At 50.8% G+C, this 57258-nt stretch carries 53 protein-coding genes; 36 read left to right on the forward strand and 17 right to left on the reverse strand.

What is annotated here, in order from left to right:
* Positions 1–64: 64 nt before the first annotated feature.
* A complete protein-coding gene (locus J3P35_RS13280; protein WP_210465063.1) occupies positions 65–541 on the reverse strand; it encodes a SixA phosphatase family protein in 477 nt (158 codons plus the stop codon).
* A 150-nt stretch (positions 542–691) separates the two neighbouring features.
* Between J3P35_RS13280 and topA the strand changes: the two genes are divergently transcribed.
* Both topA and J3P35_RS13290 read left to right on the forward strand, forming a co-directional pair.
* Entirely contained in the window at positions 692–3139 is a 2448-nt protein-coding gene (gene topA, locus J3P35_RS13285; RefSeq protein WP_210465064.1) for a type I DNA topoisomerase, read from the forward strand.
* A gap of 147 nt (positions 3140–3286) precedes the next feature.
* Entirely contained in the window at positions 3287–3976 is a 690-nt protein-coding gene (locus J3P35_RS13290; protein WP_210465065.1) for an SIR2 family NAD-dependent protein deacylase, read from the forward strand.
* Between the two features lie 129 nt (positions 3977–4105).
* Here J3P35_RS13290 and J3P35_RS13295 read toward each other — a convergent pair whose 3' ends face one another.
* Complete coding sequence (locus J3P35_RS13295) at positions 4106–5182, reverse strand: o-succinylbenzoate synthase (RefSeq protein WP_210465066.1); 1077 nt, start codon at positions 5180–5182, stop codon at positions 4106–4108.
* 77 nt (positions 5183–5259) lie between these two features.
* Between J3P35_RS13295 and egtB the strand changes: the two genes are divergently transcribed.
* The 5 genes from egtB (at position 5260) to J3P35_RS13320 (ending at position 11118) form a co-directional block, all read left to right on the forward strand.
* Complete coding sequence (egtB, locus tag J3P35_RS13300) at positions 5260–6552, forward strand: ergothioneine biosynthesis protein EgtB (RefSeq protein WP_210465067.1); 1293 nt, start codon at positions 5260–5262, stop codon at positions 6550–6552.
* 15 nt (positions 6553–6567) lie between these two features.
* Positions 6568–7569, forward strand: coding sequence for an L-histidine N(alpha)-methyltransferase (egtD, locus tag J3P35_RS13305; RefSeq protein WP_210465068.1), 1002 nt, complete (start codon positions 6568–6570; stop codon positions 7567–7569).
* A 205-nt stretch (positions 7570–7774) separates the two neighbouring features.
* Positions 7775–8869, forward strand: coding sequence for a pyridoxal phosphate-dependent aminotransferase (locus tag J3P35_RS13310; protein ID WP_210465069.1), 1095 nt, complete (start codon positions 7775–7777; stop codon positions 8867–8869).
* A 298-nt stretch (positions 8870–9167) separates the two neighbouring features.
* Positions 9168–10502, forward strand: coding sequence for an MATE family efflux transporter (locus J3P35_RS13315; protein WP_317195382.1), 1335 nt, complete (start codon positions 9168–9170; stop codon positions 10500–10502).
* A 67-nt stretch (positions 10503–10569) separates the two neighbouring features.
* On the forward strand, positions 10570–11118 hold the full coding sequence (locus J3P35_RS13320; protein ID WP_210465070.1) for a DUF922 domain-containing protein: 549 nt from the start codon (positions 10570–10572) through the stop codon (positions 11116–11118).
* A 216-nt stretch (positions 11119–11334) separates the two neighbouring features.
* Here J3P35_RS13320 and J3P35_RS13325 read toward each other — a convergent pair whose 3' ends face one another.
* Positions 11335–12873 carry an FAD-dependent oxidoreductase gene (locus tag J3P35_RS13325; protein ID WP_210465071.1) on the reverse strand — a complete coding sequence of 513 codons (1539 nt, stop codon included), beginning with the start codon at positions 12871–12873 and terminating at the stop codon, positions 11335–11337.
* A gap of 142 nt (positions 12874–13015) precedes the next feature.
* Here J3P35_RS13325 and J3P35_RS13330 point away from each other — a divergent pair, with 142 nt between their 5' ends.
* The gene (locus J3P35_RS13330) at positions 13016–13354 is read left to right on the forward strand and encodes a tRNA-binding protein (RefSeq protein ID WP_210465072.1); all 339 of its coding nucleotides are present in this window, start codon (positions 13016–13018) and stop codon (positions 13352–13354) included.
* Here the strand turns inward: J3P35_RS13330 and J3P35_RS13335 are convergent.
* Complete coding sequence (locus J3P35_RS13335) at positions 13347–13811, reverse strand: DUF4296 domain-containing protein (RefSeq protein WP_210465073.1); 465 nt, start codon at positions 13809–13811, stop codon at positions 13347–13349. The two genes, J3P35_RS13330 and J3P35_RS13335, sit on opposite strands and share 8 nt — an antisense overlap.
* A 77-nt stretch (positions 13812–13888) precedes the next feature.
* On the opposite strand from J3P35_RS13335, the gene J3P35_RS13340 reads away from it, so the two are divergent.
* From J3P35_RS13340 to J3P35_RS13360, 5 genes are all read left to right on the forward strand, one after another.
* Entirely contained in the window at positions 13889–14770 is an 882-nt protein-coding gene (locus J3P35_RS13340) for a DUF58 domain-containing protein (RefSeq protein ID WP_210465074.1), read from the forward strand.
* Positions 14771–14911: 141 nt separating this feature from the next.
* Positions 14912–15838 carry a hypothetical protein gene (locus J3P35_RS13345; protein WP_210465075.1) on the forward strand — a complete coding sequence of 309 codons (927 nt, stop codon included), beginning with the start codon at positions 14912–14914 and terminating at the stop codon, positions 15836–15838.
* Complete coding sequence (locus J3P35_RS13350) at positions 15819–16868, forward strand: VWA domain-containing protein (protein WP_210465076.1); 1050 nt, start codon at positions 15819–15821, stop codon at positions 16866–16868. Before J3P35_RS13345 ends, J3P35_RS13350 begins: the two co-directional genes overlap by 20 nt.
* On the forward strand, positions 16868–17551 hold the full coding sequence (locus tag J3P35_RS13355; RefSeq protein WP_210465077.1) for a YggS family pyridoxal phosphate-dependent enzyme: 684 nt from the start codon (positions 16868–16870) through the stop codon (positions 17549–17551). The genes J3P35_RS13350 and J3P35_RS13355 overlap by 1 nt, the downstream gene beginning before the upstream one ends.
* Positions 17552–18000: 449 nt before the next feature.
* The gene (locus J3P35_RS13360; RefSeq protein ID WP_210465078.1) at positions 18001–18381 is read left to right on the forward strand and encodes a DUF423 domain-containing protein; all 381 of its coding nucleotides are present in this window, start codon (positions 18001–18003) and stop codon (positions 18379–18381) included.
* Between the two features lie 86 nt (positions 18382–18467).
* On the opposite strand, the gene J3P35_RS13365 is transcribed toward J3P35_RS13360, so the two are convergent.
* Genes J3P35_RS13365 through J3P35_RS13375 form a run of 3 tightly spaced genes read right to left on the reverse strand, consistent with a single transcriptional unit; the run spans position 18468 to position 20787 of the window.
* Positions 18468–18923, reverse strand: coding sequence for a DUF1573 domain-containing protein (locus tag J3P35_RS13365; protein WP_210465079.1), 456 nt, complete (start codon positions 18921–18923; stop codon positions 18468–18470).
* A 44-nt stretch (positions 18924–18967) separates the two neighbouring features.
* Positions 18968–20395: an ATP-dependent DNA helicase gene (locus J3P35_RS13370; protein ID WP_210465080.1), complete on the reverse strand. Its 1428-nt coding sequence runs from the start codon at positions 20393–20395 to the stop codon at positions 18968–18970.
* A gap of 2 nt (positions 20396–20397) precedes the next feature.
* Positions 20398–20787 carry a PaaI family thioesterase gene (locus J3P35_RS13375; RefSeq protein WP_317195383.1) on the reverse strand — a complete coding sequence of 130 codons (390 nt, stop codon included), beginning with the start codon at positions 20785–20787 and terminating at the stop codon, positions 20398–20400.
* A 104-nt stretch (positions 20788–20891) separates the two neighbouring features.
* Between J3P35_RS13375 and J3P35_RS13380 the strand changes: the two genes are divergently transcribed.
* Entirely contained in the window at positions 20892–21377 is a 486-nt protein-coding gene (locus J3P35_RS13380) for an NUDIX domain-containing protein (protein WP_210465082.1), read from the forward strand.
* Positions 21378–22014: 637 nt separating this feature from the next.
* On the opposite strand, the gene J3P35_RS13385 is transcribed toward J3P35_RS13380, so the two are convergent.
* Together J3P35_RS13385 and J3P35_RS13390 are read right to left on the reverse strand one after the other, a co-directional pair.
* Entirely contained in the window at positions 22015–22965 is a 951-nt protein-coding gene (locus J3P35_RS13385; protein WP_210465083.1) for an aldo/keto reductase, read from the reverse strand.
* A gap of 109 nt (positions 22966–23074) precedes the next feature.
* Entirely contained in the window at positions 23075–23707 is a 633-nt protein-coding gene (locus J3P35_RS13390; protein WP_210465084.1) for an NAD(P)H-dependent oxidoreductase, read from the reverse strand.
* A 125-nt stretch (positions 23708–23832) separates the two neighbouring features.
* Here J3P35_RS13390 and J3P35_RS13395 point away from each other — a divergent pair, with 125 nt between their 5' ends.
* On the forward strand, positions 23833–24213 hold the full coding sequence (locus tag J3P35_RS13395) for a winged helix-turn-helix transcriptional regulator (protein ID WP_210465085.1): 381 nt from the start codon (positions 23833–23835) through the stop codon (positions 24211–24213).
* Between the two features lie 40 nt (positions 24214–24253).
* Here the strand turns inward: J3P35_RS13395 and J3P35_RS13400 are convergent, their stop codons facing one another.
* Positions 24254–25516: a dicarboxylate/amino acid:cation symporter gene (locus J3P35_RS13400; protein WP_210465086.1), complete on the reverse strand. Its 1263-nt coding sequence runs from the start codon at positions 25514–25516 to the stop codon at positions 24254–24256.
* A gap of 311 nt (positions 25517–25827) precedes the next feature.
* On the opposite strand from J3P35_RS13400, the gene parS reads away from it, so the two are divergent.
* The 7 genes from parS to J3P35_RS13435 all read left to right on the forward strand — a co-directional run bounded on the left by parS (position 25828) and on the right by J3P35_RS13435 (position 31593).
* Positions 25828–26259, forward strand: a complete 432-nt coding sequence (gene parS / locus J3P35_RS13405) for a type II RES/Xre toxin-antitoxin system antitoxin (protein WP_210465087.1) — start codon at positions 25828–25830, stop codon at positions 26257–26259.
* Entirely contained in the window at positions 26256–26717 is a 462-nt protein-coding gene (locus J3P35_RS13410; protein ID WP_210465088.1) for an RES family NAD+ phosphorylase, read from the forward strand. Before parS ends, J3P35_RS13410 begins: the two co-directional genes overlap by 4 nt.
* Before the next feature lie 81 nt (positions 26718–26798).
* Complete coding sequence (locus tag J3P35_RS13415; RefSeq protein WP_210465089.1) at positions 26799–27437, forward strand: class I SAM-dependent methyltransferase; 639 nt, start codon at positions 26799–26801, stop codon at positions 27435–27437.
* 131 nt (positions 27438–27568) lie between these two features.
* A complete protein-coding gene (locus J3P35_RS13420) occupies positions 27569–28381 on the forward strand; it encodes a PhzF family phenazine biosynthesis protein (RefSeq protein ID WP_210465090.1) in 813 nt (270 codons plus the stop codon).
* A gap of 149 nt (positions 28382–28530) precedes the next feature.
* The gene (locus tag J3P35_RS13425) at positions 28531–29508 is read left to right on the forward strand and encodes a N(4)-(beta-N-acetylglucosaminyl)-L-asparaginase (protein ID WP_210465091.1); all 978 of its coding nucleotides are present in this window, start codon (positions 28531–28533) and stop codon (positions 29506–29508) included.
* A gap of 5 nt (positions 29509–29513) precedes the next feature.
* Positions 29514–30266, forward strand: a complete 753-nt coding sequence (locus tag J3P35_RS13430) for a copper homeostasis protein CutC (RefSeq protein WP_210465092.1) — start codon at positions 29514–29516, stop codon at positions 30264–30266.
* Positions 30267–30438: 172 nt separating this feature from the next.
* Positions 30439–31593, forward strand: coding sequence for a sigma-54-dependent transcriptional regulator (locus J3P35_RS13435; RefSeq protein WP_210465093.1), 1155 nt, complete (start codon positions 30439–30441; stop codon positions 31591–31593).
* A 96-nt stretch (positions 31594–31689) separates the two neighbouring features.
* Here the strand turns inward: J3P35_RS13435 and J3P35_RS13440 are convergent, their stop codons facing one another.
* Positions 31690–32682, reverse strand: coding sequence for an acyl-CoA synthetase family protein (locus J3P35_RS13440; protein ID WP_210465094.1), 993 nt, complete (start codon positions 32680–32682; stop codon positions 31690–31692).
* 165 nt (positions 32683–32847) lie between these two features.
* Here J3P35_RS13440 and J3P35_RS13445 point away from each other — a divergent pair, with 165 nt between their 5' ends.
* On the forward strand, positions 32848–33321 hold the full coding sequence (locus tag J3P35_RS13445; protein ID WP_210465095.1) for a hypothetical protein: 474 nt from the start codon (positions 32848–32850) through the stop codon (positions 33319–33321).
* Between the two features lie 75 nt (positions 33322–33396).
* On the opposite strand, the gene J3P35_RS13450 is transcribed toward J3P35_RS13445, so the two are convergent.
* Entirely contained in the window at positions 33397–35808 is a 2412-nt protein-coding gene (locus tag J3P35_RS13450) for an alpha-ketoacid dehydrogenase subunit alpha/beta (RefSeq protein ID WP_210465096.1), read from the reverse strand.
* Positions 35809–35993: 185 nt separating this feature from the next.
* Here J3P35_RS13450 and J3P35_RS13455 point away from each other — a divergent pair, with 185 nt between their 5' ends.
* The 3 genes from J3P35_RS13455 (at position 35994) to ald (ending at position 39085) form a co-directional block, all read left to right on the forward strand.
* The gene (locus J3P35_RS13455) at positions 35994–36785 is read left to right on the forward strand and encodes a DUF1573 domain-containing protein (RefSeq protein ID WP_210465097.1); all 792 of its coding nucleotides are present in this window, start codon (positions 35994–35996) and stop codon (positions 36783–36785) included.
* Positions 36786–36974: 189 nt separating this feature from the next.
* Entirely contained in the window at positions 36975–37736 is a 762-nt protein-coding gene (locus J3P35_RS13460) for a hypothetical protein (RefSeq protein WP_210465098.1), read from the forward strand.
* Positions 37737–37969: 233 nt separating this feature from the next.
* Complete coding sequence (gene ald, locus J3P35_RS13465; protein WP_210465099.1) at positions 37970–39085, forward strand: alanine dehydrogenase; 1116 nt, start codon at positions 37970–37972, stop codon at positions 39083–39085.
* A gap of 168 nt (positions 39086–39253) precedes the next feature.
* Here the strand turns inward: ald and J3P35_RS13470 are convergent, their stop codons facing one another.
* Complete coding sequence (locus tag J3P35_RS13470) at positions 39254–39709, reverse strand: type I restriction enzyme HsdR N-terminal domain-containing protein (protein WP_210465100.1); 456 nt, start codon at positions 39707–39709, stop codon at positions 39254–39256.
* A 75-nt stretch (positions 39710–39784) separates the two neighbouring features.
* Between J3P35_RS13470 and J3P35_RS13475 the strand changes: the two genes are divergently transcribed.
* A complete protein-coding gene (locus tag J3P35_RS13475) occupies positions 39785–40555 on the forward strand; it encodes an AMP nucleosidase (RefSeq protein WP_210465101.1) in 771 nt (256 codons plus the stop codon).
* Positions 40548–42200 (forward strand): amidohydrolase, encoded by a 1653-nt coding sequence (locus J3P35_RS13480; RefSeq protein WP_210465102.1) that lies wholly within the window; start codon positions 40548–40550, stop codon positions 42198–42200. Before J3P35_RS13475 ends, J3P35_RS13480 begins: the two co-directional genes overlap by 8 nt.
* 89 nt (positions 42201–42289) lie before the next feature.
* On the opposite strand, the gene J3P35_RS13485 is transcribed toward J3P35_RS13480, so the two are convergent.
* A complete protein-coding gene (locus J3P35_RS13485; protein ID WP_246850211.1) occupies positions 42290–43603 on the reverse strand; it encodes an MFS transporter in 1314 nt (437 codons plus the stop codon).
* Between the two features lie 149 nt (positions 43604–43752).
* Here J3P35_RS13485 and J3P35_RS13490 point away from each other — a divergent pair, with 149 nt between their 5' ends.
* From J3P35_RS13490 to J3P35_RS13505, 4 genes are all read left to right on the forward strand, one after another.
* Entirely contained in the window at positions 43753–44337 is a 585-nt protein-coding gene (locus tag J3P35_RS13490; protein WP_210465103.1) for an RNA polymerase sigma-70 factor, read from the forward strand.
* A 98-nt stretch (positions 44338–44435) separates the two neighbouring features.
* The gene (locus tag J3P35_RS13495; RefSeq protein WP_210465104.1) at positions 44436–45509 is read left to right on the forward strand and encodes a FecR family protein; all 1074 of its coding nucleotides are present in this window, start codon (positions 44436–44438) and stop codon (positions 45507–45509) included.
* Positions 45490–46275 carry a head GIN domain-containing protein gene (locus tag J3P35_RS13500; protein ID WP_262897561.1) on the forward strand — a complete coding sequence of 262 codons (786 nt, stop codon included), beginning with the start codon at positions 45490–45492 and terminating at the stop codon, positions 46273–46275. Before J3P35_RS13495 ends, J3P35_RS13500 begins: the two co-directional genes overlap by 20 nt.
* Before the next feature lie 431 nt (positions 46276–46706).
* The gene (locus J3P35_RS13505; protein ID WP_394371292.1) at positions 46707–49298 is read left to right on the forward strand and encodes a TonB-dependent receptor; all 2592 of its coding nucleotides are present in this window, start codon (positions 46707–46709) and stop codon (positions 49296–49298) included.
* A gap of 15 nt (positions 49299–49313) precedes the next feature.
* Here the strand turns inward: J3P35_RS13505 and J3P35_RS13510 are convergent, their stop codons facing one another.
* The gene (locus J3P35_RS13510; protein WP_210465107.1) at positions 49314–50795 is read right to left on the reverse strand and encodes a hypothetical protein; all 1482 of its coding nucleotides are present in this window, start codon (positions 50793–50795) and stop codon (positions 49314–49316) included.
* Positions 50796–51063: 268 nt separating this feature from the next.
* Here J3P35_RS13510 and J3P35_RS13515 point away from each other — a divergent pair, with 268 nt between their 5' ends.
* The 4 genes from J3P35_RS13515 (at position 51064) to J3P35_RS13530 (ending at position 55565) form a co-directional block, all read left to right on the forward strand.
* Complete coding sequence (locus tag J3P35_RS13515) at positions 51064–51291, forward strand: hypothetical protein (RefSeq protein ID WP_210465108.1); 228 nt, start codon at positions 51064–51066, stop codon at positions 51289–51291.
* 306 nt (positions 51292–51597) lie between these two features.
* A complete protein-coding gene (locus tag J3P35_RS13520) occupies positions 51598–53139 on the forward strand; it encodes an ABC transporter substrate-binding protein (protein WP_210465109.1) in 1542 nt (513 codons plus the stop codon).
* Positions 53140–53715: 576 nt separating this feature from the next.
* Positions 53716–54501 (forward strand): ABC transporter permease, encoded by a 786-nt coding sequence (locus J3P35_RS13525; RefSeq protein WP_210465110.1) that lies wholly within the window; start codon positions 53716–53718, stop codon positions 54499–54501.
* A 35-nt stretch (positions 54502–54536) separates the two neighbouring features.
* Positions 54537–55565, forward strand: a complete 1029-nt coding sequence (locus J3P35_RS13530) for an ABC transporter permease (RefSeq protein WP_210465111.1) — start codon at positions 54537–54539, stop codon at positions 55563–55565.
* A gap of 687 nt (positions 55566–56252) precedes the next feature.
* Here J3P35_RS13530 and J3P35_RS13535 read toward each other — a convergent pair.
* Together J3P35_RS13535 and J3P35_RS13540 are read right to left on the reverse strand one after the other, a co-directional pair.
* Positions 56253–56702 carry a hypothetical protein gene (locus J3P35_RS13535; protein ID WP_210465112.1) on the reverse strand — a complete coding sequence of 150 codons (450 nt, stop codon included), beginning with the start codon at positions 56700–56702 and terminating at the stop codon, positions 56253–56255.
* Between the two features lie 173 nt (positions 56703–56875).
* Positions 56876–57220: a hypothetical protein gene (locus J3P35_RS13540; RefSeq protein ID WP_210465113.1), complete on the reverse strand. Its 345-nt coding sequence runs from the start codon at positions 57218–57220 to the stop codon at positions 56876–56878.
* Positions 57221–57258: the final 38 nt, after the last annotated feature.

The following is a 57258-nucleotide window of genomic DNA, read 5'->3' on the forward strand; positions in this document are numbered from 1 at the left end:
AATAATTATAAGCCTATTCTGCTGTTTCTGGCTCCTTTTCAGGAAAAAAGGCCCTAAAGCCAGTTTACTCGCGGTACACCGCCTGTAACTTGCAGGTACCCGCCCGCAAGTTTTCCCAGGAATACCCGTTGAACTGTAAATGCGCAATGGAGGCCGGGCTAAAAGACACTTCCTCATGGGCCAGTTGCGAGGCGAAAAAAGAAACGGTAGGGTTATGCCCCAATAAAAGCAGGGTATCCACCTCATCGTCCACGCCGTGCACCAGATCCAGCAGGTCGCGCTCAGAACCGTAATAGATCACGCGCTCCATCTGCACGGGCACTTTCTGCCCCAGGCTTTCCAAAAGATTCTCAAGCGTCAACTGGGTCCTGAGGGAGCTGCTGCACAGGATCAATTCCGGCACCAGGCCCTGCTGTTTAAGCCAAAGGCCCGCCTCACCGGCCTGCCGCTGACCAAATAAGGTGATTTCCCGGTCAAAGTCTGATTGCTCAACCGCTTTGTCTGCCGCAGTGGCATGCCGCATTAATAGGAGATTCTTCATGCGATAAGTATACTTAAAAACTTTTTTACCCCCCTAAGGTATATTCTTTTACCTCATGGGAACAATCGGCATAAAGATAGTGGTTGGATTGTCTCAAAAAATTACTACATCTTTGAAAAAATTTTGGGCACTGCTTTGCTCTATTCCCATATGATAAAAAACTTAGTGATTGTGGAGTCGCCGGCTAAGGCCAAGACCATTGAAGGGTACCTGGGGAAGGATTTTATTGTAAAATCCAGCTTCGGGCACGTGCGCGACCTCCCCAAAGACAATAACGCCATTGACATCCAGAACGGCTTCAAGCCCACCTACGTGGTCAGCCCCGATAAAAAGGAAGTGATCGCGCAGTTGAAAAAACTAGCGAAGGAGGCCGAGACGGTGTGGTTAGCATCCGATGAGGACCGCGAGGGAGAAGCTATTTCCTGGCACTTGTCTGAAGCCCTGAACCTCAATGAGGCCAAGACGCGCCGCATTGTGTTCCGGGAAATCACCAAGAACGCCATTCTGAACGCCATTGAGAACCCACGCTCCATTGACACCAACCTGGTGAATGCCCAGCAGGCCCGCCGCGTGCTGGACCGCCTGGTGGGTTTTGAGTTAAGCCCGGTGCTCTGGAAGAAAATAAAGACCGGCCTTTCTGCTGGGCGTGTGCAGTCGGTGGCTGTGCGTGTGGTAGTGGAGCGCGAACGCGAGATTGAGCGCCATAAAGCGGTCTCTGCCTACAAGGTGGTGGCCCAGTTTGACGCAGGTGGCAAACGCATGGAGGCGGAACTGAATACTCGTTTCAAAACCCAGGCCGAGGCGGAGGATTTCCTCAAGCGTTGCATTGGCGCTTCTTACTCTATTGAGAGTCTTGAGAAAAAGCCTACTAAACGCAGTCCCGCGCCACCGTTTACCACCTCTACCCTGCAGCAGGAGGCTAGCCGCAAGCTGTCATTCTCCGTGGCCCAGACCATGACGGTGGCCCAGCGCCTCTACGAGGCAGGTAAGATCTCCTACATGCGTACCGACTCAGTGAACCTGTCGCAGGATGCCATCAACGCAGCCGCGGCGGAGATTTCGCGCTCTTTTGGCGAAAACTACGTGAAAACGCGCCAGTACAAGACCAAATCGAAATCTGCGCAAGAGGCCCACGAATCCATTAGGCCCACGGACTTTGCCGCCATCCAGGTGAGCTCTGACCGAAACGAGCAGCGCTTGTATGATCTGATCCGAAAGCGCGCCATTGCCTCGCAGATGGCCGATGCCGAGATTGAGAAAACCACTGCTACCATCAACATCAGCGGACAGCCAGAGAAATTAGTAGCTACCGGCGAAGTAATCCGCTTTGAGGGTTTCCTGAAAGTGTACACCGAGTCTACCGACGATGACGACGTAGCCGATGATGACGTGAAAGGCATGCTGCCGCCGTTGGCCGAGGGGCAAGCCCTGAACCTGCAGCGCCTGCAGGCCACGGAGCGTTTCAGCCGTCCGGTTCCCCGTTACACCGAGGCCAGCCTGGTGAAGAAACTGGAGGAGATGGGCATCGGGCGCCCGTCTACCTACGCGCCTACCATCTCCACTATCCAGAAGCGCGGCTACGTGGAAAAAGACAATCGCGAAGGAAAAGAAAGAGCCTATAACGTGCTCACCCTGGAGAACGGCCAGATCTCTACCCAGAAGAAAACCGAGATGGCCGGTGCTGAGAAAGCCAAACTTTTCCCCACCGACATCGCCATGGTGGTGACCGACTTTCTGGTATCCCATTTCGAGAGCGTGATTGACTATTCTTTCACCGCCCGCGTAGAAGAAGAATTTGATGAGATTGCCGCCGGTAAAAAGCAGTGGGACAAGATGCTGGATAACTTCTACTCAAGTTTCCATCAAACCATTGAAACCAGTGCCAACGTGGAGCGCTCCACTGTGAGCGGCGCCCGTGAACTGGGAGTGGACCCTGTCTCAGGCATGAAGGTGATTGCTAAGTTAGGTCGCTTTGGACCGTACGTGCAGCTAGGTGAGGAAGTGGAAGGTACCGATGCAAAACCCGTGTACGCCAGCCTGCGCAAAGGGACCTTTATTGAGTCTATCACCCTGGAGCAAGCCTTGGAATTGTTCAAGCTGCCGCGCGTGGTAGGTGAGTTTGAAGGCAAGGACATGAAAGCCGCCATCGGGAGGTTTGGACCTTACATCCAGCACAACAGCAAGTTCTACTCACTGCCCAAAGACCTGGATCCGCTGCTGGTGACCGAGTCTGAGGCAGTCGCGTTGATTGAAGCCAAGCGCAAATCTGATGCCGAGAAGATGATCAAGACGTTCCCGGAGAACCCTGAGGTAACGGTGCTGAACGGCCGTTTTGGGCCTTACATCTGCGTGGGCAAGAAGAACGTGAAAATTCCCAAAGGTCAGGAGCCTTCTGAGTTGACCCTGCAGCAATGCCTGGAACTGGCCGAAGCTACTCCGGATAAACCAGCGCGGGGCGGATTCAAGAAGAAAGCGGCCCCGGCCGCCGATGCTACCGCCGCTAAAAAGACGGCGGCTAAGAAGCCGGCCGCCAAAAAAGCCACTGGTACCAAAGGAACAACCACCAAGAAAGCCGCTCCCAAAAAGAAAGCGGAGTAAAAGTAGAACACCGGAAAAAGCCTGACAGAATAAATGGACTGGGCCCCGTTTTGGGTTTGTTTTTAAAGAAACAGGCCTAAAGCGGGGCTCCTCTTTTTCAAAGTTTTCCGTATTTTAGGCTTGTGGCACTTTTTACCAGCGGTTAATATGAAACAGAAAATTGTGGTATTGACCGGCGCCGGCATCAGCGCCGAAAGTGGTTTAGCGACTTTCCGGGACGCCAACGGGCTCTGGGAAGGACATGACGTGATGGAAGTGGCTTCGCCGGAAGGTTGGCGGAAAAACCCCAAACTAGTGCTGGACTTCTACAACCTGCGCCGGAAGAGCGCTTTGGACGTGGAACCCAACGCAGCCCACAAAGCCCTAGTAGACTTGGAGCAGAAATATGACGTGCAGATTATTACCCAGAACGTGGATGACCTGCACGAGCGCGCCGGCTCTTCCAATATCCTGCACCTGCACGGCAAATTGTTTGAAAGCCGCAGTACCAAAGACGAGAACCTGGTTTACCCCATGACGGGCTGGGAACTGAACCTGGGTGATCTCTGCGAAAAAGGATCCCAGCTGCGGCCCAACATTGTCTGGTTTGGGGAGGCTGTGCCGCTCATAGAAAAGGCCGCCGAGGAAACCATGCACGCAGATTATCTGCTCATCATAGGCACTTCGCTGCAGGTATATCCCGCCGCCGGGTTGATTTCGTACGCCCCGCATGATACTCCCATCTACCTCATTGACCCCAATACCCCACCTATCTCGCATCGCCGCAACTTCACCATCATCCAGGAGAAAGCTACTGTGGGCGTACCTAAATTGGTCAAGAAACTGCTTGGAGAATAAGGCGCGTTTTGACCTTATTTTGAAGGAATTGCCCTAAAAAAGCACTCACTCACTCACTCACTCACTCACTCACTCACTCACTCACTCACTCACTCACTCACTCACTCACTCACTCACTCACTCACTCACTCACTTCGGGAATTCCCAGGTTTTCTCCGGGTTATACCAGAGTTCCTCTCCCCTGATCTCCAGTGGCGAGGCGAAGTTGTTGTGGTAAAGCTGGCCGGTTCCCAGGCCCTGCGGCAATGTGTTATTTAGGTCAGAGGCGAACTGGGCAATGGCGTTCAGCCCGATGTTTGATTCCAGCGCCGAGGTAAGCCACCAGTCAATGCCTAAGGAGGTAGCTACCTGAATCCATTCGCGGCTACTCACTAAACCGCCCACCAGCGTGGGCTTGATGATAATGTACTGGGGCCTGATCAGGTTGAGCAGGTTCCATTTGTTTTCCTCGCCGGAGATGCCAATCAGTTCCTCGTCCAAGGCAATGGGAAATGGCGACACTTCGCACAGCAGCTTCATCTCCTCCAACTGGCCTGCCTTGATGGGTTGCTCCAGCGAGTGAATGTGGAAAGCGGCCAGGTCCCGAAGCTTTTCCTCGGCATTGGCGGGCGAGAAAGCGCCGTTGGCATCCAGGCGCAATTCCAGGTCATTGGGCCCGGCTATGCTTCTTATTTCTTTCAGGATCTTTAATTCCTGGGCAAAGTCTAAGCCTCCAATTTTCAGTTTAAGGCACTTGAAGCCCTGGGCCATCTTTTTCTCAATCTGCTCCCGCATAAACGCCAGATCACCCATCCATATGAGTCCGTTTATTCTTATGCCTTTCTCAGACCGGGAGAACGGGGTGTTGTACAGCATCCGTTTGGCGCCGCGCAGGTAGTCAACCCAAGCCGTCTCTGCGGCAAAGCAGATAGAGGGCCAGGCGCCGAGGGTTTGCCAAAAAGCCAGAGACTCTTCCGTTTCAGGTGCCTCCAGTTGCAGGTCGTTGTACTTCTGGCAGATGCGTTCCAGCAACTTGTGGAAGGTAGGAGAATAATCGGGGCTGAGGCCTGGTAGCGGGGAGCATTCACCCCAGCCCTGCACCTGGGGTGCATCAGTGTGGTGCACCCGTATGTAATGCGCCAGGTGGGTTTGCATGGCGCCGCGCGAGGTGCGGGCATCAAACTTAAAGGACAGTTCCCGTAAAAACGGAGTTAAAACAAAAGGCATATACTTTTTATCTCGCAGGTGAAGGTACAACCTTTCGGTTTATTTTTAGTTTAGTAGGGGTAAATACGATAATTCCCATGGCTTCCTCCACACTTAACGGCGTCACTGATTTGCTGATCCGTTACCGGGCGATCCGGCAGCAGACCGAAAACATTTGCGCTCCCCTCACCCCCGAGGATACCGTGATGCAACCCATGGCCGATGTGAGTCCGCCTAAGTGGCACCTGGGGCACACCACCTGGTTTTTTGAGACGTTTATCCTGCTTCCAAACCTACCAGGGTACCGAGCCTTCCATCCGCAGTACGCCTTCTTTTTCAATTCCTACTATAACAGCATGGGCAGCCGCATCGCGCGCTCAGACCGGGGCACTTTGTCGCGGCCGCCGCTGAAGGACATCTACGCTTACCGCCGGCACGTGGATGCAGAAATGGAAAAGGTGTTATGGAACGAGGAGCTTTTGCAAAACGCGCAATTAGCCGCGGTGATGGAACTGGGCCTACAGCACGAGCAACAACACCAGGAACTGCTTCTCACTGATATCAAATACATCCTGAGCTGCAACCCGCTGCTACCCGCCTATCAATCCAAAGCTGAAACCGTTTTGGGCTCCTTTTTCTCAAAGAAGCCCCAAAACGAGTGGAGCACCGTACCGGCTGGCCTCTACACCATCGGGTACCAGGGCAATGGCTTTTGCTTTGACAATGAACAGCAGCCGCACCAGGTCTACCTCGCCGAGTTCCATGCCCGCCGAATCTTGGTTACCAATGCCGAGTACCTCGCTTTTATGGAAGCCGGCGGCTACACCGAATTTTCTTACTGGCTGGACGAAGGCTGGCAACTCTGTCAGCTGCAGAGATGGCAAGCGCCTTTGTATTGGACAAAGCAAGATGGGGAATGGTATCATTTCACCTTGCACGGTTTGGAGAAAGTTGACCCTGAGGCCCCCGTCACGCACATCAGCTTTTACGAAGCCCTGGCCTACGCGAACTGGAGCGGGCACCGGCTCCTTACCGAGTTTGAGTGGGAGGCGCTGGCACAGCTCCATGCCAATCCATTAAAGGAAGGCAATTTTATGGAAACCGGCTTGTACCATCCGGTGCCGGGCAACTTCCCTGAGGATTCTGAACAGGCAGCGCAACTCCTGGGAAATACTTGGGAATGGACTTACAGCGGCTATTTTCCGTATCCGGGGTTTGTGACGGCGCCTGGCGCCATTGGCGAGTACAACGGCAAATTCATGGTGAACCAGATGGTCCTGCGCGGCGGCTCATGCGCCACGCCACAAAGCCATATCAGGCCCACCTACCGTAACTTTTTCCACGCCGATAAGCGCTGGCAGTTCACCGGCATCAGGCTGGCCAAAAGATAAACTACAACTTAACCTATGACCTTCACCTCTACCCATAATCGCCTGATTGACCTGTTGCCCACCCGTGTGTCTGATGATAACGGCCTGGCCCAGGACGTCATGCAAGGCTTTAACCAAAGCCCCAAAAGGCTTTCTTCCAGATTCTTTTATGACGCCAAAGGTAGCCAGCTTTTTCAGCAGATCATGCAGTTGCCGGAGTATTACCTCACCAAACTGGAGCACCAGATCCTGTCAAAGCAAAGGAAGGAAATCCTCTTCGCCATGGATACCCACACGCCTTTCCAGCTGGTGGATCTGGGCGCCGGCGACGCCTACAAAACCAAACTGCTCCTGGCTGAACTGGTAGCCTCCCAAGCAGATTTCTCCTACGTGCCCCTGGATATCTCTGATGACCAACTAAACCTGCTTCTGGAGGATCTGCACCACCGCTGGCCCAAGCTGCCCGTGCAAGCCCTGGCCGCCGAGTACTTCCAAGGCCTGGAATGGCTGAACCAAAACCAGCGCCAGCGCAAAGTGGTTTTGTTCCTGGGCTCCAACATCGGCAACTTTGACCTGGACGAAGCCCGCAAATTCCTGTGTACCCTGCGCCAAAGCCTGAACCCCGAAGATGCTTTTCTTTTGGGCCTGGACCTGCGCAAGGACCCTGAGAAAATGCGCCGCGCCTACGCCGATGCCGCTGGCGTGACCTCAGCCTTTAACCTGAACCTGCTTCACCGCATTAACAAAGAGCTGCAGGCCAACTTTGACCTGGACCAGTTCCAGCATTTCGCAGAGTATGACCCACTGGAAGGCACCATGCGTAGCTTCCTTATCAGCAAAATAAACCAGGAGGTGTACATAGGGGCGCTGGGCCAGACTTTCTCTTTTGAGGCCTGGGAGGCTATTCATACAGAGAACTCTTACAAATTCTCTTTACGGCAGGTTGAGGAAATGGCCAAGGCCTGCGGCTTCACGGTACAGGACGTGTTCACAGACCCCAGCCACGGCTTCGCTGATGTTCTCCTGAGACCGGTTTAATTCCTGATTGTTGATTGTTGGTCTATAGTCCGTTTGTTTATCCTGATAGTAGCCTGTTTTGCTGAAAACAAGCCTAAAACAGGTTAGACAAAGAATTTCCATCTGATTTGCACCAAGATTTGACCATTTATTTAATCCAACTAACTTTATCGCAAATCCAAACCATCACCCATTAGCAATCAACAACTAACAATCAACCATCAAAATGGATGTCATTCCGCTGCATTTAGGTGTCAGTCATTTTCACTCCCCCGCTGTGGCCGTAATGGCCATGCAGGAAGCCGTAGGCCGCCACAACACGTACTATGGTCCCAATGAAGGACTGCCCGAGCTGCGGTACGCCTTGGCTCAGCGGTACCTCGAAGACGAGAATCTACCCGTTCCTGCCGAACAGATCCTGATCACGCATGGCGCCAAACACGCCATTCACCTGTACCTGCAAAGCCTGCTGCATCCCAACGATGAGGTGGTGGCCCTGGCCCCGTACTGGTTTGCTTTCCCGGAACTGATCAGGCAGAGCGGCGGGAAACTGGTGACCGTACAGGCCAACCCCGAGGAAGGCTACGCAATCAACCTGGAGAACCTGCGCCAGAAAATCACCCCAGACACCAAACTGCTCATCCTCACCAACCCCGGCAACCCCACGGGAAAAGTATATTCACTGGCCGAGTTGGAGCAGGTGGCTCATCTGCTGGAGGAGTTCCCTAACCTGCACCTGCTCTCAGATGAAATATATGACGGTCTTGCTTACGAGGGAAAAGTCAACAGCTTTTTACGCTTTGAGCATCTGCGAGATAGAGTAGCCGTAGTGAATGGTTTCTCTAAGTCCTTTGCCATGTCTGGTTGGCGAATAGGCTACCTCATCGCGCCCTTTGATATTCTGCACAAAGCCACCGAACTGCAGCATAAACTTGTTTCGGGGGTATCGCCTTTCCTGCAGGCCGGCGCTGCCGCGGCTATCCAAAATCGGCATCAGATCTGGCAGCATTTTAGAACAGATTTGGACGTTAGGCGACAGCGCGTAATCCAGGAATTCGAGCAAATGCCCAAACTTAAATTCACCGTGCCAGATGCCGGGTACTACTTCACCCTGCAAGTAGACGGTTGCCTGCAGCCTCAGGACCCGACTTCGCCTTTCCAGTTGGTTGAGGAATGGGCCGCGGCGCTCAAAGACCAGGTGGGCCTGGAGGTGCTGTGCGCTACCAAGATGTGCATGCCCGGTGCCGTGCGGATGTCTTTCGCCTTGCCGGAGGAAGTGCTGGAAAGCGCCATGCTCCGCCTGAAAGCTTTTGTTTCCTAAATCCTGGTCATCGTAAATCTTTTCTGGAGAATTTTGACACTCAAATATCCAATTTGGCTATCGGCCCTACCCCGGCGATGGGCTAAAATTCCTTATTTCGGCTGAATAGAATCTCACAGCATTTTAGCGGCCTTTTAGTAAAATCAGGTAAAAAACGGTCACATTTTTAAAACACGTTGTTTTCCTTCTTTAGCAGATAATCAGAAGTGGTTTCCAGCACTTCTTTGCGTATTGGACATTTGTCCTAAGGGATAGGGAAAATAGCCGTAGCTTTGCGGCCTGTTTTAAAAATTTGCCCGTGATTTTCTCCACCCAATACCGCGAACATTATAAAAGTACCTTCTGGCTGGCCTACCCGGTGGTCCTGAGCCAACTAGGGCACATCCTGGTAACGGTGACCGACAGCGTGATGGCGGGCCGTATTGGGACGGCGCAGCTGGCGGCTGCCTCCTTGGGGAACAGTATCTTCACCATCACGCTGGTGTTTGGCCTGGGCATCTCCTTCAGCATCACACCCCTGGTAGCCCGCGCCGATGGCCGGAAAAACCACACCCGCATTGCCTTGATCCTGCTCAATGGCCTGGTGCTGAATACCGGAATGGGCGTGCTGCTCTTTCTGGCGTTCTGGGGCCTCTCTCCTTTTATTGCCTATCTGAACCAACCTCAGGAGGTGGTGCGCCTGGCCATCCCGTACGTGAACATCCTGTTTTTGTCCATGGTGCCGCTGATGGTGTTCCAGGCGTTCAAGCAGTTTGCCGAGGGGCTTTCCCTTACCAGGCAGTCTATGTACATTTCCATCTTCGCCAACGTGGTGAATGTGGTCCTGAACTATGTACTCATCTACGGAAAACTGGGCTTGCCGGCCTTGGGCCTGAACGGAGCAGCCTGGGCCACGTTCATCTCGCGGGTTCTCATGGCCATCATGATGACGGCCTTCATTTACTTTTCTCCCCGTTTTGCGCGGTACCGGCATTACATGCGCCGCCAGCATATTTCCTGGACCCACATGACCCGCATGTTCAAGATCGGCTTACCTATCTCGCTGCAGATGATCTTTGAGATGGGGGCTTTCAGTTTCTCTGCGGTGATGATTGGCTGGGTGGGCGCCCGTGATCTGGCGGCGCACCAGATTGCCCTGAACGTAGCCTCGGTGACGTACATGATGGCCAGCGGCATCTCGGCGGCGGCCACCATCAGGGTGGGCAAACTGCGCGGCTCCGGTGACCTGCACGGTGCGCACGTGGCCGGCAACAGCAGCCTGATCCTGGGTGCCCTCTTCATGGCTGGCAGCGCCACGTTGATCATCCTGGGCAAGGACCTGATTCCGCATTTATATGTGAAGGATATGGCGGTTCACGCGCTGGCCTCTAAACTGCTTATCATTGCGGCGGTTTTCCAGTTATCTGATGGCGTGCAGGTGGTGGGGCTTGGCGCTTTGCGCGGGCTGGAGGATGTGAAAGTACCCAGTATGATCTCCCTGTTTTCCTACTGGCTTATTGCCTTGCCAATAGGTTTTGCCCTGGGCTTCTGGCTGGATTTAGCCGCCGTGGGCATCTGGCTTGGGTTGTTTACGGGCCTTACCATTGCGGCGCTGCTGCTATTTTTCCGGTTCAGAAAACTGAGTCCGCAATAATTTTTTTATAACTTAGTTGTGATAGGAGGAAACTCCTTTTGGTTGGGAGTGTGTTACCGCAGCAGCTATGTCGTTTTACTTTCTACCGCTCTGGATCAGCACGCTGTTTTTAGCCGCTTTTCCTGATACTAACCCTAAACCGATTGCCCCCACCATTGACATCCCCTGGACGGTGCAGAAGCGTCTAACCTGGGATGACTTCGCGGGCAGTCCCGCGCCCACAAACCAACACCACGCCCTCACTTCCACCAATATGGAGATGAAGGTGAAATGCGAGAACAACCAGCTCAAGTTTAAAGTAGAGGCTGTTTTCAACCCCAAAGAATCCTGGACCCGGAACAAAACCTCTGTAATGCTGCTGGCCCATGAGCAACTGCACTTTGACTTAACCGAGCTCCACGCCCGGCAACTGCGCAAGCGCCTGAAGGAACTGCCCAACGCCTGTAACCGCGGCGCCGCAGACCTGAACAGATACGCCAGCGAGGCCTTTGAGAAATGGCACAAGGAGCAGGATCTCTACGACCGCGAAAGCCGCCACGGGCTTGACAAAGACCAGCAACTGGAGTGGATTGCCTCAGTTGAGTTAAGACTAAAACAACTGGAGGCTTATAAGTAGTTGTTAGTTTTTAGTGTTTAGTTTTTAGGCTAATTTCAGTAAAAGAGCCTGAAAATGGTTTTGCTATAAAAGAAGAAGAGCCTGAAAGTATCATCTGCCAGGCTCTTCTTATTTTATAGGCTATTTGCAAGCCTGCTAACTACGGTATGATTCCGGTGTATGGTATTCGGAACTCATCACTAAAAACTAACAACTAATCGCTAGAAACTAATTAGACTATAGTTTCTCCAAGTCTCTAGGCGCCGGGCCGGCTACTACTTTCCCGTAAGGGTCAAAGCGGGAGCCGTGGCAAGGGCAATCCCAGGAGTTCTCCACGTTGTTCCAGTGCACAATACAGCCCAAGTGCGTACACACCGCTGAGCATTCGTGGCGGTTTCCCTGGGCATCGGCGTAGATGGCCACTTTGCTTACGCCTTTCTGCACTACTATGCCAGTACCAGGCGCAATGGTGTCTTCCTCCTTGTTGCCGGGCTTCACCCAATCCAGGTACTGGCCTGCCACGTTGAGGTTTTCTTTCAGGAACTCCTTTGCTGAATCGGTGGAGAAGGTGACGCGGCCGGGGTCATAGAGTTTCTCCCATGGGTTCACCCGCTCCATGATCAGGTCGGTGATGAGGATACCCGCGATGGTGCCGTGGGTCATGCCGTGGCCAGAGTCGCCGGTGGCAATGTAGACATGCTTGCTGTCGCCGGGGTTGCGCCCTATAAAGCCCATGAAGTCCACCGGCTCCATCACCTGGCCAGACCAACGGAATACCACGTCCTGCACCATGGGGTACTTCTTGCTGGTCCACTCTTCCAGGCAGTCAAAACGTTCGGCTTCATCGCCTTTGCTTTGGCCGGTTTTGTGGTCTTCGCCGCCCACAATCAAAATCTCAGACTCCAGGTTCTCTTCGCCGGCCACGGTGCCCAGCCGCACATAGTGGTAAGGATCAGAATCGTCCCAGTACAAGGCTTTGGGAACACTGCCAGTAGGCACGCGGGCGCCAATTACGTAAGTGCGGTAGGGCGCCTGCTTTGTGTGCATGGTCACCTGGTCGTTCACCGGGGTGTTGGTACAAACCACCAGATGGTTGGCGGTGACGGAGAAACCAGCATCGGTGATGGCGCGGTGCACCCTCCCAGTGTCAAATTCCTTTACGTGGCTGTTGGTGTAGATCTCCCCGGCGTGGTCCAGGATGTAGCGGGCCAGCACAGACAGGTATTTCACCGGGTGGAACTGCGCCTGGCGCGGGAACATGAGGCATGGCCCTTCGCTCACGCTGGGCAAGGGGCACTGCTTCAATTTCACCACATCCATGATGCCCAGTTCATGGCAGGCAGCAAGTTCCTGGTCCAATTGGTCCTCGGTATCGGTGGCACCCAGGAAGAGGTAGCCGGGCAGGTATTCAAAATCACACTGGATCTTCTCGTCTTTTATGATCTCCTCAATCTTATGGATGGCATCGCTGTGGCTTTCATAGGCCAGCAGGGCCTGCGCTTTACCAAAGACCTTGATGAGGGTGGAATAGCGGTCATCCAGGGCCCAGGAAAGATGGGCGGTGGTACGGCTGGTTTCGCCGCCGCAGATTTCCCCGGCATCTACCACCACTACTTTCTTGCCTTCTTTGGCCAGCAGGTAAGCCGTGGTAAGGCCAGATATACCCGCGCCCACCACACAGACATCGGTGGTGACGTTGGTGTTCAGGGTTTGGGTAACCGGCATCTCCACGCCGGGCTGCCAAACCGATAAAGTTGTACCCGTGTTGTTTTTCATAGTTTGGTGAGGTCTAGATAGAAGCAGCCGCCACAGAAGCACCGCCTCTTTGGATACGGGTCCTTAAGGTAGAGGTTTCTACTGAGCCTGGCCCGTATTTGTCCCTTACAGCCTCACCACTTAACTTAGGCGCAAAAAGAACATGGAAAATAACATCACCTGGGAGCAATTCATGGCCGTGGACCTGCGGGTGGGCACCATTGTCCAGGCCGAGGCTTTCCCCCAGGCCCGCAAACCAGCCTATAAACTCTGGGTGGATCTAGGCGAGTTGGGAATAAAGAAGTCCAGCGCACAAATAACCAACCGCTATACGTTAGAAGAGGTGGTGGGCAAACAGGTCATCTGCGTCACCAACTTTCCTAAGAAGCAGATAGGTCCCTGGCTCTCTGAAGTGCTGGTGACCGGTTTTGAGGATGAGGAAGGCCATATTGTGCTGGCCCAACCCCAGGCCAACGTGCCCAACGGCAAAAGGCTTATTTGATCATCTTTCGGGCCCGCTGCTGGCGTGCCTTCAAAGAATCTACGAGCGGCAGGCGTTTGAACTTTTGAAGGGTTTTGGCCTTGGCAGTATCTGGCGATGGTGTTGGAGGAGCAACTGGTTGCGGGGCTTCCTGCGCGCCGGCTTTGGTCAGTTTGGCCTCACGCAGACTAAGGCTGTCTAACACCGCCTCGTAGATCTTGTCCATTTTGGCAGGATCGGAAAGGTAATAGTCATAACTGTGCTTGAACGCACTGTCTGTAACACCCTGGCGTTTTAAGATCAGCTTGTGGGCCTCGCGGTACGCTACCCTGGAGGAGTCAAAATGGTGGATAGTGCGACCAATGGCGGCCTCGGTGAGGTGAACGTCTATCATGATGCGGGTCATCTTCTCCTCAGGAATCAAATCGGCTGGTTTTTCTGGCTCGGGGGTACAGGACAGCAGCGCAAGCGGAAGCAAAAGGAGACACAAACGTTTTTTCACGCGGTTGTTCGTAAGTTTGGGTAATTTTAAGGCGGCACAAATCTTCAGAGGCTATGAAAGACTTGGTCAGGAAGCTACGAAAGTACGAGATACAGATTAGAAAGGCAATTGACGCCCAGATGCAGGGCGACTTCAAATCGGTCTTCAAGAGTTCTGGGCTTGAGTTTGATGATGTGCGCGCCTACCAGTACGGCGATGACGTGCGGTCCATTGACTGGAACGTATCGGCCAAAGGCCACGGCACCTTCGTGAAAACCTACCGCGAGGAAAAAGAGCAGAACGTGTTCCTGCTCCTGGACGTGAGCGGCTCCCATGCCCTGGGCGCGCCCGGGCTGCAGAAGATGGACATCGGGAAGGAAATCAGCGGGATATTGGCTTTGTCTGCATTGAAACAAGGAAGCCAACTGGGCATGATCTGTTTCAGTGATGGCAAAGAGCGCTATGTGAAGCCGGGCAAAGGCAACGAACACGCCTACAGCCTCATCAAAACCCTGGCCTTGCTGCAGCCGCAATCGCTTAAAACCAACATTGGAGCAGGCATCAAACTTTGCCTCAACGTGGTGAAGCGCAAAAGCATTATCATCCTGATCTCGGATTTCATTGACCTGAACTACGAGCGCGAGCTCATCATGCTGGCCAAGAAACATGACCTTATTGTGCTGCAGCTCATGGACAAGCGGGAGATTGATTTTCCTAAGCTGGGCATTATTCCGCTGCAGGACAAAGAGACCGGCAAAACCATCTGGGTGAATACCTCCTCCAAGGATTTCAGGGAACGGTACCTGATCCCCTACGCCCGGAACCAGGAACGGCTGATAAAACTATGCCGCCAGTACCAGGCAGATTTCCTGCCCATCTTTGTGGACCAAGATTACGTGCCCCAACTGGTGAACCTGTTCAGGGCCCGTAACAGAACCATGAAACGGAGTGCCTGAGCACCTGAGGCTATGTTTAATGCCAGTTTTTGGAATAATGACCCAAAAACAGGCTTCGCTGTCAGGCTGAAAACAAACAACAAATATAAAACGGGCAAAAGGCTGGCCTTGTGTCAGGCGGTGAACCTATAAAAACAGACATTGTCGCAATTACTTAAAAAGACAGGTTGGCTTTTGCTCTGCCTGTTTCCATTCTTTACCTGGGCTCAGCTACCAAAAATAAAGGTAGAAGGCTTTTTCCTGCGCGACTCCGTGGAAATTGGCCAGTCGGTGAAATATGTGCTGCGCTCCAGGCACGCCCCGCAGGCCGAGGTGGTTTTCCCGGATACCTCTTTCTCCTTTGCGCCTTTTGAACTGGTTCGCAAGGAATTCCACCCCACCTATACTGCCAAAGGCATCAGCACAGACAGTACTATTTACGTTTTACGCACCTTCAGTTTGAAGCCAGTGCAGTCGCTCCAGGTTACGGCCCAGTTATTTCATAGCGGCGACACCCTGCAAATTGTCACGTCGCCAGACTCAGTATTCGTAAAACAGTATGTCACTTCCGTCCCTGATCCTTTGCCCCTGAAATCTGCCACGCAATTGCAACCCGTGCCCGAGCAGTTCAACTACGTGTACTGGATTATGGGTCTTGTGGCGGGCTCTATTCTGATTGGCGGCGTATGGGTTCTGTTTGGCAAAAGCATCAACAACCGATACAAACTGTACGTGCTCCAGAAAGACCAGCACCAGTTCTTGTCCCGTTTCCAGACTTCCAAAGAGCGTTTCCAGAGAGGTAAAACTCTGGATCAACTGGAAAGAGCTATCACTTTGTGGAAGAATTACTTAACCAAGCTGGAAGACACGGAGATTAACTCCTTTACCACGAAGGAAATTGCTTCTTATTACGAAGAAGACGAACGGGTGAGCAACGCCCTTAAGGTCTGCGACCGCGCCATCTACGGCAACATCATCTCGGATGATGAAACCGAGGTGGCCGACTCTTTAAGCCAGCTAGCCGATTTTGCCGGCCACCGGTATGTTTTAATCAGAGACTCCCTGCGCAATGTGGCAAGCTCCCGCTGATTTTTCCTGGCTCAACCTGAACTGGTTCTCCTGGCGCACCTGGCAGTCCTTTGACTGGGCCAACCCGGGCTATTTGTACGCGCTCCTGCTGGTGCCGCTGCTGTTCCTGCTGCGGTGGCTTTTCACGGTGCGATTCCGCCGGAAAATGGATGTGGCTTTATTCGAGGGTAACGTAACATGGCACTGGACGGGTCTCCTGCGCTACCTCCCCGATGTGGTGTTTGGTCTGTTTCTGATGCTGGTCTTGGTGGCTCTGGCCCGGCCCCAGAAAACCGATGAAACCGTGGAGCTCTCTTCTGAGGGAATTGACATTGTGCTGGTCATGGACGTCTCAGGCTCCATGGAACTGACCGATTTTCTACCCAACCGCCTGGAAGCAGCCAAGGAGGTGGCCCTGCAGTTTGTGAACGGCCGGGTGCAGGACAGAATCGGGCTGGTTGTCTTCGCGGGCCGCGCCTTCTCCCTCGCCCCCCTCACCACCGACTACGAACTGGTACGGGAAAGCATCCGGAGTATCAAGCTGGGCATGGTCTCAGAGGACGGTACCGCCATTGGTAGCGCTTTGGCCGTAGCCATCAACCGTCTGCGGGAGTCCAAAGCCAAATCAAAAGTCTGCATTCTCATCAGCGACGGGGAAAACACCGCCGGCAGCCTGGACCCGGAACTGGCTGCCCAGCTGGCGCACGCTTTCCAGCTGAAGCTGTACACAGTGGGCATTGGCCGGGAAGGAACCGTGCAGATGGAGGCTGATTCTACCGGCAAGATGGTGACCATACAGACCGGGCTGGAGGAAAAGACGCTGCGGCAACTTGCATCTCTGGCTGAGGGGCAGTTCTTCCGGGCGCAGGATGCCGGGGCCCTCACCGAGATCTTCCAGCGCATCAACCGCCTGGAGAAAACCGAGATCAAAGAAACCCGTTACCGCGACACCCGGGACTATTACCAGATTTACCTGCGCTGGGCCATTGTGCTGCTGTTGCTGTGGCTTCTGCTCAAAAACACCTTTTTCACCAATGCGTTAGAAGATTGATGAGGACAATTGAAGAAAAAATACAAGATTTCCAGCAGCGGTTGAGCGGGACCAACTGCCGTCTTATTGCCGTGTCTAAAACCCACCCGGTGGAGTTGATCAGGGAGGCATATGACGGCGGGCAGCGAGCCTTCGGGGAGAACAAAGCCCAGGAGATGACGGCCAAACAGCCCCTTCTTCCGCCTGATGTGGAGTGGCACATGATCGGGCACCTGCAGACAAATAAAGTGAAGTACATCGCCTCGTTTGTGCACCTCATCCAGTCGGTAGACAGTTTGCGTTTACTGCATGAAATTGATAAACAAGGCCAAAAACATAACCGGGTCATTGATTGCCTTTTGCAGTTCTATATCGCGGAGGAGGAAACCAAATTCGGGTTGGACCTGGAGGAAGCCCGGCAGATCCTGAGGTCTACGGAATACAGCCAATTAAAGAACGTGCGTATCTGCGGCGTCATGGGCGTAGCCACCAACACCAATGATGAGCAGCACCTGCAAAGGGAATTTGCGCGTTTGCGGGGCTACTTTGAGGCTTTAAGAGACGAGTTCTTCCCTAATGCGCCGCACTTCAAAGAAATTTCCATGGGCATGAGCTCAGATTACCAACTGGCCATTGCCGAGGGCAGCACCATGATCAGAGTGGGCAGCGCCATCTTCGGCAACCGGAATTATCAGTTACAATAATCAGTACCTGATATTAAAATGGCTTTCACCGTTTATTTTAAGTACTCCATCTGTGCCACTATAGGCCTGATTCTGGGACTGACAGTTATATTCCATATACAACTCTCCCTTTTGCTGGAGGAAGTATATCAGATATCCATCCACAACCATTATCCGGTATTAACCTATATCCTTCTATTTGTATTGACTACCCCAGTGGCAGTTTTTATTAATAGGTATTTTAATTATTTACAGGCAATCACATATGACCACCTTTTAAGGATAGGTATTGTAGCTACTCTATCCTATTTGCTTCCAGGCTATTTATTTTTCACTTTATTAAACAACAATAAGTCTGTTTCACTAGGTGAAAGTATGTTTTTAGCAGGGTTTGGTATATTTGTTTGCTTTGGCCTAGCTGCTTTACAAGCGGTGCTTCTGGAAAAGTATTTTAACCGAAAAACATTAGCATGACCATTAAAACGATATTGATCCTGGGCGCTCTGCTGAGCGGACTGGGCGTAATGATTGGCGCCTTCGGGGCACATGGACTGGCCAAATTACTCACTGAGACCGGCCGCACCGAAACTTTTGAGACGGCTGTAAAATATCAGATGTACCATGCCTTGGGCCTGCTGCTAGTGGGCGTGCTCATGAGCCAGTATCCGGCGGCAACCGGCATGGGAGTCTCAGGTATTTGCTTCCTCATAGGTATTCTTATTTTCTCCGGCTCTTTGTACATCCTTTGCCTCACGGGTATTAGATGGATGGGCGCCATCACTCCTATAGGAGGTTTGTTTCTCATTGCCGGCTGGCTGAACCTGGTGTGGGCTTTGGTGAAGAACCTGTAACCATTTATCTCTTTATAAAAAAACGCCTCTCCTGCTTGAGCAAGAGAGGCGTTTTTTATGCCTATTCAGAAAATCAGGCAGAAAACTTAGTTGGAAGTAGCTGCCGCAATGGTGGTTACAATCATAACCTGGGCGTTGCCTTGCACGGCGTTTGACTCTACGGTGATAACCTTATTTTGCTGACCGCGTTTGCCAGCGCTGTTGAACTTGGCTGTGATGGATGCGGTCTCGCCGGGCATTACCGGAGTTTTAGGATAATCTGTGGCGGTGCAGCCGCAGGTAGTGCGCACATTGGAAATGATTAAAGGCAAGGTACCGTTGTTGGTGAACTTGAAGGTGTGCTCTACCACGTCGCCGGCTTTGATCACCCCGAAGTCGAACTTCTGCTCCTCAAAAAGGATGGACGGACCTACGGGTGCAGGGGCCGGCGCAGCGATAGGTGTGACCGGAACCGCAGCGGCCTGGGTCGTTGAGTTAGTCTGGGCCATGGCCGCGCCGCTACCAAAAAGCAGGAACAAAGCGCCAATCAAGAGTTTTTTCATATCGATTGCTGTTAAGTATTAGCAGGTTTATACTGCTAAAGTAATCATTCTTCTACACGTTCTGGCGCATTCTCCAGCAGTTTCTCATTGAAGTTCACCAGGAACAGCTGCTCAGAGGCCCGGGTGGCGGCAGTGTACAGCCAACGCGCGAACTCCTGGGTCACCAGATCCTCTTTCAGGAAACCGTGGTCCACGAACACTGCCTGCCACTGCCCGCCCTGCGCTTTATGGCAGGTAAGCGCGTAGGCAAACTTCACCTGAAGGGCGTTCAGGTACTTGTCCTGGCGCATTTCCTGGGCGCGGGCGCGTTTGCTGGTGATGTGCTGGTAATCTTCCAGCACCTGCTGATAGAGCGCCTTGTTCTTGTCGGCGGGCAGAGCCGGGGCCTCAGTGTACAGGGTGTCCAGCATGATCTTGGTGTCTAATTCCTCCTCGTTGGGGTAATCCACAAAGCGGATTCTTACATCTGCGAAGCGCATGCCATACATTTCCTCGTAGCGAATTATCTTAGTAATCTCCACGAAGTCACCATTGGCCATGAACCCGATGCTGGAGTCTTTGGGCAGCCAGGTGTAATTGTTGCGCACGATCATGAGGTAATCGCCCACACCAATCTCGTCCTCGGCAAAGAAGATCTGCCGCCGGATATGCTGGTTGTACAGGTTCGCGGTTTTGTTTGACCGGCAGATCACCGTGGTGTTGTCAATCCCGAACTTATCGTAGGCGTACCGCAGGCCGTCTTCCAGCTTGTCGCCGCGCATGGAGAAAATATCGCGGTAGCCTTTCGTTCTGAAAGCCAGCTCGGGCTGCTCTTTGACCAATTCATTCCGCAATCGAGTGGCGTTCATCAAAATCCCGGATTCCTCGGCCTGGCGCATGACCTGGCGCATCTCCATCTCGTGTACGTGGCACTTGAAATTGCTCTGTAGGTACGCCGCATCCAGCGACGGGCTGATGGCTTGGTTCACGGGCGGCAACTGGGCCGTATCGCCGATGAGCAGCAGTTTGTTGCTGGGTTTCTCAAACACGTAGCCCATCAGGTCCTGCAACAGCCCGTTATCCCCGAAGGCTTTGTCATCTGAGATCATGGAGGCCTCATCCACGATGTAGATGACCTGCTCGCTCTTGTTGGGCTGGCGAGAAAAAGCCAGGCCCTCTGAGTACGGGTTGGCCGTCTGTTTGTAGATCTTCTTGTGGATGGTAGACGCCGGCTTTGCCGAATAGGTGGACATGACCTTGGCGGCGCGGCCCGTTGGCGCCAGCAGCACATACTTGTACCCGAAACTGTTGAGGATTTTCACCAAAGAACTCACCACCGTGGTTTTACCGGTACCTGCGAAACCCTTCAGCAGGAACACTTCCTTAAGGCCGGTGCGGCGCATGATGAAATGGTCCAGCTTCTGGAAAAGGTTGGCCTGGTCTTGGGTGGGTTCAAACGGGAAATTCTTGCGGAGCGCTTCTGCGGGAGTCATGTTTAGTTCTGGAGGGTTGCGGCCTGAGGCTGTAAGATAGCCATGGTTGCCGAGGCTTTCGCGACCTGGTTTTTCTGGCCACTGCCATCTATACTAAAGATTTCTGCCTCACAAAAGTTCAACCTTCTGCCCTGTTTTAAGACCCAACCCTTGGCAAAAAGCGCCTCTCCCACGCCGGGATTCAGATAAGAAATGTTCAAGTTAGAGGTAACCACGTGCTGGTCTGCGGGCACCAAGGTCACGGCCGCAAAACCCATCACCACATCCGCCAGCGTGGCAATGACGCCGCCGTGGGCGAAGCCTTTGTGCTGTTTATGCTTCTCCTCCAGGGTCAGGGTGCCTTCAATTAGGCCTATTTCTATCGTTTCTATTTCAAAACCCAGCAAATGCATGTAAAATTGCCGCTGAAGTTTTTCTTTTACCGTATTTGAGAAATCAGGATTGAACGTCTTTAACATCGGGCAAAAGTACTGCCTGGTGGCCTGCCCTACAACCTATGGAGAACATTCATCCGCTTGCGGAAACTTACTCGTCTAAAGCCAGAATCAGAGTATGCGGACTTCTGGTCCAGGAAGATACCTTACTTTTAGCACGTCACAAAGCCGCCTTCGGAGAAGGCAATTACTGGATGCCCCCCGGCGGCGGGCTTGATTTCGGGGAAAAGGTGAAAGATTGCCTCCGGCGGGAGTTTCTGGAAGAAACCGGGTTGGAGGTGGAAGTAGGCCGGTTTCTCTACCTGAATGAGTTTTTGCGGCCTCCGCTCCACGCTATTGAGCTTTTCTTTGAGGTAAGATTAGTCAGCGGCACTTTGGCGTTGGGCACTGACCCGGAGCATGAGCCACATGCCCAGCTGCTGGAAGAAGTGAAATTCCTGAGCATCCGGGACATGTTCCAACTGCAGCGCGATGAACTGCACCCAATTCTGCACGCGCTGGTGAACCTGGATGATTTGTTTATCCCGAGGCAGACATTTCTGGATTGAGGCTGTAGGCTGTTTTGGGGCCGTTTTTGGAAAAATGTGCCTAAAACAGGTTTTGCCACCTTTAAAATCAAGTGGTATGCTTTCCTAGAACCCAAATCATCTTTCCCACCGGCAATTTCTTTTTTGACCACGCCGAAGGCGGAAGTGTATACCTGGGGGTTTTAGGTTTCCATTCGGTTTAATAACTGTAAATACCAGGCCCGCCTTGCCACCCACATTTCCTCCCCAAAAAATGGTGGTTCCCTGTACAGGCCCTACAAGAGATGCTCCTGCTTCCTATCTGGCATCGGCATAGACACTCGCATGACCTCCGGACGTTGCTGCGTCTTGAGGCAAAACCTACCCACCACTCACTGGCGCGAGCCTCCGTCTCGTGCTTCTTTTGCTGCTTACCGAATGGATGAAGGATAAACTACTATCTATAATGCGTGCGGACACGAGCCGGAGGCTCGCGCCAGCGAGGAGATACCGCCCCCCTACTCTGAGGGCGGGGGTGGTTCTTTTTTCAAGAATGTTTTCAGGTTTGTTAGCCCTTTCCATGAAAGAGCCACTTCCTGTTTTAAGGCCGTTTTCTGAAAAACGGCCTTAAAACAGGAAGCGGCTCTTTTAGAATCATCATTTAGCATAAATGGCCAGATCAATAAGCGCTGGCCTTATCTAGTAAAGCGATATCCTCTTGACTTAAAGTGATCTGTGCGGCTCTGGTTAAATCATGCAATTGCTCCAGGCTGGTAGCGCTGGCAATGGGCGCGGTGATACTGGGGCGGGCCATGAGCCAGGCGAGGGACACTTGTGCCGGGTTGGCGTTGTGTCTGGCAGCTACTTCATCTAGGGCGGAAAGGATGCTGAAACCCCGGTCGTTGAGGAACCGCTTCACGCCGCCGCCGCGGGGGCTTTTGTTCAGGTCATCCTCGGAACGGTACTTGCCGGTGAGGAACCCGCTGGCCAGGGCATAGTAGCAGATCACCCCAATTTCCTCCTGCAGTACTAAGGGCTCCAACTCGGCTTCAAACTCCTGGCGGCTGTAGAGGTTGTACTCTGGTTGAAGACTTTGGTAGATGGGCAGGTTGTGCTGCTTGCTCGTTTCCAGGGCGGCTTTCAAACGGTCGGCTTTGATGTTGGAGGCCCCGATGGCCCGAATCTTACCGGCTTTGATGAGCCGGTCATAGGCTTCCAGGGTTTCCTCAAACGGGGTGCTGGCATCGTCTACGTGCGACTGGTACAGGTCAATGTAATCGGTTTGGAGGCGGCGCAGGGACTCTTCTACCCGCTCAAAGATGTACTCCTTTTTGAGGCCTTTTTTGTCTGGGGCAATCTCCCAGCCTACTTTGGTGGCGATGACTACTTTGTCGCGGTTGCCACGGGACTTAAGCCAGTTCCCGATGATGGTTTCAGACTCTCCGCCGGTGTTGCCGGGAACCCAGACCGAATAGCCATCTGCGGTGTCAAGGAGGTTGAAACCGGAATCGGTGAAGGCATCCAGCAGTTGGAAAGACGTTTTCTCGTCAATGGTCCAGCCGAAGACGTTTCCGCCGAAGGCCAGCGGGGCCACTTCCAGCCTTGATTTTCCTAAGGTGCGTTTTTTCATCGTTTTAATAAAAGAAAGGTAAATACGCGGTAAAAAAGAAACCCGCTGAGACCGGTAATCTGGCCAGGCAGCGGGTTCTATCTATTTATTCTCCTTTAGAAGGGATTGGTTACGCTACTGTAAGGAAAAATTCATCTGCGGGGCGGCGCACTTTCTTCGCCGAGGCCAGAAAATCTTTCTCGGCATCGCGGTAGCCTAAGGCAAGTAAGGCTACGCTACGCAGGCCTTTCTCGCGCAGGCCCAGCAGCTCGTCCAGGGCAGCCGGGTTGAATCCTTCCATCGGGGTGGAGTCTACTTTCTCGTGGGAGGCGGCTACCAGGCCGGTACCCAAGGCGATGTACGCCTGTTTGGCCGCCCACTGGAAGTTCTCCTCAGCGGTTCTGCTTGTAATTACTCCGGTAAGGCTTTGGGCAAAACCAGCCAGTGACTCAAGGCTTACGCCTCTTTCGGCGGCAATTCTTTCCATGTATTCGGTCACCTGCTCTTCCGTTAGGTTATCCCAGGCGGCAAACACCAGTAAGTGCGAGCCTTCAATTACCTGCGGCTGTTTGGCCGCCTCGGCGTGGATCTGTTTTAAAACCTCTGGGTCTTCAATCACCACCACGTTGTAAGGCTGGAAGCCCATGGAAGAAGCAGAAAGCCGGATGGCTTCCAGAATGTTATCTAATTTCTCCTGGGGAATTTTCTCGCCCGTCATCCGTTTGGTGGCATAGCGCCAGTTGAGGTCCTGAAGTAAGTTCATTTTTATGGAGTTTGTTAAAATAATTGTCTCTACGATAGTTGTATAAACAAATTTACGTACATTTGGTTTCAAATAGATACTGGTTTACGTTTGTATACTAGTATACCCGTAGAAATCATACTCATATGGAAGCAGTTATCGAAAAACCCGTCATCAAGCAAGATCGCAATCTGTGCATCACCCACATCCTGCCCATCAGAGATGCGCTGGATATTTTAAGCGGGAAATGGAAGATTCCGATTATTGTGGCCCTCTGCGTACATAAAAGACGCTTCAAAGAACTGCACCGCGATGTGCAGGGCATCACCGCCAAGATGCTCTCCAAAGAACTGAAAGAGCTGGAAATGAACAAACTGGTGAAACGTACCGTGCATGACACCTCCCCAGTAACCGTGGAATACTCTATCACCGAATACGGCCACAGCCTTACCCCTGTTATCAACGAACTGCGCGACTGGGGCATGAAGCACCGCGACAAGATCATCTACCACCCCGAGGAGGTTTAGCGTTTCGGGGCTGTTTTCTTAAAAACAGCCCCGAAACATTTTATCCGATCAGCTTTTTGGCCTGTATCACGTCTATCTCCTTTTCCCATCTAGCCACGAAGATGGTAGCCACGGCATTGCCGATGAGGTTGGTGAGCGCGCGGGCCTCACTCATGAACCGGTCAATACCCAGGATGAGCGCCAGCCCGGCCACCGGCACATGCCCTACTGCCGGCAAGGTGGCCGCCAGCGTGATAAATCCGCTGCCCGTGACCCCGGCCGCTCCTTTGGAGGTGAGCAACAACACCAAAAGTAAAGTCAGTTGCTCGCTGAAGCCCATGGGCGTATCGGTGGCTTGCGCCACGAACACAGCGGCCATGGTAAGATAGATGGAAGTCCCGTCCAGATTGAAGGAATAGCCGGTGGGCACCACCAGGCCCACCACCGGTTTGGCGCAACCCAGGCGCTCCAGTTTCTCAATGAGGCTCGGCAGCGCCGCCTCAGAAGAAGACGTGCCCAGCACAATCAGAAGCTCTTCTCTTATAAAACGGAGCAGTTTGAAGATATTGAAGCCTATCGCCTTCATCACTGCGCCCAGTACAATCACAATAAAGAGCACGCAGGTGAGGTAGAAAGAGCCCATCAGCTGCCCCAACGCACCCAGAGAAGCCAACCCGTATTTGCCAATGGTGTACGCCATAGCCCCCAACGCACCCAAAGGCGCTACTTTCATGATGATGTGGATGACGACGAACAGCGCCGAGGCCAGCGACTGAATCCCGTTGTACACCGGCCGGCCCCGCTCCCCCACCTTGGACAAGCCAAACCCGAACAGCACCGAGAAAAACAGGATCTGCAGCAAATCGCCTTTGGCCAGGGCATCTATGATGTTGTTGGGGATAAGGTGCAGCAGGAAACCTACGGCGCCGGTGGTCTCCGCCTTCTCGCCGGCACTGGTCATGGCAGAAAGCGCCTCGGTATCCAAGGTGGCAGCGTCTACGTGCATGCCGGTGCCCGGCTGCAGCACATTCACCACCAACAGCCCCAACAGCAACGCCACCGTGGTGAGTACCTCAAAGTACAGCAGCGCCTTCACGCCTACCCTGCCAACCTGTTTCATGTCCTGCATACCGGCAATACCCGTGACAATGGTACAGAACACCACCGGCCCGATCATCATTTTCACCAGCTTGATAAAGGCATCGCCCAGCGGTTTGAGCTGCACCGCCAGATCCGGCATAAAATGCCCCAGGGCAATTCCAATTATAATAGCGCTGATAACCTGTAAATAGAGGCTTTTGTAGAGGGGTTTCTTCCGGATCATGTAAGCGTGGGTAAAAGCAAGGGATAAGGATAGCCACTTTAAACGGAAGCTGCAACTAAAGGGCGTTTCTAACAAAGGATTGTCGCTCCAAAACCTCTAGGTTCCTGTTTATTGGCCATCTTTTGAAAATCAGTCCTAAAACGCACCTGGCTTCTTAGCTTCTGTTCAGGTCTATGAAGTACCTGATTCTTAAGGCCTGCTTCTGCTAAATTTCTGCTCCTTTATAAACAGAAGATGAACGTGTAAACTATTCCCCGACAAGTGTCGTTAATTAAATGACAATTGTTACCTTTGATTAAACGCGTATGACCATGGCCGCAGCAACCCTCAACCTTGAAACCAACCTTTCCAACACCTCGGTAGATGACCGCGACATCCTGATGCTGGTGCAGACGGTGCGCCAGGGCATCAAATACCCGCTGTTCGTGAAGATTGCGAGCCAGAGTCCGTTCAACCTGAGTGAGTGGTCGGTGTTTCTGCACTTGTCTGAGCGCACCATCCAGCGGTACAAAAAGGAAAAGAAAACCTTCGATCCCATCCACTCCGAGAAAATCCTGGAGGTGACCTTGCTCTACAAACGCGGCATAGAAGTGTTCGGGAACCCCGAAAATTTCAATGCCTGGCTGGAGGCGAAGAACGTGGCCCTGGGCGGCATCACCCCCAAAAGCCTGCTGGATACCACCTTCGGGATCAGTTTGCTCAAAGACGAGCTCACGCGCATTGAACACGGCGTGCTGGCATGATTGTTTTCAGGCTGAGCAAAGGTCTTTACAGGAACGATCTCTCGGGCCGCGGGGCCGAGTTGGCGGGCGGGCGCTGGAACAGCAAAGGCACCGCCCTGCTCTATACCTGCGAGTCGCGCGCGCTCTGCACCACCGAGATTGCCGTACACACGCCCCTGGGCATTGTCCCCGCAGATTACTGGCTTATTACGCTGGAAGTCCCGGATGATTTGGCGTTGGGCGAGGTACCCGTCTCCCAACTCCCGCCCGACTGGAAATCCTTCCCGCACCCCAATGCCACCCAGCTCATCGGGGATGCCTTTGTGCGGGAAGCGCAATTCGCAGGAATCAAAGTTCCGTCAGCGGTGGTCCACGGTGACCATAACTACCTGTTCAACCCCCGCCACCCTGAGTTTCCGCAGATCAAGCTGCTGGATTCTGAGCCGTTCCCTTTTGACGAAAGATTGTTTGTAAAATAAGGATGCTAGATGGCGTGGTGCGTTTTACGCCCATTTTTTTCAAACTAGCCTTAAACTGGAATCATATAACAGGTTGGAACCATGGACAGCTACCGCGTGAACTTCGAGACCTGGAACAAACTGGCCCCTGCTTACCAGGACAAATTCATGGACCTGGACCTGTACAATGACACCTATGATCTTTTCTGCGGATTGATCCCAAAGGCCAATGCCCGCATTCTGGAAATAGGGTGCGGCCCGGGGAACATCACGCGTTATCTCTTATCCCAACGGCCCGATTTCCGGCTGGAAGCCATTGACACGGCTCCCAACATGATCCAACTGGCCCGGGAGAACAACCCATCGGCTACTTTCCAGGTCATGGATGCCCGGGAGATAGATACCTTGCCGCTCGCCTATGCCGGCATCATCTGCGGCTTTTGCCTCCCCTATTTATCCAGGGAAGATTGCGCCAAACTCATCAAAGACGCGGCACAACTACTGGAGGGAAAAGGCATCCTGTACCTCAGCGCCATTGAGGGCGATTATGAGAAATCTGGCTACGAAACCTCCTCCAGCGGCCAGGACCGGATGTTTGTCTATTACCACCACGCAGATTACCTCACCGAGAAGCTTCAGGCCAACGGCTTTGAACTGGTCCATCTGCTCCGGAAAGGCTACCAGAACTCTGCCGGCTCCCCTTCCACCCACCTGATTTTCATCGGCCGGAAAAAAAAGTAACGCAAGCAGATTATCCGGGATGGATTGGCGGCCTGTCAGCCGTTACCTTAACCGCCTGAGATTAAATTTTTCCGAAGGTTCTTTCTTATACCTGCAAGTCTTTATTAGATTCAAACCTTAGAAGCAGGACCATGAAAATAAAGACCTACATCATAGACGCTTTCACGAGCCAGACCTTCAAAGGTAATCCGGCCGGCGTTTGCCTCCTGGCCGAGCCTCTGGAGGAAAGAAACATGCAGGCTATCGCCGCGGAGATGAACCTCTCTGAGACCGCTTTCCTGGTGCAGCGCCGTGATGCGCCTGAGTTCTTTGACATCCGGTACTTCACACCCACCGTGGAAATAGCATTCTGCGGACATGCCACCCTGGCCTCGGCGAAGCTGGTGCTGGAGAAACTGGGCCTGGAACAGGTGACATTTACCACCCAGCACCAGTTGGTACTTCAGGCTTTGAAGGAGCCAGATTCCATTCTCATGCAGTTTCCGCTGTACGGCTATGCACCACAGGCTGACATGCTGGGGGTTTTTGAGGCGTTAAACCTTCCGTCCACCCTCCCGCTTTATTTCTCGGAGGCTATCCAGATGCTCATCCTGGAGGTGACCGACAAAGAAACCCTGCTCCAGCTTCGGCCTGATTTTGGGCAACTGCTCAGGGTGGTAGACATCGCCAATGGCCTGGCGGTGACTACCAGGTCAGAAGACCCCGAGTTTGATTTCTATTCCCGGTGTTTCTGGCCCTGGGTGGGCATCAACGAGGATCCGGTGACGGGCTCGGCGCACAGCGTTCTGGCGAAGTACTGGTCAGACCGATTGCACAAGACCCAACTGCGGGCATTTCAGCTCTCGGCCAGAGGCGGCTATCTGCACCTGAACATCAAAGACGGCAAAACGCTGGAGGTGCGCAGCCAGGCGCAGATTGTCCTGGAAGGTGAGCTGACCCTATAATTAAGATGTGTTTTTTCCTCCTGAGTCTCTCCCTTTCCGCCATCCGTATTCCGATGCCGTTTAGGGGCCGTTTTTTCAAAAACAGCCCCTAAACACCGGTAATCTTTTTCCTTGAAATTCTTCCAAGCACCTAATACTCCAACTACTCCATGAGCAGCAGACGCCGTTTCTTAAAGTTATCCGCTATGGGCACCGCCCTGGTCAGCGGGTTCTACCCTATCCACAAGGCTTTTTCCGGTTCTATAAAGCAGGGCAAAACAAACAAGCCGTTGGTGATCTCCACCTGGGACCACGGCATGCCCGCGAACGATGCGGCCTGGAAAATCCTCTCCCAAGGCGGCAATGCCCTGGATGCCGTGGAAGCCGGCGTGCGCGTACCCGAAGGCGACCCCAAGGTGCGCACCGTGGGCTACGGCGGTTACCCAGACCGGGAAGGCAACGTGACCCTTGATGCCTGCATCATGGACAAAGACAGCAACTGCGGCTCGGTGGCTTACCTGCAGCATATCAAGCACCCCATCTCGGTGGCCCGCAAGGTTATGGAAAACACGCCGCACGTGATGCTGGTGGGCGATGGTGCCCTGCAGTTTGCCTTGTCCCAAGGATTCCAGAAAGAGAACCTGCTCACGGCAGAGTCTGAGAAAGACTGGAAAAACTGGCTTAAAGAATCAAAGTACAAGCCGGTCATCAACATAGAGAACCATGACACCATCGGGTTGCTGGCTTTAGACTCGCATGGAGACCTGGCCGGAGCCTGTACCACCAGCGGCGCTGCCTTCAAAATGCGGGGCCGCGTAGGCGACTCCCCTATCATCGGGGCAGGCTTGTTCGTGGACAATGAAATAGGCGCCGCCACCGCTACCGGTCTGGGCGAGGCCGTGATCAGGATGGTAGGCAGCCATTTGGTGGTGGAACTCATGCGCCAGGGCCACGCCCCAGAGAAAGCCTGCCGCCTGGCTGTGGAACGCATTATCCAGAAGCAGAAAAACGTGAAAGACCTGCAGGTGGGCTTTATCGCCATCAACAAGCAGGGCGAGTACGGCGGTTACTGTATCCAGCGGGGGTTCAACTATGCCGTGCGCGATACCACCACCAACAAATTGCTGGATGCCAAATTCAAACTGTAACCTCCATGGGTAGATCCATATTGATGGAGGTTTGCGTAGACTCTGTACAGTCGGCTATTACTGCGCAGGCCGCCGGGGCCCAACGGGTGGAACTCTGCGACAACCTGGTGGAGGGCGGTACCACGCCCAGTGCGGGCATGATCCAAATCTGCCGGCAACACCTGTCCATTGGCTTGCACGTGCTTATCCGGCCGCGCCGGGGCGATTTCCTGTACTCAGACCTGGAGTTTGAAGTCATGAGGCATGACATCCAGATAGCAAAAGAGATGGGCACAGATGGCGTGGTTCTGGGCGTGCTGCTCCCCGAGGGCAACATTGATGTGGTCCGCACCCGCGAACTGATAAGCCTTGCCCGCCCCATGAGCGTCACCTTTCATCGGGCCTTTGACCTCACACCGGATCCTTTCAGGGCTTTAGACGATTTGCTCCAACTGCAGGTAGACCGGCTGCTGACATCGGGGCAGCAGCCCACAGCTCCCGAGGGCGCAGAACTCATCTCGGCACTTTGCCAAAAAGCCGGTGAAAACCTGAGTGTCCTGCCAGGCGGAGGCATCAACGAGGACAACCTCAAAGCACTTCTGGAGCAAACAGGTGTCACGGAATTCCACGCTTCAGCGCGGGAGTTTGCCCCAAGCAAGATGACTTTCAGGAGAGAGGAAGTACCCATGGGCGGCAGTCCGCTGACCACCGAATATGGCAGCATGACCGCTTCGCAGACCAGAATTGCCAGATTGTTGGATTTAGCCCGGCAAACCTAAACCCCATTCTTGGCAACTGCCCAAAGTTTTATACTTTTAGCTTTATTTTCAGCTTCTGTTTTAGCGTCCTTTTATGAAAACCGGGCTTAAAATATCCTAGAAGTCTATTCCCGCGTAAGCCTCGGAAATAAACCCCAGGCTTTTGCCGTTGGCACAGTAAATAAGATAACCCATGCCCAAAATTCTGATCATAGATGATGAACGTAGCATCCGCTACACCTTGAAAGAGATTCTGGAGTACGAGAACTACACCGTAGACGAAGCCGAAGACGGCGAGCGCGGATTGGAGATGCTGCAGAAATCCAAATACGACGTGGTGCTCTGCGACATCAAAATGCCCAAGCTGGACGGTATGGAGGTCCTGGAGCGGGCCCAGATCCTGGTACCGGATACGCCCTTTATCATGATCTCGGCACACGGCACCATTGATACCGCCGTGGAGGCCACAAAGAAAGGCGCCTATGATTTCCTGGTGAAACCCCCGGATCTGAACCGCCTCTTGGTATCGGTGCGTAATGCGCTGGACAAAGCTACCTTGGTGACCGAGACCAAAACTCTTAAGAAAAAAATCTCCAAGACCTATGAAATGGTAGGCGCCTCGCCTGCCTTGGGCAAGGTAAAATCGGCGGTGGCCAAAGTAGCGCCTACCGATGCCCGCGTGCTCATCACCGGCCCTAACGGCGCCGGAAAGGAACTAGTGGCCCGTTCCCTGCACGAGCAAAGCAACCGTGCCAACGGACCGCTGGTGGAAGTGAACTGCGCCGCCATTCCTAGTGAGTTGATTGAAAGTGAGTTGTTCGGGCACGAGAAAGGCTCGTTCACCTCGGCGGTGAAGCAGCGCATCGGGAAGTTTGAGCAGGCCAACGGCGGCACGCTGTTCCTGGATGAGATCGGGGATATGAGCCTTTCGGCGCAAGCCAAGGTGCTCCGTGCTTTGCAAGAACACAAAATCACCCGCGTAGGCGGCGACAAGGACATTACCGTAGATGTGCGCGTGGTAGCAGCCACAAACAAAAACCTGTTGGAGGAGATTGAGGCCAAGAACTTCCGCGAGGACTTATACCACCGCCTGAGTGTGATCCTGATCCACGTGCCGCCCCTGAATGAGCGCCGCGAAGATATCCCTGATCTGGTAGAGAAATTCCTGCAGGACGTGGCCCGCGACTACGGCAACAAACCCAAGAAAATCACCCCGGAGGCCCTCACCTACCTGCAAGGCCTTGACTGGCGAGGCAACGTGCGGGAGCTCCGCAACGTGGTGGAACGCCTGGTGATCATGAGCGATGAAACCATCACCGAGGAAGACGCCCGCGCTTACGCGAAGTAAAAAACCGTCTTTCCTTTAAAACAGAAACACCTCTCAATTCATTTTTGAGAGGTGTTTCTGTTTTAAAGCTGTTTTGAGAAAAACAGCCATAAGACGCTAACTTACAAGCAGATTACAACCCCTTACGTCTGAGTTATCGAATCGACCCAGGATCTCAAAAGACCCGTCCGGGTACAGTTTGCCCAGGTCTTTGGTTTCAATGAAAGCGCAGGAATCTACGTTGGCCAGATCAATCACATTCACGCCGCCGGAGCCGGCCCCTGAGGAAACGGAGAGCGGATCATTCACGTCCCGCACCAGGATTCGGAGGGTACGCGATGGCTGGAAAATACCAGCGCCCGTAGAATAGGCCTGCGACAGGAGCTCCGTCATGCCGTATTCTGAATGAATAGCCTCCACTCCGAAAGCCTGGGTCAGTACCGCGTGCAGCTCGTCGCGCACCATCTCGCGGCGGCGGCCTTTCATGCCCCCGGTCTCAAATATGGTAATACCGCTCAGTTCTTCGGCGCCAGGTTCCTCGGCCAAATCCAACAGCGCATACGTCACCCCGAAGAGGTACACTTTCTTGCCTTCGGCCTTGGCTTTCTTTATGGCTTCCCGCAGTTCCTGGTGGTTCCGGAGGTAAAAGCCTGGTTCTACCTGGCCGGTAGCTTTGATGAAGTGATCTACCATCATCACCAGTGAAGAGTCTCCCTGCTCCAGGTAAGAGGGAAGCAAGGCCAAAACCACACTGCCGGCTAGTGGTCCGTAGGTTTCCTCAAAGAGGTGCTGGGCATGCTGCTTGTAAAATCCGGTGTCAAAAACCAGGTGCTGACTTCGCTGCTGCAGCGTGGTGCCGCTGCTCTTGAAAATGGCCTCGGGCTTGAATAGGTGAGACTGTACGGTATGGGTCTTGAAGAACTCAATGGGCAAAAAGGGTATCTGGCTCAGTTCCTTTACCTGGTTTGGGTCTTTCCTGAGAAAATGGATATACTGCCGGTAAACGGGGTTATGCTCCGCCTGGTATTGAAACAAAGCCAAGGCAGCAGCCTCAAAATTCAGGGGAACTTTCTGGATGATCTCTTTTTTGTATTCTTCGGGAAAACCCATGGGTGAGAAAGCTAAATTATACAACAAAGTAAGCAAGTGCGCGTTAGGATTTGTACCTTAGGTGCTCATAATTTTACTATGAAAAGACATAGACTCTTCTTAGGCCTGGCCTTTGTACTTGGTTCTCTGGGGTTAACCTCCTGCTATGAAAAGCCGGATTTTGATATGACCCCTAACCTTACCTTCAGAGGAATTGAGCAGCGCACCCTGCGCAACGCCAGCAACGTCACCTATGATTCCCTTATTCTGGTGGTTCGGTTTCAGGACGGCGACGGAGATCTAGGATTATCTGAGACCTTGTATCCCGAAGATATTCAGCCTCCATTTAACTCTGGTGGCGAACATTTTTACAACATGATCTGCAACATCTATAAGAAGGTAAACGGGAATTATGAGCGGGTAATGGTGAATGGCAGCCCTATCAATTACAACGGTAGGTTTCCCAGAGTTTCCACTGAGGACCGAGAAGAGCCGTTGGAAGGCGACATCCGCTATAGCATTAATATTTTTCAAAGCCGGTTAAGCCCATTGCAACCTGGTGACACCATCAGGTTTGATGTAAAGGTATTTGACCGGGCCCTGCATGAAAGCCCTACCGTAACCACCTCAGATGTGGTTCTGTTTTCAAAGCCTCAATAAACCCATACAAGACATATTAAAAGCCAGCGGCCTGCTTATGAGAAGCAGGCCGCTGGCTTTTATAGGAAATCCACGCTAGTAAAGGGATGGATAGCTCTCGGGATCTGCTTCGTTCATGATGGCGTATACCTGCTCAAACACATCCTCGGCGCTTGGCTTGGAGAAGTAGTCTCCGTCTGTAGAGTATGATGGCCGGTGATCCTGCGCCGACAGCGTAGCCGGTTTAGAATCCAGCCAGCGCCAGGCCTCCTGCTCATCAATCACCTTTTGCATCATAAAGCCAGTAGCCCCTCCAGATACGTCCTCATCGGTGAACAGAACGCGGCTGGTCTTCCGGATGGAGTCGGTAATCAGATGATCCAGGTCAAAAGGCAGCAAGGTTTGCACGTCAATCACCTCAGCGGAGATGCCCACGGTCTGCAGTTGCTCTGCGGCCTCCATTACTACCCGGCACATAGAACCGTAGGTCACAATGGTGATATTGGTACCTTTTCTAAGAACCTCTGGCATACCCAGCGGCACGGTAAACTCCCCTATGTTCGCAGGAATACGTTCTTTCAGGCGGTAACCGTTCAGGCACTCTACTACTAGCGCCGGCTCATCAGACTTGAGCAACAGGTTGTAGAAACCAGCGGCCTGGGTCATGTTACGGGGCACCAGCACGTGCATGCCGCGCAAGCTATTCAGAATCATCCCCATGGGCGAGCCAGAATGCCAAACACCTTCCAGGCGGTGGCCGCGGGTACGCACAATCATAGGGGCTTTCTGGCCGCCTTTGGTGCGGTACTGCAAGCTAGCCACGTCATCGCTCAGGATCTGGATGGCATACAATAGGTAATCCAAGTATTGGATCTCGGTGATGGGGCGAAGTCCTCTTAGAGCAGCGCCAATGCCTTGTCCAGCGATGGTACACTCCCGAATACCGGTATCCGTCACCCGCAGTTCGCCGTATTTGTCCTGCAAACCGGCAAAGGCCTGGTTTACGTCCCCGATCTTTCCTACATCCTCCCCGATGGCGAACAAGCGGGGCTCACGGGCCAGTGCGGCGTCAAAGCAGGCTTGCAGTACCTCCCGACCGTCAACTATCGGGCTGTTCTCGGTATATTCAGGTTTGATCTCCTCCACCAGCAAAGCAGACTCGTCTGATTGGCTGTAGAGGTAAGAATTGTAGCGCTCTGCGTTCTCTCCCTGCACAGTTTCCAGCCATTTCACCAAGTCGCGCTTGGCAATGCCTCTTTCCTTGCGCACAAAGCGAAGGGCTTTACGGGCAGCCTTAATAGCATCAGATCTTAGTGGGTTGATGGTTTTGGCCAGTTCCTCGCGGATGGAAGCTATTTCTGAGGCGTTTTCTGAAATACTGCCAGAAAGCTGCTCCAGCAAGTGCAGGCATTGGTTATGGTCTTCCTGAATGCCGGCGTTGAAGGAACTCCAGGCGGCAGCCCGGGCTACGCGCACCGCTTCCTTGGCCTCAGCCTCAATCTGGTTCAGTTCAGCATGTTCAGCGTAGCCGCTGGTGATAAGCCAGTTGCGCATCTGCTTGATACAGTCATACTCCTCTTCCCAGGCCAGGCGCTCCTTTGATTTGTAGCGCTCATGCGAGCCTGAGGTGGAGTGACCCTGCGGTTGCGTTACCTCTTCCACGTGGATGAGCACGGGCACGTGCTGCTCACGGCAAACCTGGGTGGCCTGCTGGTACACCTCGCAAAGGGCGGCGTAATCCCAGCCTTTCACCTTGAATAACTCAAATCCCTGCTCACCTGGGGCCTCACGCTGGAAGCCGGCCAGAATCTCAGAGATGCTGCTTTTAGTTGTTTGGTAATGGGCAGGCACCGAGATGCCGTAACCGTCATCCCACACCGATACCAGCATGGGTACCTGCAGAACGCCGGCCGCGTTGATGGCCTCAAAGAAAACCCCCTCAGAAGTAGAGGCATTCCCGATAGTCCCGAAGGCGATCTCGTCTCCGTTGTTGGAGAAATCTGTGAACTGGTGCAGTTCCGGGTTTTGTCTGTATAACTTAGAAGCGTAGGCTAATCCTAAAAGGCGAGGCATCTGTGCTCCTGTTGGCGAGATGTCAGCCGAGGAGTTCTTGGAGGTAGTCTGCGGTTTCCATTTGCCTTCGTCGTCCAAAAGGCGGGTGCCGAAGTGGCCCGTCATGCTCCTACCCGCGGTGGAAGGCTCCTGCTCTACGTCTGTATGGGCATAAAGCTGCGCGAAGAACTGCTGAACGGTCAGTTCGCCGATAGCGAACATGAACGTCTGGTCCCTATAGTACCCTGAGCGGAAATCGCCGGGGCGGAAAAAACGGGCCATGGCCAATTGCGCCACTTCCTTTCCGTCGCCGAAAATTCCGAATTTGGCTTTACCCATGAACACTTCTTTCCGGCCGGTTAAACTGGCCTGCCGACTCTCGCACGCAATGCGATAGTCCTGCAACATCTCTTCTTTAGTAAGGGAAAGCTGATTAATCCGTTCAACGGTTTGCATGCGTTATCTTATAAGGTCCTATAAGGATTTTTAAAGTCAAAACTACGTAAGATTTACCCCATTTTCAAATGCCATGGCTTTGATTCTGGTCCTGGAATTGATTTTTAGTAGTTATCCGAACTAATTTTTATTATTTTTGTTAGCTCACTTAACGGGCCATAAAACTGATACAAACTTAAAGAATTATGAAAAAAATCTATCTACTGCTCGCTTTTGCCCTGGTAGTACTTACCCAAGGAATGGTTTCGGCCCAGGGAGTGCTTACCTTCGAGAAAGACACCCATGATTTTGGCAATGTTACCGAGGGCGTACAAGCTATCTACGAATTTAAATTCAAGAATACTGGAAATCAGCCGGTAGTAATTTCGCATGTACAGGCTTCCTGCGGATGTACTACCCCAGAATGGCCCAAAGAGGCAATCTTACCAGGCAAAACCGGCGTGGTGAAAGCAGGTTACAACAGCGCTGGCCGTCCTGGTGCTTTCAGCAAAACGTTGACTATTACCTCAAACGGCAATCCAGAGACCCAGTCTCTTTTCATCAAAGGAACCGTAGTTCCTAAAGATGCGGCGCCCGCCCCTGCAGCCCACACCGCTGAGGAAGTGGCCAAATCCCCAAAGATCGACGTGGCCAGCTCCACCTATGATTTCGGGAAATTGGAAAAAGGCCAGAAAGCCACCGCTAAATTCACCATCAAAAACACTGGTAAAACAGACCTGAATGTGACCGGAATTCAGACTGCCTGCAACTGTGTGGCCTTCAAAATGAGCCCTTCTGTAGTAAAAGCAGGACAATCTGCAAAGTTGGAACTTACCTATAGTCCTCAGGTGTTACAGGACAGAATTGAGACAGTAACGCTTGTTTCAAACGACATCACCGGCGCTACGCCTGCCTTTACCCTAAAGGCCAAAGTGGTAGATAGCCTGGCAAAGCAAAGTTCAGTTAAGGTTAACAAGGCGTCAGTGCCTTTTAAATAGTTTTTTCATAGTTTTATTTTGTACTAATGGCAGTAACAGTGTTGCTGCCTTTTTTTATGCCCGTTTCAATACTATACAGCCTTTTAGTACTAAAATTCAGCCTTACAGCATAACAATCAGGACAACTGTAGGTCTGCTTTCTGTCCAGAATAACTAATATTATATTCTAGCAAAGAACAGAGTTAAAACATGAGGCAACTATTACCATTGGTTATTTCACTATTTCTTACCTCTCTGGTCACCCAAGCCCAGCAGAAAAAAGCTGCGGCAAAACCTATTGTTGAAGCAGAAGCGCCGGTTAAGCAAACCACCATTAGTGTTATAGGCCCCTTCAAAATAGGGGAAACAAAAGTAACATTTATGCTTACCCTCCAAGACTCTCTGAATCCTGGTGCAAAGATCCCTGTAACGGATCTACAGATTAGACCCATGGAGTTTGAAGGAACCAACATCGCGGAGGTAGTGAACAACCATTTTTTTCTTAACAAAGCCCACCGGGAATCTACTACCTGCCCCAATTCCCGCGTATTTTACCTTGATCGCCTCTTAATTGGGGATGACGAATACACCGAGATCTTTCTCCATTTTTTCAATGGAAAACTGTTCAGCCTCAAGTGTGAGGCCCCTATTAAACTAGGGGAAAAACTGGCCGCCAAATTTGGACAGCCCATGTCAACCACCACCGTAAAAGACAGGCCATACATGGGAGTAAGGGTTTTCCAACACAAAGAGGTCAATAGTTATTGGCACAACCAAACCATTAAGGCACGGCTATACTCATCCTCTGGTGCAGAATGGGGTGAGCACAGCTATTTCATCATCAGAGATGAAGCCGTCTATAAAGAATGGAAGATATGCGATGATGAAAGTTTAGCCAACAGGAAGAAAAGGATAGAAAAGGACCGGAAAGCTATAGAAGAAGGTAAGTTGCTGCAAATACCTACCTATTAATATAATAGTGTTGCCATCTCAACATCAACAAAGAAGCGCATTCCCGCAATAGTCAAATTTGAAAAGTCATAGTTATATCATTTTATCTTAGTTTTACAGCCTTTTTTATAAAATGAGGCTGAAAACTGTCTTGAACCAAACAAACGTTAATTAAAATAGAACTGGGGTTGCAAATCTCATAGGTGGTTGGTGTATATTTGTACACTTTTTCACCACCTTATAAAAAATCGCAAATGATTATTGGTCTTCCGAAGGAGATAAAAAACAACGAGAACCGCGTGGCCCTCACCCCCGGTGGCGTGGCGGAATTTATAAAGAACGGACATACTGTGTATGTACAAGCTACTGCCGGTGAAGGCAGTGGTTTCTCAGATGAGGAATATGCCATTGCTGGCGCAACCATCCTTCCAACTATTGAGGAAGTGTACGGCATTGCCGAGATGATTGTGAAAGTGAAAGAGCCTATTGAGCAGGAATATAACCTTATCAAGGAAGGCCAATTATTGTTCACTTACTTCCACTTTGCTTCTTACGAGCCTCTAACCCACGCCATGATCCAGCGCAAGGCTACCTGTCTGGCGTACGAGACCGTAGAACTGAAAGACCGTTCTCTTCCTTTGCTGGTACCTATGAGCGAAGTGGCGGGCCGTATGGCGCCGCAAGAAGGTGCCAAATACCTGGAGAAACCTTTGAAAGGCCGCGGCATTCTGTTGGGTGGTGTACCTGGTGTGAAGCCAGCCAACGTATTGGTATTGGGTGGTGGTATCGTAGGAACCCAGGCAGCTAAGATCTCTGCCGGTTTCGGTGCCAACGTGACCATCATGGACATCAGCCTGAAGCGTCTGCGGGAGCTGGATGACATCATGCCTGCCAACGTGACCACCGTGATGTCTAACCACTACAACATCAAGGAAGCCATCAAAACTGCTGACTTGATCATTGGGGCGGTTTTGATCCCAGGCGCGAAAGCCCCTCACCTGATCACCCGCGAGATGCTGAAAGACATGCGTCCGGGTACCGTTTTGGTAGACGTAGCCGTTGACCAAGGAGGTTGCATCGAGACATGTAAGCCTACTACCCACGAGAACCCAACCTTCATCATTGATGATGTGGTGCATTACTGCGTGGCCAACATGCCAGGTGCGGTTCCTTACACTTCTACACTTGCCCTCACCAACGCTACCCTGCCTTACGCCCTGTTACTGGCTAACAAAGGTTGGAAAGCAGCTTGCCAGGAGCGTGACGAGCTGAGACTCGGCTTGAACGTGGTAGACGGTAAAGTAGTGTACCCAGGCGTGGCCGAGGCTTTCGGATTGCCGTTGACAGATGTAGCTGAAGTTTTGGCTTAATCTCCCTTATTCATAAAAAAAGGCCGCCTCTTCTCTGAAGGGGCGGCCTTTTTGTTTGCCCATATTTTTTGAATGTTTTACCCAAAATATATCTAAAACAAGAAGGCTATTTACCCCTGTCTATCAACTAAATAAATCAATTGACAACAGGGTTTACAACTAACCTGTTTATAGCCCGATTTCCTGAAAAGAAGGCAAAACCGGAATAGGCGTAATCTGCTTCGTTTCATTGTGTACGTGCCAGCAGTAATGGTCACGGCCGTTGCTGACCATCAGGTAAGGTGCCCCGATGGTTTGGTTATAGACAGCCACTTGCCGTACGGTGGCCTCGGTAATGGGCATGTGCACGGCTTTACATTCCACTAACAATAGCGGCGAGCCTTCGGTAGAGTAGACCCTTAGGTCAGTGCGTTTTTGCAGTGTGTTGTATTTGGTGCCACGCTCCACACTCATCAATGCCAGAGGGTAATTCAGGTGGGCGTGCAACAAATGGATGATGTGCTGCCGTACCCATTCCTCTGGAGTCAGGACCACATATTTGCGCCTAACCTGGTCAAGAATAAAGGTTTTCCCTTCAGAATCCTTAAGTTTGTAAGAATACGCCGGTAAAGAAAGCTGCTCCATAGCCCAAAAGTACAAACCTGAAAGCAGAGCAGCTGTTTCTGCACCCATTTTGTCAAAATAGAACCAAAATAAACTATGAAGACCAAACAGGAGATTGTAGAGAACTGGTTGCCCCGCTACACCGGGCGGCCGCTAAATGAGTTTGGGGAATATATCCTCCTGACCAACTTCCTCAATTACGTGGTCATGTTCGCTGATCAGTTCGGGGTGGAGATCAAGGGCTCGGACAAACCCATGCAGACCGCTACCGCCCAGAACATTACCATCATCAACTTCGGGATGGGGAGCGCCATGGCAGCCACTGTGATGGATTTGCTTTCTGCAGTGAAGCCTAAGGCGGCTTTGTTCCTGGGCAAGTGCGGCGGCCTGAAGAAAGCCAAACTCGGTGATCTCATCCTGCCCATCGCGGCCATCCGGGGCGAGGGAACATCAGACGATTACCTTCCACCGGAAATCCCCGCCTTGCCTTCTTTCCGTCTTCAGCGGGCTGTTTCGTCCATGATCAAAAAGCACGAGATGGACTATTGGACCGGGACTGTCTACACCACCAACCGCCGCGTGTGGGAGCATGACGAGGAGTTCAAGGAATACCTACGCTCCATCCGGGCTTTGGGCGTGGACATGGAGACTGCTACCATCTTTGTGGTAGGCTTTATGAACGATATCCCGCACGGCGCCCTGCTGCTGGTATCTGATAACCCCATGACCCCAGACGGCGTGAAAACCGCTGAGAGTGATTTGAGAATCACCGCTGATTTCGTGACCAAACACCTTCAAATAGGAATTGACGCATTGCTGGAGCTTCGTGACTCCGGTGAATCTGTGAAACACCTGCGCTATGAATAGAAAGTGGAGTTACCTGGGACTGTCTGCCATGCTGGGGCTGTCCCTCCTATCTTCCTGTAGTCGCGGTGAGAAAGCCGATTTGCTGGTCTACAACGCCAATGTGTATACCGTGAACGCCGGTTTTGACAAAGCGCAGGCTTTTGCGGTGAAAGACGGGAAAATTCTGGAGGTGGGCACCTCCGATGGCTTGCGCGAAAAGTATAAAGCCGATCAGGAAGTTGATGCGCAGGGCAAACCGGTGTACCCCGGCCTGATTGACGGTCACGCGCATTTTATGGGCTATGCTATAAACCAACGCGATGCCGATTTGGTTGGCACCACCTCCTTCGCCGAAGTTGTGCAGCGACTTCAAAACCATCGCAAAGCTTATCCGCAAGCGGCGTGGTTGACGGGCCGTGGCTGGGACCAGAATGACTGGAAGGTGCAACAGTTCCCCACCAAAGACACCCTGGACGCGCTTTTCCCAGATGTTCCCGTCCTTATTGAACGTGTAGACGGCCATGCCCAATTGGCAAACCAGAAAGCACTTGATCTGGCTGGGATAACTCCGCAAACAACCATGACGGGCGGTAAGGTGGAAGTGGCCAATGGAAAGCTTACTGGTATTTTAATAGACAATGCCGCAAACCAGGTAGCTGCCAAAATCCCTTCGCCTTCCAAAAAGGAGCTCACCCAAATGCTAAAGCAAGCGGAAAAGAACCTTTTTAAAGTAGGCATCACCACCGTGGTGGACGCTGGATTACCCAAAGACGCAGTAGACCTTCTGGACTCCCTGCAGAAAAAAGACGAGCTGCGCGTGCGGATTTACGCCATGCTCAGCCCTACGGCGGAGAATAAAGCCCATTTTTTCAAAAACGGGCCTTACACCACAGATAGGCTAACTATACGATCTTTCAAGGTATACGGAGACGGGGCCTTGGGTTCTAGAGGAGCTTGTTTGCTGCACCCGTACAATGACCGGCCCAATGAAACAGGCTTTCTGCTGGAGACGGTGCAGGCCTACAAAGACCTGGCAGCCGAACTTTATAAGCACAATTTCCAGATGAATACCCACGCCATCGGGGATTCTGCCAACCGGGTTATCCTGCAGATCTACGGAGACAACCTGAAGGGTAAGAATGACCGCCGCTGGCGCATTGAGCACGCCCAGGTAGTGAACCCAGCTGATGTGCCGCTTTTCGGTAAATACAGCATCCTGCCCTCGGTGCAGCCTACCCACGCCACCTCAGACATGTACTGGGCAAGTGAGCGCCTAGGCCTGGACAGAGTGAAACACGCTTATGCTTTCAAAGCCTTGCTGCAGCAGAACAACATCCTGCCGCTGGGTTCAGATTTCCCGGTGGAGCACATCAACCCGTTGTTCGGTTTCCACTCGGCCATTGCCCGGCAAGACGCTGATAACTACCCCACTGGAGGTTTCCAGATGGAGAATGCCTTGAGCCGGGAAGAGGCGCTGCGCGGCACTACCATCTGGGCCGCTTACGCCAACTTCGAGGAAAAGCAGAAAGGTAGCCTGGAGCCCGGCAAGGTAGCCGATTTCGTGATACTTGACCAGGACATCATGACCATCAAACCCGAGGCTATCAGAGGAGTTAAGGTGATCAGCACCTACCTCAACGGTGAAAAGGTCTACGGGCAGAAATAACTTTTTAGGGTCTTTTCCTTAAAACAGGCCAAAATTAGAAAGGGCATCCAAGTAGTTGGATGCCCTTTCTCTTTTAAAAATCTCAATGCTTAGACTACCGTTGCCGGCACCGGGGCCAATTTGCGTGTTCTTATAGAAAACAGGATAATGAGCCCCAGCACAAAGAAAACCAGCAGCGTGAGGATACTGTTGCGCATAGACCCGAAAATCTGCTCGGTGATGCCAAAAGAGAGTGTTCCCAGCGCAAGGCCTACTTTATCACAGATATCATAGAAACTGAAGAACGAGGCATGATCAGTGGTCTCTGGTAGTAGTTTGCTGTAGGTGGAACGGGAAAGGGACTGCACGCCACCCATCACGGCGCCCACCACGAACGCCAACACGTAGTACTGATTGCCGGTGGTCACAAAATAAGCCCCGATGGTAATACCCACCCAGACAATCACCGCCCACATAAGGGCCATGGTATTCCCCACCCTTCCAGATAGCCAGGCAAAGAAATAAGCCCCGCCAATGGCCACCGCCTGGATGATTAGCAGCACTGTGATCAAAGCAGTATCCGGCAGGTTCAGCTCTTTGGAGCCAAACAGGGAGGCCACGTACATCACCGTCTGCACGCCCATGTTATAGAAGAAGAAGGCCATCAGGAAACGCTTGAGCAGCGGCAGGTCCTTCAGCATGCCCAATACCTTGCCCAGTTCCCTAAAGCCGTTGAGCAGGTACCCACCTTCTTTTTCCTTCGGGCTGCGGTTGTTGGGGAGGTAGGCAAAGGAATACTGGGCAAACCCAAACCACCACAAACCGGTCATCAGGAAGGAAATACGGGCGGGAAGCCCCTCGTCCTCAATGCCCACCACACCCGGGAAAAGCACCAGCGCCAGGGAAATGATCAAAAGAATCATGCTACCTATGTAGCCCAAGGAAAATCCACGGGCGCTCAGCTTGTCAAAGTTCTCCTCGGTGGCGATCTCCGGCAGGTAGGAATTGTAGAATACGATACTCCCGCTGAACCCAATGGCGGCGACCATGAAAAGCAGCAGCGAGATGGAAAAGGTCTCCTGCGTAAAGAAGAATAAGCCCATACAGGCGGTAGAGCCCATGTAGCAGAAAAAGCGCATGAAATTCTTCTTGTTTCCGCCGTAATCCGCAATAGCCGTAAGCAGAGGACTCAAAAAGGCGATGGTGAGAAAGGCCCCGGTCAAGGCGTAGCTGTACAGCACCGAAGCAGAGATCTCCAACCCGAAAAAGCTGACCAGGTCTCCCCTGTTTCCTTTGGTGAGGGCCACATAGTAAATAGGGAAAATGGCAGTGGTAATAACAAGCGAGTAAACGGAATTGGCCCAGTCATAAAAGCACCAGGCTCTCATTACTTTAGGGTCATTTTTCTTTGTGGTTTGCATCATAAAGGCAGAACTGCCGGGGTAAAACTCAGTTTGGGGTTCTAGTTAAGCAAAATACTCAAATATACCGGTATGGTTCTTTGATTTTAAGACGAAAATATAGGATAGCACACAGGTTCTTTTATCTTTGCAGTACACTTAACCTTATGCATATGGGTACACCTCTACTTACCCAAGACCAGGAGTTGCACACCCTGCTCAAAACCAACGAGACGCTTTTCATGGAGACGTTGTTCAAGCAGTACTATACCCTGCTTTGTAGAACGGCTGTGCGTTTCACCAAAGACACCGAGGCAGCCGAGGACTTAGTGCAAGAAGTCTTCTGCAAAATCTGGCAGAACCGCGAGGTACTGGAAATCAGCACCTCCTACAAAGCGTACCTTGTCAGATCGGTTACAAACCAGGCCTTGAACTACATTGAGAAGCAGAAACGTCTGGTCCTGTCTGAGGACACCTCTCCTTTTGAATCTACCCTATCTGCCAACACTACCATGGAACTGCTGGCAGGCACGGAGATGGAGGGGCGCATCCAACAGGCCCTGAACGAGTTACCGCCGCAGTGCCGCCTCATCTTTGAAATGAGCCGTTTTGAGGAGCTTACCTACAAAGAAATTGCCGAAACGCTGGATCTTTCCCCTAAAACGGTGGAAAACCAGATGGGAAAAGCCTTACGCATTCTGCGGGAACATCTGCTATTTCTATATATAACCACTTCATTATTTGCCACTTTAGCGTAGGCAAGCCAAACTTTTACATTAGCTTAAAAATATTATCGTGGAGATAGGGGTATCGCCCCTATTATCTGTCATATAGACACCACGACACTAACACTACCATGACACAAACAAAACCTGATACCCACGAGAACCCTGAATGGGTCTTGATGGCTAAAGCTTTGCGGGGGGAACTGTCAGATCAAGAACAGCTGGAGTTTTCTGCCTGGCTGAACGAGGATGACGCCCACCTGCAACAATGGACCGAAGCCCTGGAAGTCTGGGACGAAGTAGGTACCGAACAGAACAACACCTTCAACCCAGATGCAGAGCTAGCCTGGAACAAACTGAGCGCCAAATTAGACTTCCCCACTGAAACGAAAGTAATCCCGCTCATCCCTGAGGAGACGCACGCCTATGAGGCATCCCAGGAAACCGTAGAGAGACAGCTTTTCCCCTGGAATACCCTGTACAAGTATGCCGCGGCCTTCGTACTGGCTGCTGGATTGGCTTGGATAGGGTATTTGCAGTTTAACACAGACCCGGTGGCTTGGACTCAGGTGGCCACCGCCGCGGGCCAGAGACAGTTGATCAATCTGCCAGACAGCAGCCAGGTCACGCTTAATGAGAATTCCGTCCTGCGTTACCACACTGCCTTCAATGGCGCTGAGCGCAGGGTTGAACTGGTGGGTGAAGGATTCTTTGAGGTCCGCAAAAACCCTGAACAGCCTTTCATTGTGAAAAGCGGCAACGCCCAGACAAAAGTTTTGGGCACTTCTTTCAATGTGCGGGCAAACAAAAACGAGGCCGATGTCTCTGTGGCGGTAGTTACCGGCAAAGTGGCTTTCTCTTCTCTGAAAGACAACAAGCAGGTGTTGCTCACCCCTGGTTACACCGGGCACCTATCTGCCAATGGCCAGCTAGACCGAAAAGAAACCTTGCAATCTTCTTCCAGCACCTGGCGGGCACTGGTGTTCCAGAACACCTCCATCAAGGCCGTAGCCGACCAATTGGAAGCGTACTTCAAAGTTTCTGTGGAAGTTCCTAACCAGAGCCTGCAGGCGTGCACCTTCACTGGCACGTTTGAGAACCCTGAACTGGATGAGATTCTAACGGTCTTGAAAGCTTCTTCAGACCTTAAGGTAAACCAGACCGCCGCCGGTTCCTATACCCTGGATGGCGCAGGTTGCAAGTAATAGCTTTCACCTGCCCAGAATTGTGAAATCAACTATTCGTGCAAAAGGAATCTACTCCCTTTTGGTTTGCTTTTACGTCTTCGTTTTTACCTCCTGTGACATTTTGGGCACTGGCCCGTGCCAGAAAGGAACCGGCGAGACGAAAACAGAAGCAAGGGATGTAGCTTCTTTTAAGGCTGTAGACATGCGGATCGGCGGAAACGTGCATGTTTCCGCCGGATCTAAAGTGTCGGTGAGCGTACAAAGTTTCGCCAACCTGCTCCCAGAGATCATGACCGAGGTGGAAGGAAACACCCTGGTCATTAGATCTGAATCCTGCCTTGATTACGCAGACGAAGAAACCAACATATTCATTACCCTGCCGGACATAACAGGGGCGGAGCTTAAAAGCTCTGGGCAGATGCGCATCCAAACGGTGCCTTCTTCTGGTTTGTTGGCTATCCATTTAGCAGGGTCGGGTTCCATCAGGTACATTGGCAGTGCAGACCGCATCAATGTCCAGAACTCTGGTTCCGGCATTGTAGACCTGGAAGGCTTTGTCAATAACCTGGAAACCACCCTCACCGGCTCTGGCAGCATACAAGGGTATTTCCTGCATGCAGACACGGCTAAAACCAAAACCACCGGTTCTGGTTTTCAGCAGATCTGGGTAGATAAGACCCTGGATGCCACCGTCACCGGAAGCGGAAATATCTACTACCGGGGCTATCCGCACCTGATTTCCACCTTCACCTCCGGAAGCGGAAAAGTAATCAATGACAACTAAAAAGCGGCTGCCTAAGGCTTTTCCTTGGGCAGCCGCTTTTTTTCTCCTCTCCTATTCAAATCCTATTCAAATCTCACTTTCAGATCCGGCAAGTACCTAATTGGTAATTGCTGCCCAAAGGCAAATGCTCGTTTTTAGGTTTATTTTTGAAAATCAGGCTCTAAAAAGATTTAAGGTAGACAATGTTTTTCCCTTCTATTTCCAAAAATAGACCATAAACCAATTATAAGCCAGAAAGAAAGGCACTTATTAACTATATTTTAATTATAGTATTTTGTAAATATTCTTGAAATGTGGAAATTAGCGATAAAGTACATTTCCATTGCAGACCTTCCTGAACTTTCAAAATACTGGCTTTGCTTAGACATCTACCCATATTTCTATGCGCCATATTCCTGATCCTTTCTTCCCCGAGGTCAGTAGCGCAGAATTTGCCGGCGGAGGTCTCCGTTTCATTTAATTACCAAGGTAAACCACTGGACCAGGTGCTTCAGGATCTGCAAAAGCGTTATTCCTTGAATTTCTCCTACAGCAACAGCCAACTGCCGCTCAACACCCCTATTACTTGCGCGGCCAATTCCCTTGGTTTAGAAAAAGCGCTGCAAACCTTATGCAGATGTGCCGATCTTTACTTTCAGATTATAGGAGAGCAGATTGTTTTAAAGCCCAGAAATGCCGTCGCTAGTTCCTCCAGCCCCTTACCAGTCTATACCCAAACCATAAGGGGCACCGTCATTGATGCAGGGTTGAGAACCCCTTTGATTGGAGCAACGGTTATGCTTCTTTCCGTAGAGCCCAAAAAGGCAGTGAGTACGGGCATAGATGGCACCTTTACGCTAGAGAAAATTCCCATAGGAAGACACTTCCTTAAGGTTACCTATCTGGGTTACAAAGAAGGCGAGATCTCCAACGTGATGGTGGTGTCTGGAAAGGAAACAATCGTGCAGGTACAACTGGAGGAAAGCTTTATTCAGCAGGCCGAGGTGGTAGTGGTGGCAGAACGGGACAAAACGCTGCCCCAGAACCTTCTTATCTCCTCCAGCGTGCACACGCTTAGAACAGAGGAAATCAATCGGTTTGCCGGGTCCCGCCAGGATCCCAGCCGCATGGCGGCCAATTACGCCGGAGTCTCCAGCGCCTCTGACCAACGCAATGACCTTATCGTAAGGGGTAATTCTCCTTTGGGCGTTCTCTGGCGCCTGGAAGGCGTTGAAATCCCTAACCCCAACCACTTCACCTTCACTCCTAACACTGGTGGGGCCTTTAGCATGCTCAACAACAACCTGTTGGCCAACTCAGACTTCCTGACCGGCGCCTTCCCGGCCGAATACGGGAACCGGATAGGAGCAGTAATGGATGTGCGCCTGCGGGAGGGAAACAACAAGAAAGTAGAGAATACCATCCAGGTGGGCCTGAACGGAATGGAGGTTGTTACCGAAGGACCACTGGTGAAGAAATGGGGTGGATCTTTTCTGGGCAGCATGCGGCTGTTCACCTTCCGGCCGCTGGAGAAGATTGGCGTAAGCATGGGCTACGAAGGGCTACCCAGGTACCAGGACGGCGCCTTTAAATTCGTGCTGCCAACCCCTAAAGCGGGCAAGTTTACGGCCTGGGGAATTGCGGGCAGTAGCAGCGTCACCATCTATGACATAGACCCGGACACCACCACCTGGGGAAAGGTTAGGTACCGGCTTGAACCCACACTGTATAACCAGATGTACGCCTTTGGGGTGCATCATACTTATTCTAACATTCCTAAAACAGTAACCGAGCTTATTATCTCTGCCTCTGGCAGCCAGGTGGAGGCCACCAGTATCGCAAATTACCGGAATCGTACCTCCAGGCTGTTTTATTACCTGCGCAACTTTGAGAAACAGCTGATTACCCGGTTTAATGTCACCCATAAGCCAAATCACCGGGTTCTTTTCAAAGGCGGCTTAACTTGGCAGAAGATGTATTACAACAACCAGGAGATCATGTACCAGGACCAAAGGGATGTGTATGAGATTCCGCTGGATGCCAATGGCGCTGCCTCGCTTTTACAAGCCTATCTCCTATCTAAAATTTCCCTCACCAATCGTTTGGATTTACAGGCCGGGCTCTACAGCCAAAGGTTTTCTATTGGAGACAGAATATCAGTAGAACCCAGGCTATCTCTGGATTACTTTATCTCCGATGCCCAAAAGGTTTACCTCTCTGCCGGCTTGCACAGTCAAACCCAACCCTTGGTGTATTATGAATACCGCTTCTTTTCACAGGAAAAGCCCGAATTCAACCAACCCTACAACCAACTGGACTTCACCAGAAGCCGCCAGGTAGTACTTGGCTATAACCAAAATATCAATAACAGTTGGCGCTTGAAAGCCGAAACGTACTATCAATACCATTACAAAGTACCGGTTAGTAAGCGTGAAGGGGAAGAAGCTTTCTCCATGCTTAATCTCGGCACCGATTATAGTTTTGTGACAGTTGATAGCGTGGTAAGTACCGGTACAGGCAAAAACTATGGGCTGGAACTAACGGCAGAACGGTTCCTCAAAAAAGGAATCTATGCTTTGGGCAATGTATCCTTTCTCAGGTCTTCCTTTACCGGTGGAGATGGCCAAAAAAGACCAACGGCATTCAGTATAGGTTTTATATCTAATTTTTTGATTGGCAAGGAGTTCCATTTAGACCAAGCCAACCGGCACCATTTATCATTAGATCTAAGGGTAAATTATGCCGGCGGAAGAAGATATATTCCCATTGATGAAATCAGAACCAAAAACGAGGAAACCGATAAGATTTACTACGACGTAGCCAATGCCTATCACCCAAGGTTAAGAAGATATTTCAGAACTGATCTAAGGCTATCTTACCAACTAAACACCCAGAAAACCACCCATTGGATTTTTGCCGCGGCAGATAACTTAACCAACCGTAAAAACGAACTGTATTATGGTTGGGACCTGGAACAGAATGAAGCCAAAACTTACTACCAATTGGGCATTTACCCCTACCTGGGCTATAGAGTTCAGTTCTAAAATAAAACTGTGTATTTATTTTACATATAAGGCTGACCTCTTAATCCTTTCCAAAATAAATTCCCACAAATGCTCATAGGGAATGATTTCAATCTCGGCATAAGCATCACCAGGCGTGGGTGTTTTTTGCAATTTGTGGTATAAATAATGGCCTTTTTTATGGGTTGTAGAATATTCAAAATTTGACCTAACTAACACCGTTAAGAGCTTAAAGAAAATACGGCTACGCTCGCTAAAACTGTCTTTAAAATGGTGTTGGGCATATTTTTTTAAAGAATCTACTCTATACTCCAAGGCTTCAAAATCAACAATTTCAAGGTAGTACATTACCTGAAGAATAAGAATGGCAACGTTGAATCCTTCTTTGTCTTTACTGTAAGATGGTGCGTTTTGCACCAAAATTTTCCATTTTAGAGGGCTTTCTTTCTGAGGGGCAATAAACTGCAAATAGGCTTCCAACAAGGTCCATCTTTCCTGCGCCAATTTGTTTATCTTCTTTATAAAAGGGTTTTCCTGTACCTGGTGCAGCAACATATGTGCCACCTCATATTTCTTGGCGTGTATGGCTAATAAGGTATAGTTCTCCATGTAAGCGAACCAGTTATTGCTGGAAGTGGAGAATAAAGGAAGGTAAGTATTGGCCAGAATCAATCCTTCTTCCAATTTCTTGGCTCTTAGGTGGGCGTATACCTGAATAAATTTATTAAATCTTATATCTATACGGTTAGCTACAAACTTGTACTCCTGAAGCACCTTTTCTGACATGTTAGTTACCAGAACAATTTTGTCAAAATCACCGGTTAATTCATGCGACCAGATAGATAGCCGGTAATAGTTATGAAATGTCTCAAAAGTGAGGGCTTGCTGCCATAATGATAACATTTTATCCAGGACTTCATCAATTTTTTTAAGGTAATTTTTTCTTGCTACTACAGAGTTGCTTAGCTCAATATTAGCTTGCAAAAAAAGCAATTCAGACTCCTGGTCAGCAGTCACTTTAGGAGCTAACTCATTCAGTTGTTTAAGAGCTTTATAAAAGAATGTTTTCTCTTTTAAGTTAACACAAGACTGGAGAATAAGCCTTAAGCAAATTGAGGAAATATAATTAAAATCGTATTCTACTGTTTTAGCCAATACCTGCTTTAAAAGCGGAAGGGCAATATCGTTACCTCCAGCATCCATCAACACCCTTGCCTGGTAAAACTTGGCTAAACAATTCTGCTCTACAGAATGAGAAGCCGGCAATCCCTCTCTCCTATCATCCATGAGAAAAAGCTGATTCATTAACTTTTTTCTCAATCTTGATTTAATCATTTTCAAGCCATCTCTCTCATCATTATCTCCGTAAAGTATAGCTTTTGCTGATTCCTCATCTGTAATATTGCCTTTCACCACTTCCAGATAAAGTCGCTTCTCTTTGGAATTGTTCGTAAAAATCTGAGGAGAAATACCTCCTCTCTTTTCTATTATGCGTATAATTTTTTTCAGTTCCTCCATCTACTTAATTCAAGTGAATCTTATGATTATTAAGACCCTATTTTTTGAATAATTGCAATCTATCTATAAATCGTAAAATATATTTTGCTTTGAATCTTAAGGTTCTTTTAAGATCAAATAAGCTAAATACATTTATATTAAAAAGAACTTCTATGTTTATTCATATTTTTTATAATTTTTTTTATAGTTAATTAAAGGTTTATTGTTTCCTTTATTTCCGGAGTGTCTTCAGCCTACATTTGTTTTATACTTTAATCCTAAAAACGTCATGGTAGAATTACTTATCGCTCTGCTCTTACAACTCTCAGTTTTAACAGGAAACAATCCTGCGGAAAAAAAAGAAAAAGATAGCAACAAAACCAATTCCACAACTTCTACTACCACCTCTACTTATACTACCCAGACAACCACCAGTACTACAACTACAGGAGGTACTGGCACAGGTTCAGGGGAAACCGGTTATGGCGGATCCGGAACTTGGGATACCAGAGACTAAGTACTTCTTTACAGATATAAAAGATAGATTAACCTCTATCTTTATGAGTTCAGTCATTGGGCTAAGGCTATTTGAGGCAAGTTTTGTAATATTGAGCGTGGCGTATGCCTGTACTTCTTGCTCTATATGAAAAAATACTGCGCAAAGAGCCTTAGCTTACTTTTTTTATGGCTTTCAGCTTGCTCTTCTCCCTCCAAGGAACCAACCATAAAAGTAAGGTTTGCCCAAGACCCGGAGTCATTGCACCCGTTAAGTTATGGCAATGCCCCTGCGCTTCAGATTCTCAATTATATCTACCAAAGCCTATTGACAGTTGATTTAGAGAACAACTCCATTCAACCGCTTTTGGCTGCAGACCTGCCCAGCATTAGGCGGGAAGATTCCCTTTCTTACTTTACGTTTACCATCAGGCCAGAGGCGCAGTGGGACAATGGCTCTCCAGTGACGGCACAGGACGTGGCGTTTTCCCTTAAGATGCTGCACAGCCCCTTATTAGACAATGAGCGGTGGCGGGGGCAATATGATTTTATCAAAGACATTCAATTCTCAAAAAACAACCCTAAAACCTTCACCCTTATCTGCTCAGGATATACCCCTGAGATGAAATTGATGACGGGGGACTTTTTTGTGCTTCCAGCGCATCAGTTTGACCCGAACGGGATATTGGCTTCCGTTCCCTATGCGTTGATCAGGCAAAAATTTGACTCTCTGTCTAACACGGCCACCTTTAAAGCCTTTGCCTCTACCATAAACCAGCCCGGTATGGCAAGGGATACAGCCCTGGTAAAAGGAAGTGGTCCATATATGCTCAACAAATGGAGCACGGGCCAATCTCTGGTCTTAGAAAAAAAGAAAGCATGGTGGGGAAACAAGGCAATGGCCCAAGCTCCTGTGCTGAGAGCAAATCCCTCCCGCATCCTGTTTCAGGTTTTACCAGATAACGCTGCAGCCTTGCTGGCTTTGAAGTCTCAGGCCCTGGATGTCATGGACAATATCCCATTAGTCACCTTTCAGGAAATGAAACGGGACGAAAAATACCAGCAGGTCTACAACTTCTATTCCCCTACCTCCTTTGATTTTGTTTATATGGGGGTAAACGGGCAGAATGCCAAACTGGAAAATCGATTGACCAGGCAAGCTTTAGCTCATTTGCTTAATGTTCCTCAGATTATCTCATCTGTACAGGGCGGCCTAGCTACACCAACAGTGGGTTTGGTGCACCCCCAGGAAAAAAACTTCTATAACGCCGAACTGCCTTTGGTCAAGTATGACCAGGAGAAAGCCAGGGCTCTGTTGCAGGCGGCCGGTTGGCAGCAAACCTCCTCTGGATGGCAGCAAAAAATCAATGGCAGGCCACAAACCCTTACACTAGAGTTACTGTATAGGGCCGGAAATTCTGACTTTGAAAACATGAGTTTGCTTTTCCAGCAGAATGCTAAGTCTCTGGGGATACCGGTTACGCTTCAAGCGCTGGAAAGCAGCCAAATCAGTGAAAGGCTGGAGAGCAGGCAATTTGATGTTTATTTAAGGACTTTAGTGGGAACCCCGTTCTCCTACAACCTTATTCCTATTCTGCACACCTCCAATGCCAATGAGGGCGGCGCCAATGTAACCGGATTTGGTAACGCTGAAACTGACCTACTTCTAGAAAAGATTGCCGTGGAAGAACACACGGCAGAGAAAGCACTTTTACTTAAATCGCTGCAAAAAGCCATGCAGGAGGAAAGCAACCTTATCCCGCTTTACTTCCAGCAAAATAAAATTGCGGTGTCAAAAAAATTAGATTCTGTCATCATCTCTGGCTTGAAACCAGGTTATGATCTGACCAAAGCTACCTTCAAGAAATAAACAGGGATGGCATTGCGGAATGTAGCTTTTCAGGTACTGAAATTTGCCTTTTCGCTGTGGCTTACCGCCTCTATTGTGTTCATGATGGCTCGTTTGCTGCCGGCCGGCCATGGGCCCAAAGGAATGAATGAAATTGACCAGGCCACCTATGGTGCTGCGGATGCCGCTTCCCGAAGCAGCCTTAGAGCAGACTACCAAAGGAGAACTGGCCTGGACAAGCCACTCTTTTACTTTAAAGTAAAACTCCAGGGCCAGAGGTTAGCGGATCAGTTAAAACCTTCCGCCGCCGACCAGCCTTGGGTCAACAAAGCAGTTTTAAGGCACGGCCTCCCGGAGGCCTCCAGATTCTACCACGTTTGGCAACAATGGCTACCCCAAGCACCTGGGCAAAAGAGCCCCCTGTTAAAAAAGTTACTCTACTGGACTTCTCTTGATGCCTCTCTTGACCGCAAATCCCTGGAAAAAGAAATAGCCAGTTTATTACGAGCATTACCAAAGGCAAACGCACGGCCGCTTCTCAACGCGTGGCAAAATTTGGTTGCCCAACCAGCCCCCTTTCTTTATTACCTTCCAACCTTGGAATGGCAAGGCCGAGACAATATCTACCACCATTGGCTAACCCAACTTCTGCATGGCAACCTTGGTACTTCTACCCAGGACTATGAACTGGTCACTACCAAAATAAAGGAAAGCGCTGCCGTTACCATTGCTTTAGGGACGTTAGGGCTTACCGCTGCGCTTTTAGTTTCTTTCTTTGCCGGTCTTTACTTCACCAAGAATCCGGTTAGCACCTTCACTTTTCTATTAAGGCAATTTCTGTTTGTCCTTGACAGTATCCCTGCCTTTCTCATTGCCCTCTCTTTGTTAGGGGTATTTTTGCTGGTGGGCGGTTCTGTTTATCCTTCTTTGGAAACTGATGGTAACAATGGATTATGGGCTTCCATGGCTTCCCCTTCTATCTTGCTGGGGAGCCTTTGCGTGTCACTACTGATAATACCGCACCTAACGCTGCAATTCCACCAGAGTCTAGTCTCCCAAACATCTGCCCTGTACCAACGCACCGCCCTGGCAAAAGGGCTTACTTTTCAAAAAACGCTCTTAAAACATCTTTTACCCAATGCCCTGCTTCCTAGCATTACCTTATTGAGCGAAGTAATCATTGGTCTCATGGCTGGTATTCTAGTGGTGGAAATAACGTTTTCCTTACCTGGCATTGGCAGCCTGTTAACGCAATCCATTCTAACCCCAGATTACCCTGTACTGGTAGGGCTAACCCTCACACTCTTAACCTTCCGGTTGGTGGTAGTAGGGCTTACTGAGCTGGTGTACGGTTGGGTGGACCCAAGAATGAGAAACAACTAAAGGGCGTCATGGGGAGATCTAAAACAAATAGCCCAATGTCTCTGGCGGAAAAGGCATCCTTAACCTGGTTGTTGATTTTCACGGTAGCGGCCCTTCTTTCCCAAATTCTGGTTTTACGGGGTGAGCAGGTGGTGGCCATACCAGAGCAAGCCTACCTCCCACCTTTCACCACGTTTGAACATCTCCTGGGCACCGACGGATTAGGAAGGGACGTTTTGTTTTACTTGTTTCTTAGTTGCCGCACAGCGTGGCTATTAGCCATTCCACCCTTAGTTCTTGCCTCTTTGATTGGCGTCGGCTTGGGGACTATAGCCGCTATAGCAGGAAATCACGGCTGGAGAATACCGTTGGTAAGGTTCTTTGCCTTGGTTTTACTTTTATCGGTTTACGGCATCTTGTATCCTGTCACACATTTTTGGCCTGTTTTTGCAGAATCAGCGCTAATCCGATGGATTTATTACGGCAGCAGTTTTCCTTTGCTCTACCTTCTGCTGACCAAAGAAGGTTTTCCTGCAAACTCCGGGAATAGGAGATACATCACATTAGCTGTGGATGATTGGCTACAGAAGATCATCAATATCTGGTCGGCGCTACCGAAGTTGCTTTTACTGTTGCTGCTTACGGCCTTCACCCCTTTTTCTTTGGGCACCCTGTTAGGTTGGATCTGTGCAACCTATTGGGTGCTACCAGCCCGCATTGCCAGAGCCAACGTTCTTCTGCTAAAAAAAGATTCTTACTATGAATCAGCCCTGGCATTGGGCATACCTTTCTACCGGGTTTTTACCAATTACCTTTTGCCTTCCTTAAAAGGACCCATTTTAACAAACTTCTGCTTTGCTGCTTCGGGATTGCTGGGGGTTGGTTCAACTTTGGCGTACCTGGGAATTGGCATTCCGGCGGATGTACCTTCCTGGGGTAAAATGCTAGCTAACGCGCGCTTCTCCATTGAAGCTTGGTGGCTTTTAGCTTTCCCGGCCACTTTTCTCCTCGCCAGTATCTTTAGCCTTCAGGTTTTAGGCAACAATATAACTGTCCAAAGTAGGCACAAATCTGTTACAAAATAGAGGTTTTTACGCCGAAATTTTTCCTGTCATTTAAGCTAAAGCAGGCTATTATCAACCCTACACCACTTAATTACATTTTTTTGTCCTATTTCATAGGCTATACTTTATAGTTATATAATCTGCAATAGTTTCCTATTTCCGCAGCATGAGACCCTCTATCATTGTACCATATTAAAAGAGCAAATGAAGATGGACATCTTAGGGTTACGGAGTAAAAACAGTTCTCAGAACCAGGTAAGCCTGCAAGTAAGCTTACAGGCTTCTAAGAAGCCCGGTGGGCAAACCAGCCAAACTGTTTTTAGCAAAACCTCAATCTCTGCCTCTTCCTCTGCAAAAAATATAATGGAATTCTCTACCACTACCTTGTCTGAAGGCTTTGTTCTGGACGGATTCTTTTTAGGAACCTTTGAATTTGATTCCCTTACAGGACACCCTGGAATACGCTATTAGTTTTTGAGTTGTCTTCCGTAGCCCCCCATGCGGAAGTTAGTTTCTTGTTTCAGTTTTTTTGTTGTTTGTCTGTTTGCCTGCCGACTTGTCACCGGCAGGCATTTTTTTGCCTTACCCTCCAGTAGGCGCAAATCAACAAACACAACCTTTTGCTTTTCCCCTCCCTCTTTTTAGTAATTGGCTGTTTTAAGCTTCTTTGGGAAAAACATGCTATAAACTTCGCTCAAGGATTTAATCTCAAACTGCACCATCCGGATAAATCCAGAAAAGGGCACTTGTGTAATCAGTGAAGACTTCGTGTTCAATGACGCCTTTTGACTCATATTGCTCTTTACCTTGATCAGTGAACTCAGTGTTCGCTACCAAAGCTGGGTAGTAGTCGGCGCAAACCACGCCCAGTTTCAGGATAGAGGATTTAGAGGCTTCGGTGGTCCACTCGGTAATCACCCATTCTTTTTCCTCGGGACTGATGATATAAAGCTGCAAATCATCAATGATCCAGTTCTTGATCTGGTACTGGTTTGTTAACTCAAGCCCCTTCCAGAAGCCTACTTTTCGCTCTTCCAATGAAATCTGGCGCTTCCATTCCAATACAAGTAAGGACCGCGATTCAAAAAGGAGAATGGACACAAAGTCATTGTCAAAGGCCGGTGGTGGAATCTCCTTAAAAGGTAATTTGTCTATCATTGCCTAATTGTTTGAGATTTGGACAAACGCTATTGCTGTTTTTGGGGGATCAGAAGGGGCTTTCAGTTATAGCCTTTTAGCAGGTTATTTACCCTAGTTTACTAAAAACGCCCCTAAAACCAAAAACGCAGCAGGGTATGAAAGTGAGAATGAAACTATACAATTCATGCTAGCTAGACCTGGCATGGCAATTCTAATTGGGATAGCAGCCGGAGAAACACTTTACGGGTGTCATGAAAAGCCTTCAGGTATGAATACGTATCCTGCTTAGGGGAAGAAGTTATGGAGCAAGCCTCGTACTGCAGAAGGTCTACTTGCCAGGAAGCTTCCTGAAGAAACGCTTGGTCCAGGTTGAATCCTTCCAGATGGGTCAGCAAGAATCGAAAACTGAGCGCCAACAGAATAACCCCTTCAACGGAGTCTCCCCGGCTAAACTCCTCCCTCCTGAAGCCAGCCTGCAGTTTCAGGATTATGATGTGCTGGTATGTAAACGGACCGTCCTGCATAATTCTACCCACAATTGAATTTTTCTAACTTCCTGCATTTTAAGCAAAGC

The organism is Rufibacter roseolus (assembly GCF_017916365.1).
In the GTDB taxonomy this organism is placed as follows: Bacteria; Bacteroidota; Bacteroidia; order Cytophagales; family Hymenobacteraceae; genus Nibribacter; species Nibribacter roseolus.

Excerpts from the sequence above, each read along its gene's own strand:
- J3P35_RS13280 (WP_210465063.1), bottom strand. The coding sequence starts at position 541 with ATGAAGAATCTCCTATTAATGCGGCATGCCACTGCGGCAGACAAAGCG.
- topA (WP_210465064.1), top strand. The coding sequence starts at position 692 with ATGATAAAAAACTTAGTGATTGTGGAGTCGCCGGCTAAGGCCAAGACC.
- J3P35_RS13290 (WP_210465065.1), top strand. The coding sequence starts at position 3,287 with ATGAAACAGAAAATTGTGGTATTGACCGGCGCCGGCATCAGCGCCGAA.
- J3P35_RS13295 (WP_210465066.1), bottom strand. The coding sequence starts at position 5,182 with ATGCCTTTTGTTTTAACTCCGTTTTTACGGGAACTGTCCTTTAAGTTT.
- egtB (WP_210465067.1), top strand. The coding sequence starts at position 5,260 with ATGGCTTCCTCCACACTTAACGGCGTCACTGATTTGCTGATCCGTTAC.
- egtD (WP_210465068.1), top strand. The coding sequence starts at position 6,568 with ATGACCTTCACCTCTACCCATAATCGCCTGATTGACCTGTTGCCCACC.
- J3P35_RS13310 (WP_210465069.1), top strand. The coding sequence starts at position 7,775 with ATGGATGTCATTCCGCTGCATTTAGGTGTCAGTCATTTTCACTCCCCC.
- J3P35_RS13320 (WP_210465070.1), top strand. The coding sequence starts at position 10,570 with ATGTCGTTTTACTTTCTACCGCTCTGGATCAGCACGCTGTTTTTAGCC.
- J3P35_RS13325 (WP_210465071.1), bottom strand. The coding sequence starts at position 12,873 with ATGAAAAACAACACGGGTACAACTTTATCGGTTTGGCAGCCCGGCGTG.
- J3P35_RS13330 (WP_210465072.1), top strand. The coding sequence starts at position 13,016 with ATGGAAAATAACATCACCTGGGAGCAATTCATGGCCGTGGACCTGCGG.
- J3P35_RS13340 (WP_210465074.1), top strand. The coding sequence starts at position 13,889 with ATGAAAGACTTGGTCAGGAAGCTACGAAAGTACGAGATACAGATTAGA.
- J3P35_RS13350 (WP_210465076.1), top strand. The coding sequence starts at position 15,819 with ATGTGGCAAGCTCCCGCTGATTTTTCCTGGCTCAACCTGAACTGGTTC.
- J3P35_RS13355 (WP_210465077.1), top strand. The coding sequence starts at position 16,868 with ATGAGGACAATTGAAGAAAAAATACAAGATTTCCAGCAGCGGTTGAGC.
- J3P35_RS13360 (WP_210465078.1), top strand. The coding sequence starts at position 18,001 with ATGACCATTAAAACGATATTGATCCTGGGCGCTCTGCTGAGCGGACTG.
- J3P35_RS13365 (WP_210465079.1), bottom strand. The coding sequence starts at position 18,923 with ATGAAAAAACTCTTGATTGGCGCTTTGTTCCTGCTTTTTGGTAGCGGC.
- J3P35_RS13370 (WP_210465080.1), bottom strand. The coding sequence starts at position 20,395 with ATGACTCCCGCAGAAGCGCTCCGCAAGAATTTCCCGTTTGAACCCACC.
- J3P35_RS13375 (WP_317195383.1), bottom strand. The coding sequence starts at position 20,787 with ATGCATTTGCTGGGTTTTGAAATAGAAACGATAGAAATAGGCCTAATT.
- J3P35_RS13380 (WP_210465082.1), top strand. The coding sequence starts at position 20,892 with ATGGAGAACATTCATCCGCTTGCGGAAACTTACTCGTCTAAAGCCAGA.
- J3P35_RS13385 (WP_210465083.1), bottom strand. The coding sequence starts at position 22,965 with ATGAAAAAACGCACCTTAGGAAAATCAAGGCTGGAAGTGGCCCCGCTG.
- J3P35_RS13390 (WP_210465084.1), bottom strand. The coding sequence starts at position 23,707 with ATGAACTTACTTCAGGACCTCAACTGGCGCTATGCCACCAAACGGATG.
- J3P35_RS13395 (WP_210465085.1), top strand. The coding sequence starts at position 23,833 with ATGGAAGCAGTTATCGAAAAACCCGTCATCAAGCAAGATCGCAATCTG.
- J3P35_RS13400 (WP_210465086.1), bottom strand. The coding sequence starts at position 25,516 with ATGATCCGGAAGAAACCCCTCTACAAAAGCCTCTATTTACAGGTTATC.
- parS (WP_210465087.1), top strand. The coding sequence starts at position 25,828 with ATGGCCGCAGCAACCCTCAACCTTGAAACCAACCTTTCCAACACCTCG.
- J3P35_RS13410 (WP_210465088.1), top strand. The coding sequence starts at position 26,256 with ATGATTGTTTTCAGGCTGAGCAAAGGTCTTTACAGGAACGATCTCTCG.
- J3P35_RS13415 (WP_210465089.1), top strand. The coding sequence starts at position 26,799 with ATGGACAGCTACCGCGTGAACTTCGAGACCTGGAACAAACTGGCCCCT.
- J3P35_RS13420 (WP_210465090.1), top strand. The coding sequence starts at position 27,569 with ATGAAAATAAAGACCTACATCATAGACGCTTTCACGAGCCAGACCTTC.
- J3P35_RS13425 (WP_210465091.1), top strand. The coding sequence starts at position 28,531 with ATGAGCAGCAGACGCCGTTTCTTAAAGTTATCCGCTATGGGCACCGCC.
- J3P35_RS13430 (WP_210465092.1), top strand. The coding sequence starts at position 29,514 with ATGGGTAGATCCATATTGATGGAGGTTTGCGTAGACTCTGTACAGTCG.
- J3P35_RS13435 (WP_210465093.1), top strand. The coding sequence starts at position 30,439 with ATGCCCAAAATTCTGATCATAGATGATGAACGTAGCATCCGCTACACC.
- J3P35_RS13440 (WP_210465094.1), bottom strand. The coding sequence starts at position 32,682 with ATGGGTTTTCCCGAAGAATACAAAAAAGAGATCATCCAGAAAGTTCCC.
- J3P35_RS13445 (WP_210465095.1), top strand. The coding sequence starts at position 32,848 with ATGACCCCTAACCTTACCTTCAGAGGAATTGAGCAGCGCACCCTGCGC.
- J3P35_RS13450 (WP_210465096.1), bottom strand. The coding sequence starts at position 35,808 with ATGCAAACCGTTGAACGGATTAATCAGCTTTCCCTTACTAAAGAAGAG.
- J3P35_RS13455 (WP_210465097.1), top strand. The coding sequence starts at position 35,994 with ATGAAAAAAATCTATCTACTGCTCGCTTTTGCCCTGGTAGTACTTACC.
- J3P35_RS13460 (WP_210465098.1), top strand. The coding sequence starts at position 36,975 with ATGAGGCAACTATTACCATTGGTTATTTCACTATTTCTTACCTCTCTG.
- ald (WP_210465099.1), top strand. The coding sequence starts at position 37,970 with ATGATTATTGGTCTTCCGAAGGAGATAAAAAACAACGAGAACCGCGTG.
- J3P35_RS13470 (WP_210465100.1), bottom strand. The coding sequence starts at position 39,709 with ATGGAGCAGCTTTCTTTACCGGCGTATTCTTACAAACTTAAGGATTCT.
- J3P35_RS13475 (WP_210465101.1), top strand. The coding sequence starts at position 39,785 with ATGAAGACCAAACAGGAGATTGTAGAGAACTGGTTGCCCCGCTACACC.
- J3P35_RS13480 (WP_210465102.1), top strand. The coding sequence starts at position 40,548 with ATGAATAGAAAGTGGAGTTACCTGGGACTGTCTGCCATGCTGGGGCTG.
- J3P35_RS13485 (WP_246850211.1), bottom strand. The coding sequence starts at position 43,603 with ATGATGCAAACCACAAAGAAAAATGACCCTAAAGTAATGAGAGCCTGG.
- J3P35_RS13490 (WP_210465103.1), top strand. The coding sequence starts at position 43,753 with ATGGGTACACCTCTACTTACCCAAGACCAGGAGTTGCACACCCTGCTC.
- J3P35_RS13495 (WP_210465104.1), top strand. The coding sequence starts at position 44,436 with ATGACACAAACAAAACCTGATACCCACGAGAACCCTGAATGGGTCTTG.
- J3P35_RS13500 (WP_262897561.1), top strand. The coding sequence starts at position 45,490 with ATGGCGCAGGTTGCAAGTAATAGCTTTCACCTGCCCAGAATTGTGAAA.
- J3P35_RS13510 (WP_210465107.1), bottom strand. The coding sequence starts at position 50,795 with ATGGAGGAACTGAAAAAAATTATACGCATAATAGAAAAGAGAGGAGGT.
- J3P35_RS13515 (WP_210465108.1), top strand. The coding sequence starts at position 51,064 with ATGGTAGAATTACTTATCGCTCTGCTCTTACAACTCTCAGTTTTAACA.
- J3P35_RS13530 (WP_210465111.1), top strand. The coding sequence starts at position 54,537 with ATGTCTCTGGCGGAAAAGGCATCCTTAACCTGGTTGTTGATTTTCACG.
- J3P35_RS13535 (WP_210465112.1), bottom strand. The coding sequence starts at position 56,702 with ATGATAGACAAATTACCTTTTAAGGAGATTCCACCACCGGCCTTTGAC.